This is a genomic window from Brevundimonas bullata (assembly GCF_014207965.1).
Taxonomy (GTDB): Bacteria; Pseudomonadota; Alphaproteobacteria; order Caulobacterales; family Caulobacteraceae; genus Brevundimonas; species Brevundimonas bullata_A.
Map to the genome: position 1 here is coordinate 55,632 of NZ_JACHLM010000004.1, position 57,671 is coordinate 113,302.

Sequence of the window (57,671 nt, forward strand, 5' to 3'; positions counted from 1 at the left end):
AACAACCATACTCCTCCATCAGCTCATGCTCGAAGGGGATGCGGAACCCCGGAGACCATTCGCCCGACAGAATGCGCTCGGCGATGTCGGAGCGGATGCGTCGGTGGAGCGTGAGATCCATGGAGACGTTCCTCCCCGTCATGTCCGTTAGTCGGGCCAAGCTTCAGCTTGGGTCGCATTGGCCGTCAACCCAACCGGAAGGCGCCGGGGCGCAGAACGCCCCGGCGCGGTCTTAACGGCGGCGCTGCAGCCATTCGATCCCATCGTGGATGTAGGCGAAGTCCTGGCGTCGGAAGGCGCTGAACAGCATGATGAAGCCGCTCAAAGCCAGCCACAGACATCCGGTGGCGATGATGATGATCAACGGATGATTGAAGCTCTGGCGATCCGTGTAATCCATGATGTGGATCATCCAGAAGAAGTCCCAGAGCCGCCACGTATTGGTCTTGGCGCCGGCGACCTCGCCCGTGACGGCGTTCAGGATCAGGGTCGTCCTTTCCTTGTCCGCGAACTCAACCCGCCAGGCCGGAAGCGCGAAGTCGCGAGTTTCAAGCGTGGGTTTTTCGACCAGCGACACGGAGGTTACGGACGCAGAACCGTTGAAGGAGGCGACCGCCAGCTTCTTGGCGCGGGCGTCGTCGATGATCACACGGCGGCCGTCCACCGGATCGACCAGCTGGATGCCGCTGGGCGTCGTGGCGGCATAGACCCAGGCGTCGTGGAGAGGACGCAGCTCCAGCCTGGAGATCGGCTGCCCCACCGCTTGGGCCACCTCGGACAGGGGCAGCAGGACGGCAGGCGCCGGAGAAGGCGCGACATGGACGATGGACTGGTCGCCGGCCACCTTGCGATGATCAATCAGGGCCATGGCGGCGCCGCTGATGGCCCAGAGCAGGAACTGAAGACCGAGGACCAGGCCGAACCATTTGTGCAGTCTGCGGATTAGAAACATCTGATGATCCTCAGGCTGCGGCTTTGCGCACGCGGCGCTTGCGGCGGAAGCTGTAGAGCAGGAGCCAGGCCCCGGTGAGGGAGGTCGCCACCATCATCCAGGTCGCGATCTTCAGCAGGAGATTGTTGACGTTGTCGCGGGTCTCATAGTCCATGATGTGGAACATCCAGACGAAGTCGAACGTGCGCCACAGGTCATGGCGCTTGGCCACGAGTTCGCCGGTCTGGGGCGAAATATAGAGGGTGGGCCGCCACAGGCCTTCGAACTGCACTCGCCAGATCGGCGCGGGACGTCCCCTGATCTCACCAGGGATTTCGTACAGCAACTCCATCTCACGAACGCCGCCGTCGCCGGCGTAGAACTGCTCGGCGCGTTGCCGGGCGCCGGCTTCGTCGATCAGGGGCAATTTCTCGCCGGACCGGGCGTCGAACAGCGACCGGCCGCTCGTCTGGCTGACGATGTAGACCGGCTGTCCGAGCTGTTGGTCGAGACGCAGGCTCTGGGCCCCGCCGGCGTTTTTCACAATGACCGCAGGATCGACCAGGCCCCCCATGGAGATCGGCTCAGCGACGGGTGTCCGCACGAGATGATCGCCATGGATGATGTCGATATGGACGGCGGTCATGTAGAGGCCGCTCACGACCCAGAACAGGGCCTGAACGCCGATGATCAGCGCAAGCCACTTGTGGGCTTTTCGCGCTACGGAAGGCCAGCGCACCATTTGATACTCACTGATTGGAGGGCGGGGAAACGCCGGGCGGGGCCACTGGGGACGCCCGGCGTTTCTCTATGTCGAAGACTAGTTGAACTGGTAGGTCAGGCGGACATAGCCGCGCCGCCCCAGCAGGTCGTAGGTCATGGTGTCGGTGTTGCCGTCGGTCCAGCTCTGGATGAACGGCGCCTTCTTGTCGAAGAGGTTGTCGATGCCGAAGGCGATGTCGGCCTTCTCCCCCAGGCGATAGGCGAACTGGGCGTTGTGGTAGAAGAGGTTCGGCGTCTCGTAGCCGATATCCCCCGGCGCGGCGTTGAAGTCCGTGGCCTTGCCGATCAGTTGCACCGAATAGGTGGCGGTCCAGCGGTCGTCGACAACCGAGGCGCTGACGTTCGAACGCCAGTGGGGGTAGCCGCCATTGCCGCCGCCGATATGGCCGTCGAAGATGATCGGATCGGCGCCCAGGAAGGGCGTGACGACATATTCGCCGAGATAGGTGGTGTTCCAGTCGATGCTGGCGCGGCGTTCGCCGAGATCAAAGGCGTAGCGTGCGCCGATGTCGACGCCCTTCATGGTTTCCAGGCCGGCGTTGGTCGGCTGGGCCGAGAGGAAGTTCACCTCGCCGGTCAGAGGACTGCGGGTGAAGTTGTTCGGGCCGCAGAAGGGGTGGTTCATCCCCGGCGAGGCGTAGCAGATGGCCAGCTTGGTGGAGCCGGGGATGGAGCGGATGGCGTCCTCGACCTTGATGTCGAAATAGTCGACGGTCAGGGACAGGCCCTTCACCTGTTCAGGCTGCCAGACCAGGCCCAGGGTCAGGGTCTCGGCCGTTTCGGGCGAAAGCTTCTGATTGCCGCCGACCGTGGTCAGGACCGTGTTGCCGAGCTGCACATAGCCGGCCGGCACGCCGGAAGCCTGGCAGTTGGCGATCAGTGTCGCGTTCCCGCTGGTGCTGTAGCGGCTGCACGGATCAGTCGTCGTCAGATTGCCCTCTGCAACGCCGCCGAACAGCTCAGGCACGCTGGGAATCCGGAAGCCGGTGCCGAAGGTGGCTCGCAGGCGCAGGCTGTCTACGACGCTCCAGTTCAGACCCAGCTTGTAGGTGGTGTTGCCGCCGAACAGGTCATAGTCCGAATAGCGGACGGCCGCGTCGAGCTCGAGCCTTTGGATGAAGGGCAGGTCGGCCAGGAGCGGCGCGGACAGCTCGACATAGGCTTCCTTGGCCTTGGTCTCGCCGGCGATGGGGTCCTGCTGGTTGGTGTTGGCGATGCCCAGAACGGTCAGGGCGTCCGGATCGCGCCAGCCCTTTTCCTCGCGGTAGACGAGGCCCGCGGCGGCGGCGAGCGGGCCGGCCGGGAGCTGGAGCACGGTGCCGGTGACATCCAGCGTGATGCTGCGCTGCTCATTCCCGCCGGTGTCGCGCGAGGTGAAGAGGATGTAGTCGAGCGCTTCCTGGCTCAGGTCGCCGGCGCCCAGGTAGTCGGCGCAAGGGATGGCCGCACCCGCCGCGTTGCTGCAGACGGCGGTGTTCAGGGTTTCGCCGACCCGCTGCAGGTTGGCGATATTCGTCATCCCGTCGACGCCCGTGTTGCGCCCCCAGTTGACGGCGGCTTCCCAGGTCCAGTCGCCCGCGATGGCGCCACGGGCGCCGCCGACGAACCGATAGGTGTCGGTCTCCTGGAAGAAGTGACGCGGCCCGGGTTCGGCGAGACGGCGCGCAATGAGGGTGATGTCCTCGCCGGTCGGATTGGTCGGGTGGGTCGCCGCAATCTTCAGGTTCCGCAGGGCGCCGGGCGCTGCGAGCTGGTTGCTTTCCCTGTGGGTGAAGAAGACCTCGCCGAAGAGGCTGACCGTGTCCGTCAGCTGGTAATCGGCCAGGAAGGCCGTGCTGATGCGCTCGATCGGCGACACGGCGTTGAGGAAGGGGTTGCCGTTATAGTTATGCTTGGCGGCGTTGTAGGGCTCGAAGAAGTCCCCGTCTCCGCCCGGTATCTGGTTGAAGTTGATCTGCTGGCCGTTGGGCAGCACGGCCCGACCGCCGAGCGTCGTCGCGCTCGAGACGCAGGCCAGCTTGCCGTCGATCTCGCCCAGGCCGCAGGGCGCGCGGCTGGCCAGGTTGACGGCTTCGGTCTTCTGGTAGGTCAGGGCGGCGGTGACGCCGCCGCGGTCGCCCCGCATGCCCCACAACAGGTCGAAGGTCAGGTCGTCGCCGTCGCCCTCGTCAGTGACGCCGTATTTGCTGGAGACCTTGAGGCCTTCAAAGTCATTGATGGTGACGATGTTGACCACGCCGGCGACCGCGTCGGCGCCGTAGATGGCGGAGGCGCCATCCTTGAGCACGTCCATGCGGCCGATGATGGCGGTCGGGATCATGTTCAGATCCGGGGCGCTGTTCGCGCCCGTCCCGCCATTGACGACCCGCCGGCCGTTGATCAGCGTCAGGGTCCGATTGATGCCCAGGCCGCGCAGATTGACCTGCGCCGTGCCGTAGCCGTTGCCGGTCCAATAGGAGTTCGTCTGGTTGCCGGCGGCGCCCGCAGAGGAGGGCAGACGCTGCAGCAGAGCCTCCACATTGGTGATCCCGGTCCGCTCGATATCCTCGCCGGTCACCACGGTTGCAGGCCCGACCCCGGTAATGTCCTGACGCTTGATCCGACTGCCGGTGACGACGATTTCGCCAACGCTGGTCGTCTCGGCCTCCTGCGCCGATGCGGGCAATCCGCACATGGCGGCTGTGACTGCCGCACCTGCGAACAAAAGCCTCTTTTTCATGCGATTCATGGTTCATTCCCCTCGCGTTCGGCCCAGACGAACCGGTCCTGCCTGATCACGTTCCGGTCGGGCGCTGAGGGAGTCAACTCATGTATATACATATGAAGGCGGCCAATCCTTCACGTTTCATGCCCGTATTCGCCAGAATTGCGCAAAATAATGACGCATTTCACACACAATAAACACAGATTCGTCACCTCGTTGGTGAGCGCGGGTAGGACGTAACTATTTTACGACGCACCAAATGATGACGGCCGCACTCATTGTGCGATGCAAAATTTCTTACTCGCCCCCGTACTGGCCAATACGCATTCACGAGACCCCTACCCTCGAATTAATTAGGTTGGCGCGGGATTATTTTTCGGCAGGCCGCGAAGGGGAGTCTCCGCTGCGGACCTCATGGCGGATTCGCGGCCGGTGCCAATCGGACCAGACCCACAGGCCGAAGGGCCGACTTGCGCCCTCTAATAATTCCATTATCTTGGAATTATGGAATCAGAACCCGCCATCCTCGCCCTTGCCGCCCTGGCGCAGCCCACGCGCCTGGAGACCTTCCGCCTGCTGGTCCGGCACGAGCCCGAGGGCCTGCCCGCCGGCGAGATCGCGGACGCGCTGGCGGTGCCGGCCAACACCATGTCGGCGCACCTGGGCGTCCTGTCGCGGGCCGGACTGATCAGTTCGGAGCGCCGCAGCCGTTCGATCATCTATCGGGCGGACCTGGATCGCCTCCAGGCGCTGGTCCTGTTCCTGCTGAAGGACTGCTGCCAGGGCCGTGCCGAGTTGTGCGAGCCGCTACTGGCTGAACTCAACCCCTGCCGCACCTGAGGCTCCCATGGACGTCGTCATCTACCACAACCCTGCCTGCGGGACGTCGCGCAACGCCCTGGCCCTGATCCGCCATGCCGGGATTGAGCCTCATGTCGTCGAGTATCTGAAGACGCCGCCCAGCCGCGGAATGATCCTGGAGTTGGTCGAGCGCATGGGCGTCCCGCTGCGCAGCCTGCTGCGCGAGAAGGGCATGCCCTTCGCCGAACTGGGCCTCGGCGATCCCGACCTGACCGATGACCAGCTGCTGGACGCCGTCGAGGCGCATCCGATCCTGCTGAACCGCCCCATCGTGGTGTCCCCGCTGGGGGTGAAGCTGTGCCGGCCGTCCGAGGCGGTTCTCGACCTTCTGCCGCCCGAGGGCCTGAAGCCCTTCACCAAGGAGGACGGCGAGGTCGTCATCGACGCCGAGGGCCGGAGGGTCCGCTGATGGTCGACGCCGTCATCACTGAACAACCGAAGCGCCGTCTTTCCTTCCTCGACCGCTGGCTGACGCTGTGGATTTTCGCCGCCATGGCGCTGGGCGTGCTGCTGGGCACGGTCGCGCCGGGGCTTTCCGGCTGGATCGACAGCCTGTCGGTCGGCTCGACCAACATCCCCATCGCCATCGGCCTGATCCTGATGATGTACCCGCCGCTGGCGCGGGTGAAATACGAGGAACTGCCGCGCGTCTTCGTCGACAAGCGCGTGCTGCTGTTGTCCCTGTTCCAGAACTGGGTGCTGGGGCCGGTGCTGATGTTCGCCCTGGCGGTCATCTTCCTGCGCGACCAGCCGGAATACATGACCGGCGTCATCTTGATCGGCCTGGCCCGCTGCATCGCCATGGTGCTGGTCTGGAACCAGTTGGCGCGCGGCGACAATCAGTATGTGGCGGGTCTGGTCGCCTTCAACTCGATCTTCCAGATCGCCTTCTTCAGCCTCTACGCCTGGCTGTTCCTGACCGTGCTGCCGCCCCTGTTCGGGCTGGAAAGCAGCGTGGTGGACGTCAGCGTCTGGACCATCGCGGGGGCCGTCCTGGTCTATCTGGGCCTGCCCTTCCTCGGCGGCTTCCTGACCCGGCGCACCCTGGTCGCACGGAAGGGAAACGACTGGTACGAGACGCGCTTCCTGCCGCGCATCGCGCCGATCACCCTGATCGCCCTGCTCTTCACCATCGTCGCCATGTTCAGCTTGAAGGGCGGCGAAGTGGTCGCCCTGCCGCTGGACGCGCTGCGCATCGCCATCCCGCTGACGATCTACTTCTTCGTCATGTTCGTGGTCAGCTTTCTGATGGGGCGGCTGATCGAGGCGGACTATCCGCGCACCACGGCCCTGGCCTTCACCGCCGCCTCCAACAATTTCGAACTGGCCATCGCCGTCGCCATCGCCGCCTTCGGCCTGGCCTCGCCGGTCGCCTTCGCCGCCGTCATCGGCCCGCTGGTCGAAGTGCCGGTGCTGATCCTGCTGGTGTCGGTGGCCCTGTGGCTAGGCCGCCGCTACTTCCCCGCGACCGCGCCGAAGAAGGACGCCTTCTGATGGCCTTCAACGCCGTGGAGTTGCCCGTACCCGCGCCTGACCTGATCGCCGTGCTTGAGGCCGCCGGCCTGCCGACGGACGATCTCCATGAGGCTGGCCGCCGCTTCTATCGCTTCGAAGATGAGGCCGGACTGATCGGCTACGGCGCACTGGAGCAACTCAGTCCCGACGCCCTGATCCGCTCCATCGTCGTCATCGACAGCCGTCGCGGCGGAGGCCACGGCTCAGCGATCCTGTCCTGGCTGGAAACTGAGGCGGCCGGGCGGAAGGCGGCCGGCCTCTACCTGCTCACGACCTCGGCGACCGCCTTCTTCCAGCGGCACGGCTACACCGCCCTTCCCCGTTCGGCGGCGCCGCCCGCCATAGCCGCCTCCCGGCAGTTCAGCACCCTGTGCCCGGCCTCGGCGACTTTCATGTTCAAGGAGTTGCGTACCCGATGACCCGCCTTCGCGTCCTGCCCGATCCCGACCACATGCCCGCGCTCGACCCGGCCTACCTGTCCAGCCAGCCGGCGCTCGGCCTCGGCCCGAACGACCATCCGCCCCGCATCCTGCTGCTCTACGGCTCACTGCGGGATCGGTCCTTTTCCCGACTGTGCGTTGAGGAGGCCGCGCGCCTGCTGCGCTTCATGGGCTGTGAGACGCGCATCTTCGATCCGTCCGACCTGCCGCTGACCGACCAGGTCGACTACGACGACCATCCCGCCGTCCACGAGCTGCGCGAACACGCCCTGTGGTCGGAAGGCATGGTCTGGAGCAGCCCCGAGCGCCACGGCCAGATTTCCGGGATCATGAAACTCCAGATCGACCACCTGCCGCTGAACATGGGCGGCATGCGTCCGACCCAGGGCCGCACCCTGGCCGTCATGCAGGTCTCCGGCGGCTCGCAGAGTTTCAACGCGGTCAACACCCTGCGTCTGCTGGGCCGCTGGATGCGGATGATCACCATTCCAAACCAGTCCAGCGTGGCTAAGGCCTTCACTGAGTTCGACGACGACGGCCGCATGAAGCCGTCCAGCTACTATGACCGCATCGTTGATGTGATGGAGGAACTGGTGCGTTTCACCGTTCTGACCCGCGTCCATGCGGGCCAGTTGGTGGACCGCTACTCCGAGCGGAAAGCGTCGGGCACGCCAATCGACGCGGCCAACGACCTCTCCGCGCGAGCTATCGCCCGACCCCTTCCGGCTTAGCACCCGCCCTTGACCGCGCACTCATTGTTGCGAGCGTCAGCCAGGCGAGCAAACCTGCACGGCGTCGTTCCAATGTCTCGCGCCGCGCCTGCAGGAGGATGGAGAACGCCGACTGAAGGAAGACGCCTCCAGACCGGTTCAAGATGGCCCGATCCGGCTGGCCGGAGGTCGGGTTTCCGATTGCAGCGTCATCGAAGCCCTGAGCGATCCGCAGGCATTAGACAAGCCGGCTCGTCGACAGATTTAGCCCGGGCTCAGGCGGCGTGCGCCTGGTTGGCCCAGCCGTTCCGCTGGAGGTGATCGAGGGCTGTGCGGATGTGAGGTTCGCGCATCACAGCAGCTTTCCGAGGGTTCCAGGCGTGCACAGCCTGAACCACACGATCCGGGTCGCCGGACGCTTCGGCGTCATGAATCAGGACCCAGTGGACGGTGGACAGGAGCTCGAGGCCGTAAGGGGTCTCGAAACCCGCGATAAGCTCGGCCACACGGTCGAGGCGGTCCCGGGCGGCCTCATCGCCGGCGAGGTAGGCCTCGGCTTCCTGACGGCCGCCCTCCAGCACGGCGATCTCCGCCGCTTGGCTGCGATCGCCGTACCCTCGAATGAAGTGCCCCTCGATCCGCTGAAGCACGTGATTGAGATTCTCGGCGTAGGGGCCGTACTGGTACTTCTGGAAGCCCAGCTTGAGATCCTCGCCCGCCGCTTGCAGGAAGTAGGTGAGCTTCTGCACCTCAAGGAGGCTGTGGCGATAACCCGCCGCCCCGTAGAGACCTAAAAGCGTCAGCACGAGCGCCCGTCCGCGGCTCATGTTGGGACGGGTCGTGCCCACTCGCATTTCGTCGACTTTCGGCGCCGCTCCAGGAGCGAAGAGCCGCACATCCACTTCATCGAGGTCGCCAAGGGCGCGGCGGATCACAGGCTCAACCTCTGCCCAATCCAGACCGCCGTTGCCGCATCCGAGAGGCGGCACGGCGATGGAGCGGATTCCATTCTCGAGTATCACTCGCTTCAGGTCCTCGAGGCCGGTCTCGATGTCGGACAGGCGGGATTTCGCCTTCCAGTGACCCTTGGTCGGAAAGTTGATGATCCAGCGCGGATTGATCATGCTTCCAGTGTCGAAGACGAACATCTCGCCCAGACGTACTTCGCCCGCGTCGCAGGCGCGCCGGTACGCATCATAGTTGCGAGGGAAGGCCTGCTTGAACTGCAGGGCGATACCCTTGCCCATCACCCCGACGCAGTTGACCGTATTAATGACGGCCTCGGCGCCAGACTGGAGCAGGTCGCCTTTCGAGAAGGTGATCATCGTCGGCTCCCTAGTAGTACCAGGCGGATTTTTCCACCACTTTCATCCTAACGCCTCGGCGCTCCAGAAGAGCCTCTACCTCGGCCTTGCGAGCCGCGGACTGCACCGCCAAGCCGCTGAGCAGAGTAACCGGGAATGCGTCCCGCACGAGAAACTCGGCCTGCTTGCGGCGTTTGCGGTCGCCGTCCTCCAGCGTATCAGCCCATTGTCGGCTGCCGACCACATCCCAATCGACCTCCCCCAGCCGCCCCAGATCATCAAAGAAGCTGGAGTAGGTCATGATTCCGTGACCGTCGGTAAACGCGAAGCCCAGGCCGGCTTCTGCGACCTTCTGGGCGGTCGACACCAGGTGCACCAGCGCGCCCTGCCCTCCCTCACACGGCACGTTGCCACGGTGGATGGTGTAGAGCATCGGGCTGCGCGTCGTGAAATAGAAGGGTACGTAGTCGTGCAGGCATCCACCCGGCCCGCACGGGACCTGCCGGGCTGCACGCTGCGCCTGGATCGAGCTGTAGGCGATATTGTTATATCGCGCGTCAGCAGCCTGCAGGCGTGCGGTAGAGCTCAAGGCGCCCTTTGCGAGAATCTCGTCAAGGTTGCCGATGTGGGTCATGTGAATGATCGGCGTCGGCTGAGGAACGTTTCCAGGCATGCTCCTTCAATCGATCAACCGCCCTCCATTGTCCAGCCAAGCTGCAGGACCGCTACGGCTCTGATCAACCTAGAACCGAAACGGGAACATTTCAAGAACACCATTCCCCGCAACTTCGGAAACGACGCTCGATCAGGATCAACAAACCGCCACCGCACATCAAGCTGAGCCGCATGACCGGCAGCCCGCTTCGAACATTGCTTCGTCGCAACGAGTTCCGCCGTTCGGACTGAACCGGCCTGTCACGCCTTACGGATGGCTCGTAGAATCCGACGCGTTTCTACGGTGAGCAACATCTCGTCGTCCTGGGTAATCATTCGCGCATGCATGGTGGCGATTCTTACCGGATAGAGCCGCTGGAAGGACTCCTGAATATCCGTGGACCTGTTGAAGACCGGAGCGAAGACGGTTTTCCAGTTCTGCTTCTTCTCAATGATCGCTCGGTAATCCGTAAAGTCCGCGAACTCGATCAGAGGCTTGATCGCTCCGGTCGCCTTGGCGTCCGTCGCCTGCTTCTGACGCCAATTGTCGCTTGTGCCTTCCGGCGCCTGGGTGATGCACCAGTCGGGACCGAAGGCCTCGGTCATCCGCTCGTCGATGAAACGGCGCAACGCCACCTCAAAGCGTTGCAGCTGGTCAAACGCCGATCGATTTCTTGCAAACGAAGCTTCCAACGTTTCGTCCGCATCGGCCTCGTCGTCATCAAGATCTTCGGACGAGTCCAGGTCCAGACCCGCATGATGCATGCCCTCGACGAAGGCGCCGCGTGGAAAAGCGGTCAGGTCAGGACTGTAGCCTTTGTCATAGTAGAGAGCAGTACGCGCCACGGGATCCATCAGGACATTCACCGTAGGCATGACCACCTCACGCCAGTCGCCTAAAGCCGGCCTGAGCAGGTCGCCTATATCCGCACCGAACGGATCCGAGTGACGCAGCACTGCGCCGATGGTCTGCATCTCCATCATGCCGAGCACGGAGTGATCGAGCATGGCGTCGTTGAGCCAGGGCCTGGTCATGGACGTCATGGCCGCCATGATTTGCCCCGGCTTGTCATGGAACAACATCGATTGGCCCTGCAGGGCGTCGATCTGTTCCTGATAGAGCCGCGCGGTCTCCATTGCCGATGGTAGCCGGAAAGCTTCTTCCCAGCGCTGATGGAGGCTCGCAGCTTCCACGGCGAGCTCACTGATGCTCCTGCCGTGGAGGCCCGCGGCTTCCCGGGCGAGAGCATCGGCTCGCTGCATCTCCTGCATCAAGAGCTCAGAGCCTGTCGGCATCCGCTGGAAAAGGTCGAGAGCGAGGTTGCGGTGCTGGTCGGGAGACAGGAAGCCCGCCGCGCGCGCCTCAATATCCGCCCGATCCCTCATCAGGCTCATCACGTCCAGTTCGGCGGCGGCCCGAACGATTGAACGTTCATAGGCGCCCAGGTTGGCGCCCACTTCAGTTAGCGGATTCATGAGCCGGCTGAGTTCACGCTCTCGCTCAATCAGGTCGCGGAGTGGGTCGGACATGGCAGCTCCAGATGAGACCTGTTGAGAATGTAGCTCTGACATGGTTCGAGCCGGACGTCGCCACATCGGCGCAGGGCAAGCTGATCCCTAGGGGGTGCAGCGTTCACTGAAGCAGCCCGACTTGATCAGAATCAGATCCCGCCGAGCGACCAGAGCTCTGGCAATCGCTAGTGCAGCTCCGACAGAAAATCGCGGATCGTAGGGGCCAACGCCTCTGCGAACCCTTCGGCCGTCTCTATGTCCTCGGACATCGAGATAGGCGAGAGGCGTCCGTTTGGGACCAAGGCGGCCACACGAGCCGCCAGCTCGGGCGGATGCGGTCCCTTCCGATGGCGGCTGCAGCAGCTACGCTGGCGGCGTTGGAGCGAGGGATAGCGTCTTCCACCATCGCTCGGATGACGGGCGCAAGGGAAGGCAGGATCGCCGCCTCGCAAGCGTGGCTGGACGCCCTGGCTATTCAGACGCCCCCAGGGATCAATGAAGCCGAGCCCCTGCGGATGCTCACGGACCGCACGCCAGTCCGCCGCTCCGAAGCCGTGGATCACGACCCGGTCGCCGTCGAGGAGAAGGGAGACGGACCGGTCGGCGCGGCTGTGGCCCGGGGCCGGCACATTGGCGCTTCGCCCCCCGGAATGGATGTCCCCGCCCAGGGCGGCGACGATGAGCCGGAGCGACATGACGGGGGGGCCTCAGATGAGACCGAGGGCGCGAAAGCTCTGTTCGCCCTCCCGGCCGACCACGACATGATCATGGACCTGGATGTCGAAAACCCGGGCGGCCTCGATGACCCGGCGGGTCATCTCGATGTCCGCGCGCGAGGGTGTCGGATCGCCCGAGGGATGATTATGGACGAGGATCATGGCCGAGGCGGACAACTCCAGCGCACGCCGCACCACTTCCCGGACGTAGACAGGGGCATGATCCACGGTGCCGTCCGCCCGATGCTCCTCGCGCATCAGGATGTTGCGCTTGTCGAGGTAGAGCACGCGAAACTGCTCCCGGGGCTCGTGGGCCAGCGCCCCCCGGACATAGGCCAGCAAGGCCGTCCAGGACGAGATCGAAGGCCGCGCGCCGACATCGGATCTAATCAAATGAACGCAAACCTGTCGCAGCAGCTTGAGGTCCGCGACGGCGGCGACGTCCAGGCCGGGCGTACGGGCCAGCTCTGACGCGTCCGCTGCGACAACCGCGGCCAGGGCGCCGAAGCGATCCAGGAGATCCCCGGCGAGACGATGAGGGTTGGTCGGAAGCGAAGCCCGCTTGAGCATCAAGGCCAACAAGGTTCGCTCATCCATCAACTCAATGGCCGGGAGGCCGGCGCCTGCAGCAAGGGCGCGGGCGTGTTCAAGGTCGGGTTTGGGGATCGATCGCATCGCGAACTCCTCGGTCGCTATCCGCCTCCTCATGGGAAGTCGACCGAAACCCGCCCTCCCCAATCCTTGAATTGCGCCGCAAATGATGGGCCGGCTGACTGGATCGGCTCACTCTCCGCCCATGGATTGCCTCTTGACGCTAGCCGCCCCGGGACGCTCCGTCAGAGGCCCTTTGTATGTTGATCTTTCGGGCGCCTTCGAGAATCTCGAGACCGCCCTTCGCGGCGATTCCGGCGACGATGACGCCGACCACCAGGTCAGGCCAGGACTGCTTCAACCACAGGACCAGGGCGCCGGCGACGAGGATGCCCCCGTTTGAGGCGAAATCGTTGAAGCTGAAGGTCTCGGCGGCGCGCAGGTTTACATCGTCGCCCTTCAAGCCGCGCAGTAGCTTTAGGCAGATCAGGTTGACCACCGCTGCGACGACGGCCAAACCGATCATGGTCCAGCCAATAGGCTCCGTTCCCAGCCACCATCGGCGGCCGGCGTCGATCAGAACGCCTGCGGCGAAGATCAGCAACAGCACACCCGAGGTTCTCGCGGCGCGCAGCTTCCAGGCGAGAGCGCGGCCAACCGCCAGAAAGCTGATCAAATAGACAAGGCTGTCGGAGGCGTTATCCAGCGCATTGGCGAGCAAGGCGCTGGAGTTGGCCAGCAATCCGCCGAGCCCGAGCCCGACGAACAACAGACCGTTCAGGATCAGCACGATCATCAGCGTTCGTCTCTGACGGTCATGCTCAGCGTTCGATGTCTTCATGGACGCCCTCCTGTTCCGGGCACGGCCGCCCACGTTGACTAGTTTCGGAAAACAGCGCGCATTGGCAGGCAGCGGTAAACATTGGAGCCGTCATTGAAACACGGTCTTGCCGGACTGCCCATGCGACGATCTTGAGATCCGACCGGCCGCTCGTCCTGATGACGAGCCCAAACGACGAAACCGGCCGCAAGGCCCCACCGGATCCCACGACGCGCAGCCGCCGGCATTGCCTGGGCAGATCCCAACGCCAAAGCCACCACATGTCAGCCGCAAACGCACCTTTCCTTCAGCCAGCCCCGGATTGAGAAAAGCGTTTGCCCTGCCCCTGCGGAAGGGGCTTGATCCTCCAGTAGCTAGAGGATGCATAAATCGTCGCATCAACAGGAGAACGCACGATCATGGTGTTCACGGAGCGCCGAGGCGCCAGGGTGCTGAACGTCCGCGCGATGGCTATCGGCCTCGCCGTGACGGTCATTGTTGTGGACCAGGCCACCAAGGCCATGGCCCGCGGGAACCTTGAGGACGTGGTCAATCTGACATCCTTCATCGCGCTTCGCCTCGGGTTCAACCCAGGGGTCACCTTTGGCCTTTTCGCCGGCTCCGGGGACATGGGGCGCTGGGTTTTGAGCATCGTCTCGCTGCTGATCATCGCCGTGCTGTCGATCTGGGCCTGGCGAACACGCAGACCTCTTCTTGCCGCCGGCCTGAGCCTTATGGTCGGCGGCGCGCTCGGGAACCTGCTGGATCGCCTGCGTTTCGGGCACGTGACCGATTTCATAGATCTTCACTGGGGCGATGCGCACTGGCCCACTTTCAACCTTGCCGATGCGGCGATCGTCTGCGGCATCGGCTTGCTTCTGTTGGCTTCGCGAAGCGGGGCCGAACCCGGGACGTCGTCCCCCACGATCGAACCCACCGTTCGATGACGGGGCCCCCCGAAAAAAAGTCCATAGCCGTTCGCTCCGCCCTGGCCATAGGCGTGACCGCAAGCAGCCTGACGGCTACCTGGCTGTGGATTCCTCCCGCGCCATTCGGCGTCGAGACCGACATGGCGACGGCCGATCGCCTGGCCTACGCCCTCAAGTGGGAGTTGCCGGTGCTCGTGTGGCTCGCCGGCTGCCTGCGGCTTGTCGCCAGCATTCGGTATCGGTCGGATGAGGACCGACCAGGAGCCGCCTACGGCCCGCCCAGCGCTCGGCTCGCCGTGCCTACGGCCGTGTTGCAGAATTCCCTTGAGCAGACCGTCCTGGCCGTCGGCGCACATCTGATCCTCGCCGTTGTTTTGCGAGGCGAGGAGTTGATCCTGATCCCCGCTCTGGTGACGCTTTATCTCCTCGGTCGTGTGATGTTCGCGATCGGCTACGCCAAGGGCGCCGCCGCACGCGCTTTCGGCATGGCGCTTACCGGCGCCTCGACGCTTGCCGCCATGGTCATCGCCATCGTCCTGTTGATTCTCGGCCGGTAGTATCCGAGCGCGCCTCATGCCCGTCTTTCCGCCCCAGTCTCCAGGACTTCGACCCATGTTTGAGCGATGACACGCCCCTCGCCCCCTTCGTCGGGACCTCGCAGCATCGGCAAACTCGCCGCCGCCACCGGCATAAAAATTCCGACGATCAGATTCTACGAGCAGATCGGACTGGTGCCGGCTCCGCCCCGGACCGCCAGCGACCGCCGGATGTACGACGATGATGCCGAACAAAGGCTGACCTTCATCCGGCATGCACGCCAACTTGGCTTCGACCTGGATTCGATCCGGTCCCTGCTGGATCTCTCCGATCATCCCGACCGCGCCTGCGACGAAGCCAACACCATAGCCGAACGTCATCTCGCCGAAGTGACGCAGAAGATCACCCAGTTGCAGGCCCTCCGGCGCGCGCTTTCGCGCATGACCGCTGAATGCGCGGGCGGACGGGTCTCGGCTTGCAAGGTGATTGAGGCCCTGCACGATCATTCGGCTTCACAATAAACCACGACACACGCGCTGTTCGAGTGCTAATGCGAGCGGCTCACAACTAGGTTTCCGATGCGCCCTCTGCTCAGCCTGTTCGTCCTCCTGCTCACCCTTGGCATGACCGCCCCCGCGCTGGCCCAGACGGCTTCGGCCTCGGAGGCCCAGGTCGCGTGGCGGCTGCTCGACTACGTCGGGGTCGACTACGCCGGTGCGGTGGAGAACGGCCAGGTGACCAATCCCGCCGAATATGGAGAGATGGTCGAATTCAGCAGCCAGATTCTGACCCGCCTGGAAGCTCTGCCCTCCACGTCGTCCAAGGCCGATCTGGTTCGGGACGCCGTCGCCCTTCAAGACGCTATCCGGAACAAGAGCGATCCGCGCACCGTCGCCGGCCAGGCCAAAACCCTGGCCGGTGCGGTCCTGGCGGCCTATCCAAGCCCGCTGGCGCCGTCATTTCCGCCCGACCTGGCCAAGGGGGCCGCCCTCTACGACGCGCAATGCGCTGTCTGCCACGGCGCCACAGGGCGCGCCGACGGCGCGGGCGCGCAGGGGCTCGATCCCGCTCCAATTGCATTCGCGGACGTCGAGCGCGCCCGCCAACGCAGCGTCTTCGGCCTATACCAGGTGATCGACCAGGGGCTCGACGGCACGGCGATGGCCAGCTTTTCCCATCTGCCGGCCGAGGACCGCTGGGCCCTGGCCTTCTATGTCGGCCGTTTCGCCTTCACTGACGCCGAAGCAGTCGAAGGCCGGCGTCTTTGGGAGAGCGACCCGGCGATCCGCACCGTTTACCCGGATCTGGCCGCCGTCACACAGGCCTCGCCGGCGGAGTTGGCGGCGCGCATCGGGGAGACGAAGGCGCGGGCGGTGACGGCCTATCTGCGCCGCCACCCGGAGGCGGCGGCTCGCCCCAAGGGAGCCACCCTCACCCTGGCTCGGACGCGTCTGGCGGAGAGTGAAGCCGCCTATCGTCGGGGAGACCGAAAGGCCGCCACCGACCTGGCGCTGTCGGCCTATCTCGACGGTGTCGAGCCGGTCGAACCGGCGCTTGGCGCGCGAGACACCGCCCTTCTACGTCGCATCGAGACGGCCATGACCGATCTCCGCGTGTCGATCAGCAAGGGCGCGGCAGAGACGGAGGTCGCGGACCGGATCGCTCGTCTGAACGCCCTGTTCGACACCGCCGAGCGGGCCCTGGCGCCCCAGAAGGCGGACAATCTCGCCAGCTTCATCGGCGCCTTCACGATACTGCTTCGCGAAGGACTGGAGGCGCTGCTCATTGTGGTGGCGATGATCGCCTTCCTCAGGAAGGCCGACCGGCCTGAGGTGTTGCGTTACGTCCACGGAGGATGGGTGGCGGCTCTGGTCGCCGGCGGCGGCACCTGGGCGGCCGCGACCTTCTTCATCTCCATCAGCGGGGCCAGCCGAGAGCTCACTGAAGGGTTTGGCTCGCTTCTGGCGGCGGTCGTGCTCGTTTCCGTCGGCATCTGGATGCACGGCAAGTCGCATGCCGACGCCTGGCAGACCTATATTCGCGCCAAGCTCTCCAAGGCGCTCTCGAAGCGATCGGCATGGTTCCTCTTCCTGTTGGCCTTCGTCGTGGTCTACCGGGAGGTCTTCGAGACGATCCTCTTCTATGCGGCGATCTGGAGCCAGGGCGGCCATGTCGGCATGCTGGCCGGCGCGCTCACCGCAGTGGCGATCCTGGCGTTCGCGGCCTGGGCGCTGCTCGCCTACAGCAAACATCTGCCGATCGGTCGGTTCTTCTCGCTGAGCTCAATCCTCATGGCCGTCCTGTCGGTCGTTCTTGTCGGGAAAGGCGTGGCGGCGCTTCAGGAAGCGGGTTGGCTCGATGTCCACCCGATCACCTGGGCGCCGCGTATCGAGATTTTGGGCCTCTACCCCACCGTGGAAGGCGTCGGGGTCCAGCTTCTAACGCTCGTCGTGCTGGCAATCGGGTTTGCGCGTACCTCCGGTTCGAAACGGCAGGGCTCGGCCAAGGCCTAGCTGGTTATCTCCGAATGTATCGGACCGAGAGGACCAGCGGCTTCACTCGGGGGGGGGGGGGGGGGGAAGGCCCGCCCCGGCCCGGGGCTGTAACCCCGTCAAGCCCCAGAGTATCGGTCAGGTCTCTACCGGTCTGTATCGACAAGGACAGTCGCCGCGTTGCCTGGCCCTCATCGGGCAGGTGGGAGAAGCTCTATTGGTGAGCGACAGACCCGTGACCGACGCCAGCCCCGTCGCCATCGCCGGTTTCAATTTGAACGGTGGCGTGGTCGATGCCGTGAACGTCGTTCATCTGCGCCAGCACCGCCCGACGCACCTGTTCAGCGGCCTGGCCTTCGGCAACGACCAGATGGACCGAGCCGTTCACATCATCGCTGCTGACGCCCCATAGGTGCAGGTCGTGGACTTCAGCCACACCCGGCACGGCCGCGATCGTCGCGCGCACCGCCTCCAGAGACAGGCCCTTGGGCACGCCTTCAAGGAGGATATGGGTGGTGTTCTTCAACAGCATCCAGGTCCGCGGCAACACCCAAAGGCCGATGCCGATCGCGACAACCGGATCGACCCAGGTCCAGCCCGTCAGCATGATGAGGACGGCGCCGCCGATCACCCCGACGGAGCCCAGCATGTCGGCCCAAACCTCCAGATAGGCCCCTTTCACGTTCAGGCTGGCGTTCGCCCCAGAGGCCAGAAGCCGCATCGACACGAGGTTCACGACCAGGCCCAGGGAGGCGACGACAAGCATCCCGACGGAGCCAACGGGTTCCGGCGAAAACAGGCGCAGAACGCCTTCATAGAGGACGTAGCCGGCCACCACGAACAGCAGGACGGCGTTGAAGGCCGCGGCGAGGATTTCGAACCGGCGATAGCCAAAGGTCCGCACAGCGTCGGCCGGACGCTCGCCTATCTTGATCGCCGCCAGCGCGATCGCCAGCGCAGCGACATCGGTGAACATGTGCGCCGCGTCCGACAGCAGGGCCAGACTTTTGAACACCACGGCCCCGACGACTTCGGCGATCAGGAAGCTGGACGTCAGGGCGAGCGCCCATATCAGGCGCTTGCTGCTGGCGTCGGCGCCGTGAGAATGACCTTGGGCCATGAAGCTCTTCCTGGTGGGCGCCGTCGATGTCCGGCCTGATCGATCATTGGCGAACATGCTTCGCCCCGCAACAGTCCTGATCGATCGAAACGACGAGAACAGGAGCGCCAGACCCTGCCCCTGCGCCGCTTGGAATCGGTATTCGTCCCAAGTCGCCGTGGAAACGGCGACTATGCGTTGACGGCGCCGACTGCATGGGTGTGATCTGGATCAACGCAACTTCACGTCACGCTGAGCCAGAGATCGAGAATGACTGAAAAGCTCCGACTCGACATTCCGCTGCTATTGCCGGACGTCCCCGACGTGGCCGACGCCTGTGTCGCCCGATTGCTCTCTGATATCCGTGGAAGAGAGGGCGTCGACGACGTCCACGTCGTCGCAATGAGCGATGAAGCGGCCGCGCAACTTTGCATTCACTTTGATCCCGACCTCCTGTCCATGGCCCGGATTCGCGAACTCGCTGCAGCGGCCGGCGCCGACATCTCCCAGCGATACGGCCACGCCGTGTGGCGGATCGACAGTCGATATGAGCGCCAGGCACGGACGATCGGCGCACGACTTAGGGCCGCCCCGGGCGTCCTGGAAGCTGAAGTCGGCGCTGGAGGAACAGTCCGTGTCGAGTACGATCGCACGATCATAGGCGAACCCGCGCTGCGCGAGGAGCTGGACAGGGCTCTCGGAGTGAGAGCCAGACCGGCGGCGCCCCCCGCGGAGTCGGTCGAACGTCGCGATCACGGCCACGGGTCGGGCCAACCGAAACATGGCGCAGAGCCTGCCCACGCCCATGGCGGCGGCGCGGAACTCATCTTCGCTCTTGTCTGCGGCGCCTTGTTGATTGTCGGGTTCGCCATCGAAAAACTGCTCGCCCTGCCCTCGTGGGTTCCTTTGGCCTTCTATCTGGGCGCCTATGTCTTCGGCGGCGTATTCACCCTTCGGGAGGCGATCGAAAACCTCCGGCTGAAGCGGTTCGAGATCGACACCCTGATGCTGGTGGCGGCCGCCGGAGCCGCCGCGCTGGGCGCCTGGGCCGAAGGCTCCTTGCTGTTGTTCCTGTTCAGCCTGGGCCATGCGCTGGAGCACTACGCCATGGGGCGAGCCAGGCACGCTATCGAGGCCTTGGCGGAGATCGCCCCGCGCACCGCGCTGGTTCGGAAGGGCGGTGAACTGGTGGAAACGCCCGTCGAGGAGCTGGCGGTTGGCGACGTGGTCGTCGTGAAACCCGATGCGCGCCTCCCGGCCGACGGTTTTGTCCTGAAGGGTGTCAGCAGCATCAACCAGGCTCCCGTCACCGGCGAGAGCATTCCGGCGGACAAGCGTCCGGTCGATGACGAGGCCGAAGCCCGCCGCACCCCCGATGCGGTGGACGCCGCCCATCGCGTCTTCGCCGGATCCATCAACGGCAGCGGGGCCATCGAGATCGAAGTGACCCGACGCTCGACAGACAGCGCCCTCGCCAAGGTCGTGCGGATGGTCAGCGAGGCGGAAACTCAGAAATCCCCGACCCAACGCTTCACCGAGAAGTTCGAACGCATCTTCGTGCCTTCTGTATTGGCCCTGGCGACCCTTCTCCTGTTCGCCGGGGTGGTGGTGGACGAACCCTTCCGCGACAGCTTCTATCGCGCGATGGCGGTCCTGGTCGCCGCTAGCCCTTGCGCACTGGCCATCGCCACGCCCAGCGCGGTGCTTTCGGGGGTGGCGCGGGCGGCCCGCGGCGGCGTCCTGGTCAAGGGGGGCGGCCCACTCGAAAACCTGGGATCGCTTTCGGCCATCGCCTTCGACAAGACGGGCACCCTGACCGAGGGGCGCCCCCGCATCACTGATGTCGTCCCCGCCCCCGGCGTGACGGAAACCGCCTTGCTGTCGATAGCGGTCGCAGTCGAGAGTCTGAGCGACCACCCCTTGGCTCGGGCCATCGCGCGTGATGGTCGCGAGCGGCTCGGTGAGACCGCCTTGCCTCTCGCTTCCGACCTCGACAGTTTGACGGGACGCGGCGTCTCCGCCCAGGTAGACGGCCAGACGATCCTGATCGGCAAGGCCGAACTGTTCGGCTCAGAGGGCGTCGCCCCCCTGTCCCGCCCGATGCAGGAAGCGATCGCGGCCCTGCGGGACAATGGCAGGACCACCATGGTCGTTCGGCAGGGGGACCGGGACCTGGGCGCCATCGGCCTGATGGACACGCCGCGCGAGGCCGCCAGGATCGCGCTCGCGCAGCTCCGAAAATTGGGCATTCGCCGCATGATCATGATCTCGGGCGACCATCAGAAAGTCGCCGACGCGGTGGCGCGCGAGGTCGGGCTCGACGAGGCCTGGGGCGATCTGATGCCCGAAGACAAGGTCGAGGCGATCCACAGGCTCCGAGCTGAGGCCAAGGTCGCCATGGTCGGCGACGGCGTCAATGACGCTCCGGCCATGGCCAACGCCACTGTGGGCATAGCCATGGGCGCCGCGGGTTCGGATGTGGCGCTGGAAACCGCTGACGTCGCCCTGATGGCCGACGATCTGGCCCACCTCCCCTTTGCTGTCGGTCTCAGTCGCCGAACCCGGGCGATCATCCTTCAGAACGTCTTCGTCAGCCTGGGGGTCGTTGCGTTCCTGGTTCCGGCGACGATATTCGGCCTGGGCATCGGCCCCGCTGTCGCCATGCACGAGGGATCCACGCTTTTGGTCGTGTTCAACGCCCTGCGACTGCTGGCATACAGGGACAGGACGGGAGAACAGTCATGATCTACCGCGACATCATCGTCGATGCGACGCCGAGGGACGATCTCGTCCAGACCCTGGAACATGCTCGCGATCTCGCCGCGGGGTTCGACGCTCGAGTGAAAGCGGCCTGCTTCGCCTGGCCCCGCACGTCGGCGCTCAGGACGGCTCTGGCGAGCAACCCCCTCTCGGTCCTCGAGGACACGCGAAGAATGGAGGCCGCCCTCGCTGCCGCCCACGGCGCTTTTCTTCAAGTCTTCGGCTCCGATGCGAAAACCGCCGAATGGATTTCCGGCGTGGCGGAGCCCGCCCGCTCCTTGTGCGATCACCTGCTCACTGCCGATCTGCTCGTCACCTCCTCGGCGCCGCCGGTCGCCTGCCTGCTTCCGAACGCAGGCGAACTCGCCATCCACGGCGGCGGCCCCGTCCTGCGTTTCGGGCAGGCGGCCAAGGGCCGCGGCTTTTCCAATGTGGTCATCGGCTGGAAGGATGCGCCTCAGGCGAGGCGCGCCTTGCACGACGCCCTGCCGCTGCTCCAGCGCGCTCAAGTCGTGACCGTGATCGGCGTCGGGGACGAGGTCGAACAGGGTCAGCTCGAAGCCGTCGCGGCTCATCTGAAGCGGCACGACGTGACAGCCGCCGTCAACCCTATCCCGGCGTCAGCTGGCTCCACGGGCGCTGAAGACCTTCTCGGCGAAGCTCGCCGTCTCGGCGCCGACCTGATCGTCACCGGGGCCTTCGGTCGCGGACCCTTGGCGCAACGTGTGTGGGGCGGCATGACAAGCGGCCTTCAGACCGACGTCGAACTGTCGTGGCTGATGTCGCACTAGGACGGTTCCACAACGCCGGGGCGCTCCCTGCATCAGGGAGACGCACCGGCTCTCGCCGTCGCCAGGAAGGACGGGTCCGGCCGGCGCGCCGCCCTGCTTCAGTTCATAGACATGGTCGAACGATCGATATGCCCGAGCCGCACTTCGTCTCTTGAGACGTATAGCGCCGCGGTTCCCCCAACCAAGACGAGGAACAGCAGGCCGAGACCTATCAACATGTGGCGATCGCGCTTTCCGATCACGGCATAGATGGCGCCGAGCCCGACAAGAGCCGCCGGAAAGCCGAGGTGCAGCGGCAGACGATAGAGTCCGAGCCAGATGAACGAGAACAGGAAGCCGCCGATCCCCGCTCCCGTCACGGCAAACAGAAGAAGGCCTATGCCGACCGCCGGATGAACGCGTCGCTCCGCGCTCCGCCGAACGGCCGGTCGTCGGGCCTTACGCCGACGCTTGGGCATAACAATTCCTCCACGTCCGCATCGCCATTTCGCTCATCTCCAGGCTCCGCTCAGGGCAGTTGAAACAGGGAGGTGAACCCGCCGGCGCGTTGCAGCAGCTCCAGGGACTCGAACACCGGCACGGCGAGTAGAAAGACCAGACCGTCCCGGACCGTTCGCAAGAAGAAGACGGGCCGGATGGAAAGCACGTCGGCGTCCCGCCAAAGCGACAAATTCGGCAGGAAACGCGGGGTGCTGGAGACGTAGGCCTCATAGGGTGGCCCGAAGGCCTGAACCAGAAAGGCTTCCTCGCGGCCGACCACGACACGGAAGACCCCATAGGCCGCCGCAGCGAAAACGACGGCGACAACAAGGCTGCCTGTTTGGGCACCGACCCCGAATGCACCGAGAAAGCTGAACACGTAGAGCGGATTGCGGCTGATGGAATAGGGACCGACGTCGACGATCTCCTGCTTCTTGCGACCGCCGATATAGAGGGAACACCAGGCGCGACCCAGAATGCACGCCAGGATGCTGACGAGGCCGAGGTGTTCGACAGGGTGCTCCAGGTAGGGGACAGCCCGAACCGTGGCCGTCCACGCCAACATGACCGCAAGCCCTGCGGCGAGGATGTATTTGCGCCACAACTGGACGCGTTGGATATCGACCATTGGGAGACTTTCAGATGTGAGCCGGCGACGGCGCCGGATTGGCGCCGCAAGCTTCGAAAGGAGAACCGAGGACGGCGGTCAACGCCGCCCTCGGTCCGCTGGCGCGAGGGGATTCAGTCCTCGACCCCCTCCGATTTACGATGCTTGACCGCCTTGGCCGCAAAGGCCGGCAGGACGAGCAGGGTCAGGGCCGTGGCGGTCAGCAGACCGCCGATGACCACGGTGGCCAGCGGCTTCTGCACCTCGGCCCCTGCGCCGTGGGCCAGCGCCATCGGGATGAAGCCGACAATGGCCACCAGGGCGGTGGTCAGCACCGCCCGGAGACGACTGGACGCGCCTTCGATGGCTGCCGCAACGGGCTCCAGGCCCGCCTGGAGCCGTTCCCGGATCGCCTGCATCAGCACCAGACCGTTCAGGGTCGCGACACCGGACACGGCGATGAAGCCGACCGCCGCAGAGACCGAGAACGGCATTCCCCTGAGCAACAGGGCCAGCGCGCCGCCGACGAGCGCTAGAGGCACGCAGGCAAAGACCAGCCCCGCCTCCGCGAAGGATCCGAGCGCCATGAACAGCAGGACGCCGATCAGGATGAAGACGATGGGAATGACCAGTCCCAGGCGTTGCTCGGCCCGTTTCAGGTTCTCGAACTGCCCGCCCCAATCCAGCCGATAGCCGACAGGCAGAGCGACCTCGCTCACCGCCGCTTGCGCGTCGGCGACGAAGCCGCCGAGGTCGCGACCGCGCACATTGGCCTGGACCACCATGCGTCGGCTGCCGTTCTCGCGGCTGATCTGGTTCGGTCCCTCAGTCGTCTCGATGCGAGCGACTGAAGACAGGGGCACGATCACCCCCGAGCTCGAGACGATGGGCAAGGCGGCGAGAGTGGCGGGATCGTTGCGCGCGTCATCGGGGAGACGCACGACGACATCGAAGCGGCGGTCGCCCTCGAAGATCCGCCCCGCCTCGGCGCCCCCGACGGCGGCCGAGACCGCCTCCGAGACATCCGCGGCGGACAGGCCGTAGTTGGCCGCCGCGAAGCGATCAACGCTGATGGTCAGGGTCGGCAGGCCGGACGCCTGCTCCACCCGCACATCGGCCGATCCAGGCGTAGCCCTAAGTTTGGCCGCGACCGCTTCCGCCGTCTTCTGCAGGGTGTCGAAGTCGTCGCCATAGACCATGACAGCGAGGTCGGTGCGGACGCCCGAAATCAGCTCATTGAAGCGCAGTTCGATCGGCTGGCTGAACTCGAAGCTGTTGCCGATCTGCTGGCCCGCGACCTTCTCGATCCGAGCGATCAAATCTTCCTTTGGCAGCTTGGGATCAGGCCAGTCCTTGCGATCCTTGAGGATGATGACTGCATCCGAGATGTTGGCCGGCATGGGATCGACTGCGGCCTCAGCCGTGCCGGTCCTCGAGAAGATCGTCTCTACTTCCGGCTGAGCCTTGATGGCGCGTTCCAGCGCCATCTGCATGGCCAGGGACTGCTCCAGAGAGGCGGACGGCACGCGCAAGGCTTGCATGGCGATGTCGCCCTCATCCAGGGTCGGGATGAACTCCCGGCCCAGGGTCATGAAGGAGACCGCGCCCACGCCCAACATCGCCAGGGCGGCGATCAGGACGATCTTCGGCCGCGCAACCGCAGCCGAAATGGCAGGCTGGATCCAGCGACGGGCGAAACGCAGGATGCGCGTCTCGTGCTCCTCGGCCTTTCCATCCGGTCCAAGATGGACCGTCTTGGGGTCCCGCACCAACAGAGCGGTCATCGCCGGCACGAAGGTGAAGGAGAAGATGAAGGCGCCGACCAGGGCCAGCATCACCGTCGCCCCCATGGGCACGAAGGTCTTGCCCTCCACCCCTTCCAGCATCAGCAGGGGCGTGAAGACCAGCAGGATGATGAGCTGGCCAAAGGCGGCCGGTTTGATCATCTGCCGGGCCGCCTGGACGGCCACGCCGAGGCGTTCATGCCGGGTCAGCATACGCCCAAGTTCGCCCCGCCTCTGCGTCAGCATCAGCAGGGTGTTCTCGATCACCACGACGCCCCCGTCGACCATCAGGCCGAAGTCGAGCGCGCCCAGGCTCATCAGGTTTCCGCTGATGCCGAACCGGTTCATGCCGATGACGGCGAACAGGAAGGACAGCGGGATCATCAGGGCCGTGATCGCCGCCGCCCGGAAATTGCCGAGCAGCAGGAAGAGGACGACGATGACGAAGAGCGCCCCCTCGATCAGGTTGCGCGCCACGGTCGAGATGGTCGAGTTGACCAGCTCGCTTCGATTCAGAACCGGCACAGCCACCACGCTTGGCGGCAGGGAGGCGCCGACCTGCTCCAGCCGCTCGGCAGCCGCCTGAGCCACCGTTCGGCTGTTCTCGCCGGCCAGCATCAGGGCGGTGCCAAGGACGGCTTCATGGCCGTCGCGGCTGGCGCCGCCCAGACGCGGCGCCTGGCCGATCTCGACCTTGGCGACATCGGCGACGCGGACCACCAGGCCCCCGCGATTGACGACCGGCGCCTGAGCCAGATCCTCGATCGTCGTGGCCAGGGCGTCGGTGCGGACCACCAGGGCCTCGCCCGCGCGCTGGACATAGCCGGCGCCGGCCTGGGTGTTGGCGCGGTCGAGCGCCTGCACCAGATCGTTCATACCCAGGCCGTAGCGGGTCAGGGCGGCCGGGTCGGGCCGCACCGCGTATTCCTTCACATAGCCGCCATTGACGTCGACCCCGGCCAGGCCGGGAGCGGTGCGCATCTGCGGAGCGATGATCCAGTCCTGCACGGTGCGCAGGTAGGTGGCGCGTTGCTGCGGCGTCGTCAGCCGCTCGCCTTCCGGCGTCAGATAGGCGCCGTCAGCCTGCCAGCCCGGCTTCCCGGCAGCCACCGTGGTCTTGGGACCGAAGGGGACGTAGTCGACCGTCCACATCAGCACCTCGCCCAGGCCCGTCGTGATGGCCGACAGATTGGGCTCGACGCCTTCAGGCAGTTTGTCCGACGCCTGCCGCATCCGCTCGGCCACCTGCTGGCGGGCGAAATAGATGTCGGTCTGATCGGTGAAGACGACAGTGATCTGGCTGAAGCCGTTGCGAGACAGGGAGCGGGTGCTCTGCAATCCCGGAATGCCGGCCATGGCCGTCTCGAGCGGATAGGTGACCTGCCTTTCGATCTGCTCGGGCGCGAGCGCCGGGGCGACGGTCGTGATCTGGACCTGTCGGTTGGTGATGTCGGGAACGGCGTCGATCGGCAGCTTGGTCAGTTCGAACAGGCCGAAAGCGGCGACAAGAGCCACGGCCAGGACGACGAACCAGCGGAAGCGGACGGACGCCTCAATGAGAGCTTTGAACATGATCCGTCGCTCCTAGTGGCCGTGCTCGGCTTCGCCCTTGGCGAGCTCCGCCTTCAGCAGGAAGGCCTTCGCGCCGGCGATACGTTCGTCGCCAGCGAGGCCGCGCAGGATTTCGGTCCGGCCGCCAGCCTGACGGCCGACCAGGACGGGAACGGCCCGGAAGCCGCCCTCGACCTGGACGAAGACGACGGTCCCCCCCTCCACCGTCTGGACGGCCTCGGTAGGAACGGTCACGCCGTCGGCTTCTCCTCCCGTCACCAGGGCGCCGCTGACAGGCGATCCTGCGGGCGGCAGGGCGCCGCCGGACGGTCGAGCGCGAATGAGCGTCGCGCCGCTCTCGCCCGCTCCGCCCACGGCTACGCCCGTAACGGTAGCGTCGAATTCACCGGTCGGACCTTGCACCCGCAAGGCCGAACCCGCCCGTACCTGGGCGGCGAGCGCTGGCGGCGCATTGAACACCAGTTCCACGCGTGCTGGATTGGTGACCTCGGCGATCACGCCGCCCTGGGGCGCGAACCCGCCCGGGCCGACCTGAACCGACGTCACCACGCCCGCGATCGGGCTGGAGACGCTGATGCGACCCGAGGCATTGGGACCGCCCGCCGCCGACGCCCTGGCGCGAGCGGCGCGCGCGGCGGCGTCTGCACTAAGGGATTGGGCGCGTGAGGTTTCAACCTCCTGACGCGCCACCACCCCTTGGGACGCTAGACTGTCGTTCCTTTGATAGGCGCGCCTGGCCGCATCAGCTGCGGCGGCGGCGGCGTCGGCGTCGGCGCGGAAGGTGGCGGCATCGCCGCTCACCAGCACCGCCAGGGCCTGACCCGCGCGCACCGACTGACCCGGCGCGACCAGGACGCGCTCGACCCGGCCGCTGACGGAGGCGGCCACGGCGGCGCGGGCGTCGATCATAGGCTCGACTCGCCCGGCAAGACGGGTCTCCCCGCCACCGCCGCGTCCGACCGCCATGACCGTTATGCCGGCCGCCTCGATCTGCGCCGGCGTCAGGGTGATGACGCCTTCCTTGGCTTCACCAGCGGCCTCCCCCTCGTGGCCGGCTTCGGCGGACGCGGGAACCGGCGTCGAGGGCGGGGCACCGTCGCGGGTCATGAGGAAGACCGCGCCGCCGATGACGACGACCGCTACGGCGGCCCCGGCCATCAGCCAGGATTTTCTGGTCTTTATCTGGGTTTTCACAGGGCGGCTCCAAACGGGATGCGGCTTTGCAGGCGCGCTAGGTCGATTTCCGCCCGGACCCGCGCGAGGCGGGCGTCGACGGCGGCGTTGCGGGCGGAGATCAGGGCGGCGCGGGACGCGCGCAGTTCGAGCTGGGAGATGCGCCCAGCTTCAAAACCCAACCGGGACAGGCGGTAGGCCTCCTCGGCCGAGGTCACGCCGGCGTCGGTCGCTCCCACACGGCTGCCGGAGGCGTTCAGTCGGGCCAGGGCTGCGCTTCGGTCGGCGGATTCATCGAGCCGGGCGCCGTCGAGGCGGGCGTCAGCCGCCCGGAACTCGGCCTGCGCCGCCTGGATGTTTCCCCGGTTTCGATCGAACAACGGCAGAGGCATGCTTACGCCGAACGTCAATGCGGTGGCGTCTTCGGCTTCATAGCGGGTGACGCCGACGGAGGCGCTGACGTTCGGGCGAGCATTGATCCGCTCCACCCGGATACGTCGTTCGGCTGTATCGCGCTCCGCTTCCGCCAATCGAACGACAGGTGAAACCGCTCCGGAACGATCCGGCGCCGAGGGCGCGCGATCCAGAACGCCCGCATCAATGGAGGTGACGGCCGTCGGCAGCATGGCCGTCGCCGTCAACCGGGCGAAGGCGGCCTCGCGTTCGGCTCCCGCCTCATCGAGCGAAGCGCGCGCTGAAGCCGCCTCGGTTTCAGCCTGAATGCCGCGCAACAGGGGTTCGCGGCCCTCCTCCACGAGCAACAGGGCCGCTCGAGCGTCGGCCAAGGTGATGGTCAAGGCCTCCTTGGCCAGTTGAAAGCGACGATCTGCGGCCTCGGCTTCTGCGTAGACCAGCGCCAGTCGGCCTGCCGCGTCGACGCCGGCGAGATCGCGACGAAGAGCCGATGCTCCGGCTTCGCTTCGCGCGACGTCCACCCTGGCGCCCCTACGCCCCCAGAGTTCGAGATCCTGGGTCAGGGCGAGGCTGGTTTCGGCGTTGCCGTAGCCGTCATAGGGACCGCTCCCCAGGACACCGTCGGCGGTCAGGCCGACAATTGGATTGGGACGCGTGCGCGCCTGTCGGACCCGCGCCTCGGCGGCGTCGAACAGGGCGCCGGCCTCGACGTTGACGGGCGTCTGGCCGATGCGTTCAAGCAGGGTTTCGTAGCTCGGCGCTGGATCTGCCCAGGCAGGAGCGGCGGCCGCTGTCGCTATCGCGACCACGGCGCTGCCGGCCGCCAGAAGCGACAGCCGACGATATGAAGAAGACATGGTTCATTTCCCAGATTTCTGACGGATGGGCGCACGAAGGCGCGGCATTCTCGTCAGACTCTGGGAGGGCGATCCGGGCCGGCGGGCGTTCGAGACGCCATCAGGTCGCTTTTCAGCGCCGCCTTGTCATCGGCCTTGCTCAGGTTGGCCGGAACAAGGATCGACGCCGGCTGCATACCCGTCGAGCCATGGTGGCAATGACCATGGGTGCAAACGCCGTGTTTCAGATCACCGCTTGTCTCGTGATCAGGAGAGGTTGAAATGGATGACGACGCGACATCAGCCCGCGCCTCTGGCGCACAGGCCGCTGCGTCAGCGGCCGGCAGGAAGCCAAACACAACGATGACGAGCGCAAGAAGCGCCCCCACCACAAGTGTCCTGTTCGACCATTCAAACATGACCCATTCCTACCACAGTCTCGGCGACCGGCAATGCCGTCATGGTCGCACCGCCTCTGGAGCCGCAGCCCGCTGGAGACCGCAAGCCCAGCTTGTGATCAAAGCGCGATGCTGGCGACCTGAAGGGCGACCTGGTCAATTCGGTCTCCACCGCAGCAGACGCATGGCGTTGGCGGTCACGAGCACCGTCGCCCCTGTATCAGCGAGGATGGCGGGCCAGAGACCGGTAACGCCGATCACCGTCGTGACCAGGAAGACCGCCTTCAAGCCCAGGGCGATGGTGATGTTCTGACGGATATTGCCCATCACCCCCCTGGACAGGACGATCATGTCGGGGATGTCCTGGACACGCCCGTGCAGCACCGCCGCGTCAGCCGTCTCCAGGGCCACGTCGGCGCCGCCGCCCATGGCGATGCCGATGTCGGCGGCGGCGAGCGCGGGCGCATCATTGATGCCGTCGCCGACCTTGGCGACGACAAGGTCCTCCGCCTGGAATTCCCTGACGATTCTCTGTTTGTCCTGCGGCAGCAGTTCAGCCCGCACTTCGACGCCGAGACCGTTGGCGACCGCTTCCGCTGTGCGCCGGTTGTCTCCAGTCAGCATTATAGCGCGAACCCCCATGGCCTTGAGGCGCGCGAGGCCCGCCGCAGCGTCGGGCCGCGCCTCGTCCCGCATGGCCAGGAAGCCCGCCGCCTGGCCATCGGCCACGACCACGGAAACGGTTTTGCCCTCGGCGTTGAGGCCCGCGATCGCCGCGTCCTGAGACGCCGAAAGCCCGACTCGCCGGGCGACGGCCTGCGGCGATCCCAGGAAGACCTGCGCGCCGCCCACGGTCCCTTCGACGCCCTCCCCCGGGATCGCCCGGGCCGATGATGCCGGCGGGATGGACACGCCGTCGGCCTTCGCGCGATTGAGGATGGCCAGGGCCAGAGGGTGGCTCGATCCGGTTTCCAGGGCCGCGGCCAGCGACAGCACCTCCCCTTCAGTTCGCGCGCCCGCCACGACGTCGGTCACGAGCGGCTTGCCTGATGTCAGCGTCCCGGTCTTGTCAAAGGCGACGGCGTTGATCTTGCCCAGGGTTTCGAGGACAGCTCCGCCCTTCATCAGCAGGCCTCGCCGCGCGCCTGCGGAGAGACCCGCAGCGATGGCCGCCGGCGTCGAGATCACGAGGGCGCAAGGACAGCCGATCAGGAGGATCGCCAGACCCTTGTAGATCCACTCGCTCCATGATGCGCCGAACGCGAGCGGCGGAACGGTCGCGACCAGGGCGCCGACGACGAGGACGACGGGCGTGTAGATTGTCGAGAAGCGATCGATGAATCGCTCGGTCGGCGATTTCGATTCCTGCGCCTCCTCCACCAGACGCACGACCCGCGCAATCGTGTTGTCGGCGGCCGCGGCCGTGACCCGGACCCGCAGGACGCCGCCCACATTGATGGTCCCTGCGAAGACGGGGTCGCCCGCCATTTTCCGCTTGGGTACGCTCTCTCCCGTCACCGGGGCTTCGTCGATCTCGCCCTCGCCTTCAACGACGTCGCCGTCGGCCGGCACACGGTCGCCCGGCCTCACAAGGATGACGGCGCCGAGCGCAAGACTTTCAGCCGGTACTTCACTGACCTGGCCATCGATTTCGACCAGGGCGGTCTTGGGCACCAGGTCGGTCAGACCCTGGATGCTCTTGCGGGCCCGCCCCGCAGCGACGCCCTCCAGCATTTCGCCGACCAGGAACAGAAGGACGACGGCCGCGGCTTCTTCTGCAGCGCCGATGAAGACGGCTCCGACCGCCGCAATCGTCATCAGCATCTCGATCGAGAACGGCGTCCCGTACCGAGCAGCGGTGATCGCGCGCCAGCCGACCGGAATAAGGCCGACAGCGAGAGCGATTAGGAAGGCCGCGCGCTCGATGGACGGAAAAAGAGAGCCAAAGACATAGGCCGCGACCAGGGCGACGCCGCAGGCCGCCGTCAACCTGGCCTTGCGGGTCCACCACCAGGGGCCCTTCAGCCTCGATGAGGTGATCTCCGAACCCGCCGAAGGTTCCAGCGGAATGAGGACCTCCACGCCGTAGCCCAGATTGCGGATCTGGCGAAGCACGCCCTCACCTGCGAAATCGGCGTCGTGTGTGACCTTCAGCAGGCCTGAAGAGACGGCCACCGCGACATCTGTGACGCCCGGCAGTTTCCGGACCGCCGTATCGACCTTGGAGCCGCAGCCTGCGCAATCCATTCCGGTCACGCGATATCGGGTTTCCAGAGTTTCCGGCGGCATGAGAGCTCCTTGTTTCGAACGCCGGGCGACGCTACTTCCTCTAGCGACTAGAGGAGCAAGCGATAAAATGAGCCAGGGCGTGACGATAGGCCAGGCGTCCAAAGCGAGCGGGATCAAGGCGCCGACGATCCGCTACTATGAGCAGATTCAGCTCCTGCCGTCGCCGCCTCGCTCGGAAGGAAACCGGCGCCTCTATGATGCCGATGATCTGCGACGCCTGCGGTTCATTCGACACGCGCGCGAACTCGGCTTCGAGATCGAACCGATCCGTGAACTTCTGGCGCTGGCAGGAGACCCGAGCCGCCCCTGTCTATCAGCCGACAGCATCGCCCGGTCCCACCTCGCCGATATCGACCACAAGATCGCGCGGCTCACCGCTTTGCGGACCGAGGTCGCGCGCATGACGGAATGCGCCCAGGATTCGGCTGCAAACTGCCGCGTGATTGAGGTCCTAGGTGACCATAGCGGATGCTTGCACGACAGACACTAGGCTCTGTTTGCTACCGTCCAAGACAACCGCCTTGACCCGTGCCCATGCCAGTCAACTGGTGGCCCGATATTCCGAGTGAAGGCGTCGGGCGTGCCGATCGACGCGGCCAATGACCTGCCCGCCGTCGCGTTCAGGCCGGCTCAACGCCAAAGGCAAACTGGCGATCAACGAAGAAACGGAACGCCCGCGTTCACCAGGTTTGGCGACGCGGGGCTTCGGTCCAGATGCGTACTATCGCTAGCCGCAGCAGCCCTTGCCATCCTCCTGGATCGGCGGACAGGGCACGTCGGCATAGGAACAGAAGACGCAGCAATCGCCGGGCAAGGGCTTCAGCTTCACGCCGCAGCCGAGGCAGTCGTAGAACCAGATGCAGGCGTCGGTGGGCATGGTCTCGGTCGCGACATGGCCGCAATGCGGACAGGTCAGCGTGGACTGGAGCAGGACGGGCGCCTTCATTTGACGGCCGCCAGTTGAGGCAGGAGCCAGGGCTCGACAAAGGGCTCCCAGGCGAGAGAAAGCACGATCAGCAGCGTGGCGATGACAAGCAGCCAGAAGGCCAGCGGTGAAGGTCGTCCGCAGGCCGTATCGCGTCGGCACATCCGAGAGCGGCGCCAGTGCAGCAGCCACCCGGCGGCCAGAACCACGGCGGCGATCGGGGTCAACCAATGGCGCGCGCCGGCGAACACGGTGACGCCCGCGAAGGATACGCCTGCAATCGACAGCACCAACGGCAGGACGCAGCAGGCCGCCCATGCAAGAAGGGAAGCGAACCCGCCGACCGCCGCTGAGGCGCTGACGGCGACTTCTGGAATGCGGGTGCGGTTTGGGTCGGTCGCCATGGGCTATCCTGTCTGACTTCTGATACAGGCTACAACCCGTAGCCACTACGGGATCAAGAGCGTGTCGAGACAGAATTTGACCATCGGGCGCCTCGCGCTCAGCGCCGGGGTGAACCTGGAGACCGTGCGCTACTATGAACGTATCGGACTGATGCCTGCGCCGGCCCGAACCCCCGGCGGACATCGGTGTTACGAGCCTGAACACGCCCAGCGACTGAGATTCATCCGCCGATCACGCGAACTCGGGTTCGGCATAGACGCCATTCGGCGGCTGATCGCTCTAAGCGAGCCGACGGTCCAATCCTGCAGCGAAGTGCGCGACATGGCTCAGGACCACCTTGTAAGCATCGAAGCCAAGATCGCCGACCTGCTCCGGCTTCAAGCTCTGTTGAGGCAGACCGTCGCCGACTGTGGCGACGGCAGGCAAATCCGGTGTCCTGTCATCGAAGAGCTCGGCTCAAGCTAGATCGCCCCCTCATCGAGGCCGTCCGGAGCCGGGTGGATCATCGCCCCCTCACCCCTCATTCAGGGTCCAGGCAGTTCCCAGGCGACTGCGATTGATACCTGAACAACCACAAGGAAACACAGGCGCGAAGGCTAGCCGCAGGGCTAACCCAGGCAGAACTCCGCCCAGTCCTCCATCAGCCGAAATCGCTTCGCCATCATGTCTCCACGACGATAGGCCGCCTCAACCTTGCTGCTCACTGTGTGCGCCAACGCCATCTCGGCAGCTTCTTGAGGATGCGCGGTCTTCTCCGACACCCAATCCCTGAACGTCGACCGGAAGCCGTGCGGCACGGCCTCGACCTTCATGCGGCGAAGCACGGAAGCAAGGGTCATGTTCGAGAGCGCCTCGCCATCGATATTGGCGAAGACCAGATCAATGTCCGGATTCCGGCGCGTCGCAGCGAGAAGCGCGAGCGCGCCTGACGAAAGCGGCACACGATGCGGCCGCCCCGCCTTCATCCGCTCACCCGGCACGACCCACAGGGCGGCCGGAAGATCGATCTCGGACCATCTGGCGCCCCGCACTTCGCCCGAGCGCGCTGCGGTGAGAATGGTGAACTCAAGCGCCCGCGCGCCTGTCCCTTTTTCTTCAGCAAGCCTGGCCATGAAGGCAGGCATTTGGTCGATGCCCAAGGCCTTGTGGTGAACAACCTTCGCGACCCGGGATGGCTTGGCGAGGAGTTTGTCCAGATGCCCCCGCCAACGTGCGGGATTGGGGCCAGATCGGTATTCGCGCGCCGCGGCCCAATCGAGCACCATTTCCACACGCCCGCGAAGGCGGCTCGCGGTCTCGGTCTTGATCGTCCAGATGGGCTCCAGAATTCGCATCACATGAGGAAGAGCGACTTCCTCCACGCCCAGGTCGCCGATCACCGGATAGACATAGGTTTCAAGCGTGGCCGCCCACTGCGCCCTGTGTTTGGGATTCTTCCAGCTAGCCTCATGCGCCGCCATATAAGCCTCTGCGGCCTTGCGGAACGAGATCGCAACGACGGCGGGCGTTCTCACCGCTCGGCGCGCCTCACGACCTGCTTCGACTGGATCAATACCGCGCCGGATCTGCTCCCGCGCGTCGCGGGCGGCCTCTCGCGCTCGCGCCAGCGTCACATCGGGATAGCCCCCGAGACCCAGGTCTCTCCTCCGCTTGCCCATGGTTGCGCGCAAGATCCAGCTTCGCCCGCCGCTTGACAGCACTTGCAGGGCTAGCCCCGCTACCCCGCCAACAAAATGCAGGCCAGGTTCGCTTAGCCGCGACACCGCCAATGGTCCTAGTTCATCTGCTTTCCGGGGCATTTTCCACCCATCCAACAACCCATCATAAAACCCATCAACTCACCCATCAAAAAATCTGCGCTTGAGTGCAACAATATGCAACGTCCTGAAGCGACCAAACTCAAGCCACACCTGGGTTCAACCTACCTCTGAACAACGGTGAATAGGGCTGAAAAGGCCCGGAATCCGACACCCTCTCCGCCACCGGCCTAGCGCCGCTTCAGACAGCATGAGCTGATAGTCAGGCCTTCGGGCCCCGGCGATCCTGCACGCGCAGCGCAGCGATCATGATCATGATCGCGCATTTCGATCAGAATTTTGATCATCTGTGACCCAAGATCAGTGGTTTAGCCTCCCGCCATAAAGGGCTTGTTGCGTAATCGATAATCAGGCCCACTCACCTTAGGCGTTCGCGACGGCGAGCGATGATGTGGTGAGTACGGTTGATGGTTGCGCCCTTTCCTACCGATCAAATCTTCCTCGGCGGCCAGTGGCGTGCGGCGAGCGGCGGCGGCCTTCTGCCCATTGAAAACCCCTCGACGGGCGAGCAGACAGGCGCGCTGGCGGCGGGCGGGGCCGAGGACATCGACGCCGCGGTGCGCGCGGCGCGGACGGCGCTGGACGGCCCTTGGGGACGCATGACGGCGGTGGAGCGCGGCCGCATCCTGGCCCGCATGGGGCGCGAGGTCGAAGCGCGCATCGACATTCTGGCCGAACTCGAGGCGCTGGACGTCGGCAAGCCGCTGAAGCAGGCCCGCAACGACGTGATCGCCCTGGCCCGCTACCTCGAATTCTACGCGGGCGCGGCGGACAAGCTGCACGGCGAGACCATTCCCTTCCAGGACGGCTACACGGTTTACACCCTGCGCGAGCCGCATGGCGTGACCGGCCACATCATCCCCTGGAACTATCCGATGCAGATCATCGGCCGCTCGGTCGTGGCGGCCCTGTGCGTCGGCAACGCCGTGGTGCTGAAGCCCGCCGAGCAGGCGTCTCTGACCGCCTTGGCCTTCGCCCATATCGCGGCCGACTGCGGCCTGCCCGCAGGGGCCCTGAACGTCGTGACCGGCACGGGGGCCGAGGCTGGCGCGGCGCTGGCGGCGCATCCGGGGGTCAACCACCTGTCCTTCACCGGCTCAACCGGGGTCGGCGTGGCCATCCAGCAGGCGGCGGCGGTCAACGCCGTGCCGGTGACGCTGGAGCTCGGCGGGAAGTCGCCCCAGTTGGTGTTTGACGACGCCGATCTGGACAAGGCCCTGCCCTTCCTCGTCAACGCGGGCATCCAGAACGCGGGCCAGACCTGTTCGGCCGGATCGCGCGTCCTGGTCCAGCGCGGCGTCTATGACGAGGTCGTGCGCCGCATGGCCGAGCGCTTCGCCGCCCTGACCGTCGGCCCGGCCATGGACGACCGCGATGTCGGCCCGCTGGTGTCGAAGAAGCAGCAGGCCATGGTCGAAGGCTTCATCGAGAAGGGCCGCGCCGACGGCCTGATCGTCGCCCAGGCGAAACTGGCCGACCTGCCCGAAGGCGGCGCCTATGTCGCGCCGACCCTGTTCGCCAATGTCGCGCCCGATCACCCGCTGGCGCAGCAGGAGATCTTCGGCCCCGCCGTCGTGGTCATCCCGTTCGAGACGGAGGACGAGGCCGTCGCCATCGCCAACGGCACCGACTACGGCCTGGTCGCGGGCGTCTGGACCGCCGACGGCGGACGGCAGATGCGGCTGGCGAAACGGCTGCGGGCCGGACAGGTCTTCATCAACAACTACGGCGCGGCGGGCGGGGTCGAACTGCCCTTCGGCGGCGTCGGCAGGTCGGGTCACGGTCGCGAGAAGGGGTTCGAGGCGCTCTACGCCTTCACCGCGCTCAAGACCGTCGCGGCCCATCACGGATAGCAGGGAGTAGGCGTCTTGGGGGAGAACAGATCGAAGCGGCTGGAGGGCAAGCGAGCGATCGTCACGGGCGGAGCCTCCGGCTTCGGCGCCGGCATCGCACGCCGCTTCGCCGAGGAAGGCGCCCGCGTCATCGTCGCCGACCTGAACGGCGACGCCGCCCGCGCCCTGGCGGCGGAACTGGGCGACGCGGACCTGGCCGTGAAGGCGGACGTCTCCAGCGCCGCTGACGTGGCAGCATTGGCAGAGACGGCAAACCATCTGCTGGGCGGCGTCGACATCGTGGTCAACAACGCCGGGGTCGGCCACACACCCCAGCCGCTGGATGAGTTATCCGACGAGGCCTTCGACCGCATCGCCGCCGTCAACATGCGCTCCATCTACCTGATGTCTAAGGCCTTCGTGCCGGGCATGAAGGCGCAAGGCTCGGGCGCCATTCTGAACATCGCCTCGACCGGCGGGGTCAGCCCCCGGCCGAACCTGACCTGGTACAATGCCTCGAAGGGCTGGGTCATCACGGCGACGCGGGCCATGGCGGTCGAGTTGGCGCCCTTCCAGGTGCGGGTGAACGCCCTGAACCCGGTGGCGGGCGACACGCCTCTGCTGAAGACCTTCATGGGCGAGGACACGCCCGAGGTGCGCGCCAGGTTCCTGGCCTCCATCCCCATCGGCCGCTTCTCAACGCCGGAAGACATGGGCGCCGCCGCCGCCTTCCTCTGTTCGGACGACGCCTCGATGATCACCGGCGTAGCGATGGAGGTGGACGGTGGCCGCTGCATCTGACCGCCCCTTCAAGCTGCTGGTCCTGCCCGGCGACGGCATCGGGCCGGAAATCATCCGCGAGACCCTGCGTGTCGTCGACTGGGCCAGAAACGCCGGGCTGCGGATTGAACTGAGCGAGGGACTGGCCGGGGGCGCCAGCATCGACGCCGTCGGCGCGCCCATAGCCGAGGATGTGGTGGAGCAGGCCCTGGCGTCCGACGCCGTCCTGTTCGGCGCCGTGGGCGGGCCGAAGTGGGACCACCTGCCCCGCGCCCAGCGGCCCGAGATGGGCATACTGCGCCTGCGTCAGGCGCTGGACCTCTACGCCAATCTGCGCCCCGCCGTCTGTTTCGACGAACTGCTGGACGCCTCGGCGCTGAAGCCCGACCTGATCCGGGGCCTCGACATCCTGATCGTGCGCGAGGCGACAGCGGGCGTCTATTTCAGCCTGCCCCGCGCCAATGAGATCGGCCCTGACGGCCAGCGCCGCGCCTATGACACCCAAGCCTACACAGAAGCCGAAATCGCGCGCGTCTGCCGCACGGCCTTTGAACTGGCCCGCACCCGCCAGCGCCGCGTCTGCTCGGTGGACAAGGCCAATGTCATGGAGACGGGCGCCCTGTGGCGGACCGTCGCGACCGAGGTCGCCGCCGGCTATCCCGACGTGGAGCTGTCGCACATGTACGCCGACAACTGCGCCATGCAGCTGGTCAGGCGCCCGGATCAGTTCGACGTCATCGTCACCGACAACCTGTTCGGCGACATCCTGTCCGACGCGGCGGCGGCCCTGACCGGATCGCTGGGCTTGCTGCCCTCGGCCTCCCTGTCCGGCCTTGGGCAGGGCGGGCGCAGCCGGGGCCTGTATGAGCCGATCCACGGCTCGGCCCCCGATATCGCGGGCCAGGGCGTCGCCAATCCCATCGCCGCCATCCTGTCCTTCGCCCTGTGCCTGCGCTGGTCGTTCGACCGGGCGGACCTGGCCGATGCGGTCGAGCGCGCCGTGCGGCACGTCGTGTCCAGCGGCGTGCGCACCCCCGACATTGCGGAAGCCGGCGTCGCCCCCGTCTCCACCCTTCAGATGACCGACGCGGTTCTGGCCGCGCTGGACGCCCAGTTCGCGTGAGGATCGACCGATGACCGCCCCCACCCTGCAGACCGTCATGGACCTGATCGACGGCCGCACCGACGAACTGGTCGCCCTGACCCAGGACCTGATCCGCTTTCCCACCGTCAACCCGCCGGGCGAGGCCTATCGCCCCTGCGCCGAGTACATCGGCGAGCGGCTGAAGAAGCGCGGCTTCACCGTCGAATATGTGCGCGGCGAAGGCTCGCCCGGCGACAGCGACGCCTATCCCCGCACCAACGTCATCGCCCGCTGGACCGGCTCTGAACCGGGGCCTTGCGTCCACTTCAACAGCCACATCGACGTGGTCGAGGTCGGCGCCGGCTGGACCGTCGATCCCTTCGGCGGCGAGGTGAAGGACGGTCGCGTCTATGGCCGAGGCGCCTGCGACATGAAGGGCGGGCTGGCCGCCTCTATCATCGCCGTGGAGGCCCTGATCGATTCCGGCCTGCCCCTGCCCGGCGCGCTGGAGATCTCCGGCACGGTGGACGAGGAGTCCGGCGGCTACGGCGGCGTCGCCTATCTGGCCGAGCGTGGCTGGTTTTCGGAGCCGCGCGTCAACCACGTCATCATCCCCGAGCCGCTGAACGTGGACCGGGTCTGCATCGGCCACCGCGGCGTCTGGTGGGCCGAGATCGAGACCAAGGGGCGCATCGCCCACGGCTCCATGCCCTTCCTGGGCGATTCCGCCATCCGCCACATGGGCGCGGTGATGCAGGCCTTCGAGGACAAGCTCTATCCGGCCATGGCAGGTCGCCATTCGGACATGCCGGTCGTGCCCGAGGGCGCGCGCCAGTCGACCATGAACATCAACTCCATCCACGGCGGCCAGGGCGAGGACTTCGACGGCCTGCCCGCACCCTGCGTCGCCGATTCCAGCCGCATGATCATCGACCGCCGCTTCCTGATCGAGGAGTCTCTGGACGACGTGAAGGGCGAGGTGAAAGCCATCCTCGACGGCCTGGCGGCCCAGCGCCACGGCTTCCGCTACGAGATGCGCGACCTGTTTCAGGTGGCCCCCAGCATGGCCGACCGCGACGGCCCCGTGGCCAGCACCACCGCCGCCGCCATCGAGACGGTGCTGGGCAGGAAGGCCCAGTTCGTCTGCTCGCCCGGCACCTATGACCAGAAACACATCGACCGCATCGGCAAGCTGAAGGACTGCATCGCCTACGGCCCCGGCGTGCTGGACCTGGCGCACCAACCCGACGAATGGGTGGGGATCGAGGACATGACCAATTCGGCCAAGGTCATGGCGCGCGCCGCCTACGACCTGCTGACCCGCAAGCGAGGATGAGCGACATGGCCCGTGGCGACGCCGACGAAGGCGACAACATCATCGGCCCGCGCCTGCGGGCGCTTCGGGACCGGCTGGGCCTGTCGCAGCGGGCGCTGGCGCGCAAGGCGGGGGTGCCGTCCAGCACCGTCAGCCTGGTCGAGAGCGGCCGCACCAGCCCCTCTGTCGGCTCGCTGAAACGTCTGCTGGACGCCGCCGGGGTGTCGCTGGGCGAATTCTTCAGTTCCGAGTTCGAGACCCCGACCAAGCATTTCTATCGCCATGACGAACTGACGGAGATTTCGCGCGGCGAGGTCTCCTACCGCCAGCTCGGCTCGGGTCAGGACAGCAGCCTGCAGATCCTGCACGAGACCTATCAGCCCGGATCGGACAGCGGCCGGGTCATGCTGTCCCATGAAGGCGAGGAAGGCGGCCTGATCATTTCCGGTCGCCTGGAAGTGACCGTTGACGGTCAATCCCGGGTGCTGAAAGCCGGCGACGGCTACCTCTTCCCCAGCACCCTGCCCCACCGCTTCCGCAACGTCGGCGACGTGCCCTGCGTCGTCATCAGCGCCTGCACCCCGCCGACCTTCTGACCGCCGCGTTGCAGTTGCTCGGAATACTGAGCGAGAAAAATAAAATACCCGTCTTCTCAGCTGATTGACCTCTCAAAGAAACAGGCTTGTCGATCTCTCCGTTTCGCCAGCTACTTCGTGCAAGACAGTAGCGTGACACCGGGAGGCGGCTCAGGGAAACGCAAGGCTTGCTGCATTGCACAACGCCCCGAGGCCGAGGATAGATAGCGGGTGGCGGAACCGTCGTTCCGCCTCGGCCGCAATGAGACCGCTGAAGAACGGTCCGTGCGGCGTCATGGGAGGGATGAGGCGATGAATCGTCTTTTGGTCAGCGTATCCGCCGGGGCGCTCGCAGCCCTGTGTTCCACCACCGCCATGGCCCAGCAGGCTCCGCCCGAGCGCGCCCCCGAGCGCGCCACGGTGGTCGACGAGGTCATCGTCACCGCCCAACGGCGTGAACAGGCGGCCCAGGATGTGGGCATCGCCCTCAGCGTCCTCAGCGGCGAGAGTCTGATCCAGCAGGGCGTCACCAACGTCAATCAGCTCCAGAACGCCACGCCCAACCTGGAGGTCGAACCGGCCTTCGGCGGCGGCGCGGCGCAATTTCGTCTGCGGGGCGTGGGCTTCCAGGACTACGCCTCGAACAACTCGCCCACCGTCGGCGTCTATGTGAACGAGGTCGCCTATCCGGTCCCGGTCATGACGCAAGGGCTGATCTTCGACATCGACCGGGTCGAGGTCCTGCGCGGCCCGCAAGGCACCCTCTACGGCCGCAACACCACCGGCGGCGCCATCAGCTTCGTCACCAAGCGCCCGACCGAGGAGCTGTCGGCCGGGCTGATGACGGAATGGGGCAGCCACGAGCAGTTCCGCGCCGAGGGCTATGTCTCGGGTCCGGTGGCGGGCGGCCTGCGCGGCCGTCTGGCGGTCTCGACCGAACAGGGCGGCGCCTGGCAGACAAACCGAGTCACGGGCGAGAGCCTGGGCGACGCCGACCGCACCGGCGCCCGTGCCCTGTTGGCCTGGGATCCCAGCGAGACCCTGTCCTTCCTACTGGACGTGCACGGCGGGATCGACAAGTCCGAGAACCAGGGCCTCTACCTGCTCAGCGACCTGAGGACGCGCGGCGGAACGGGGCCGGTCATTCCCGCCGACAAGGACCGCTCCAAGACCGGCTGGGGCCTCTCGCCCCGTTTCGCCGCCGAGATCGGCCGCGACGTCAACGCCAAGCCGGGGCGCGACAACTCGTCCTGGGGCACGTCGCTGAACGCCAATCTGGCGCTCAAGGGCATGAACCTGAACAGCATCAGCAGCTTCGAAACCCTGAAGCGCGACGAGTACGGCGACTGGGATTCCAGCGCCTCTGTCGAGGCCGACACCTTCTTCGGCAGCGATGTGGACGTGATGTCCCAGGAACTGCGGTTGTCGTCCGACAACGACAGCGCCCTGACCTGGGTGGCTGGCTTCTACTATTCCAGGCAAGAGTTGAACGAGCGCTACTCCTCGGACTTCATCGACATCTACGGCACCTACGCCCAGGTCACCTATGACCAGAAGGTCGAGTCCTGGAGCCTGTTCGGCCAGGCGGAATACGCCTTCACCGACCAGCTGAAGGCCATCCTGGGCCTGCGCTACGAGGAAGAAACCCGCGAACTGGAGGGCTTCGGTTCGGCCTTCGGCGGCGCCACCGCCCTGCCGCCGACCACGGTCGACACCAAGATGACGCCCCTGACCGGCAAGGCGGCGCTGGAGTTCAAGCCCGCAGACAACCTGCTGCTCTATGGTTCGATCAGCCGGGGCGCCAAGTCGGGCGGCTTCACCACTTACAACACCGGCAATCGCAGCGGCATCGAACCCTTCGACCCCGAAATCCTCTGGGCCTACGAGGTCGGCTTCAAGGCCGATCCGTCGCGCGCGGTGCAGGTCAACGGCGCGGCCTACTACTATGACTACAACGGCCAGCAGGTCCTGTCGGCGGTCTGCGGCGCCAACGGCCCGGTGGGCCGCTTCACCAACGCCGATTCCAAGATCTACGGCGCCGAACTGGAGGGGGTCTTCCGTCCGGCGGCGGGCCTGCGAATCTCCCAGAGCGTCAGCTACAAGAAAGGCGAGTACACCGACTTCCTGGACCTCGACATCGGCAAGTGCCAGCAGACGCCGCGCGTCACCGCCTATATCGACAAGTCCGGCGACGAGATCCCCTTCCCGGCGCTCAGCTACGCCGGTTCGATCTCCTACGACTGGACCGTCAGCGGTTTCGCCGTCACGGCCGAGACCAACTACTCCTATCGTGACGAATACCCCTCGTGGCTGGGGCCCAAATACGACGTCGAAGCCTACTGGCTCGCCAACGCCAGCGTGACGGTCGGTCCCGAGGCGGCCAACTGGTCCGTCACCTTCTGGGCCCGAAACCTGTTCGATCAGGAATACGACCTGACCCGCAACTTCTTCACCAGCGCCGACATCGCCCAGCCGGGTCGGCCGCGCACGATCGGCGCGCGCCTCAGCCTGCAGTATTGAGGACCGCCGCAGGGCTGGGAGGCTTCCGTACGCCTTCCAGCCCGCCCTCGCTCAGCGCGCCCATAATACTGATCGCCGGGCGTCACAGATGATAAATTTCAATACCTTATGGCTCACGAATAACAGGCTTCCTTTCCCTGCCTATTCATCGACTACTGAGCGCTCTGAGAGGATGTCTGCATGACCGCACGGGCCGCCAACGACCTAGATCCCTTCTGGATGCCGTTCACCGCGAACCGCAGCTTCAAGGCGCATCCGCGGCTGCTCGCCTCGGCCAGGGACATGCACTACTTCACGCCGGACGGTCGCCCGATCCTCGACGGCACGGCGGGCCTGTGGTGCGTCAACGCCGGTCACGCCCGACGCCCGATCGTCGAGGCGATCCAGCGTCAGGCCGAGATCCTCGACTACGCCCCGACCTTCCAGTTGGGCCACCCTCTGGTGTTCGAACTGGCCGCCCGTCTCGGGATGCTGTTCCCCGCCGACATCGACCACGTCTTTTTCGCCGGCTCGGGCTCGGAAGGCGTCGACAGCGCCCTGAAGATCGCCCTCGCCTATCAACGCGCCAAGGGTTTCGAGAACCGCACCCGTCTGATCGGGCGGCAGAAGGGCTACCACGGCGTCGGCTTCGGCGGCATTTCCGTGGGCGGGCTGGAAAACAACCGGCGCGGCTTTCCCACCCTGCCCGGCGTCGATCACCTGTCGCATACGCTGAACCTGAAGGAAGCCGCCTTCTCGCGCGGCCAGCCGACCTGGGGCGCGCACCTGGCCGACGAGTTGGACGCCCTGATCGCCGAACATGGCGCCGAGACCATCGCCGCCGTCATCGTCGAGCCCCTGTCGGGTTCCGCCGGCGTGATCGTGCCGCCGGTCGGCTATCTGGAGCGGCTGCGCGAGATCACCGCTCGCCACGGCATCCTGCTGATCTTTGACGAGGTCATCACCGCCTTCGGCCGCGTCGGCGGGGCCACGGCGTCCGAAACCCTTGGGGTCATCCCTGACCTTCTGATCTGCGCCAAGGGCCTGACCAACGGCGCCGTGCCCATGGGCGCGGTCGGGGTGCGCGGCGCAATCTACGAGGCCGTGGTCAATCAGGCCGCAGCCTCCGGCATCGAGTTCTTCCACGGCTACACCTATTCCGGCCACCCGCTGGCGGCCGCCGCCGGACTGGCGACGCTGGACGTCTATGAGGACGAGGGTCTGTACCAGCGCGCGACCGAGCTGGCGCCCTACTGGGAAGAGGCCGTGCACGGTCTGAGGGGGCTGCCGCACGTCATCGACATTCGCAACCTGGGCATGGTCGCCGCCATCGAACTGGCCGCGCGCCCCGACGCGCCCGGCGCCCGGGCCATGGACGTGTTCCACACCGCCTTCGACGAAGGAATTCTGATCCGCGTGACCGGAGATGTCATCGCCCTGTCGCCTCCGCTGATTATCAGCCGCGCGCAGATCGATGAGCTTATCGATCACCTGTCACAGATCATTCGTCGTACGCGATAAATCCAGCACCGACGACGAGGGGGATAATATGAACAAGTTACTGCTCAGCGCTTCCATCAGTATCCTGACGATTGCCGCATCGTCTGTCGCTTCCGCACAAACTACTTCAAATAACAGCGATCAAACCGCCACCACCGTCGGTGAAATCATTGTTACCGCACAACGCCGCGAACAGGCCAGCCAGGATGTCGGCGTCTCGCTGAGCGTCATCGGCGGCGAGCAACTGGACGAAAAGGGCATCTCGGTCGTCAACGACCTGGAGAACGCCGTCCCCAATATGGAGGTCGACAGCCAGTTCGGGGGCGGCCAGCCCCAGTTCCGCATCCGCGGCATCGGCGCGCGCGAATACTCCTCGAACAACGCCTCGACCGTCGGCATCTACGTCGATGAAGTGGCCCACCCCTATACGGTGACCACGCAAGGCGCCCTGTTCGACATCGCCCGGATGGAGGTGCTGCGCGGCCCGCAAGGCACCCTCTACGGCCGCAACACCACCGGCGGCGCCGTCAACATCATCACCAACGCCCCGACGGCTGATTTCCGCGCCGGTTTCAACGCCGAATACGGGACCTTCGACCGCTACAAGGTCGAGGGCTATGTCTCGGGCCAGATCGCGCCCAACCTGCTGGGCCGCCTGGCCGCCGTCACCGAACAGGGCGGCGCCTGGCAGTACCATCGCGACACCGGCGAGAAGCTGGGCGACCTGAACAAGACCGCCATCCGCGGCCGCCTGACCTGGGACGCCAGCGAGGACGTCACCGTCGATCTGGCGGCCACCTATTCGGTCGACAAGTCGGACGGACGCGGCTTCCGCCTGCTGGGGCCGTACACGGTCTCGGGCGGCGCCGTGACCTATCCGAAGGACACGGCCTGGCGCATCACCGGCTGGGGCATCTCGCCCGCCATGGCGGCTGTCGCCGGCGTCGGCCTGAACGCCAAGCCCTTCCGCGACAACGACGGCTTCGACGTCAGCGCCCGCATCAAGGCCAATCTGGGCTGGGCCGACCTGACCTCGATCACCGCCTACCAGACCTTCTCGCGCAGCGAGTTCAACGACTGGGACGGCACGCGCTTCAATGAATCGAATGTCTATTTCTACAATGACATCGACGTCTTTGCTCAGGAACTGCGCCTGAGCTCCAACGATGACGGGCCGCTCAGCTGGATGATCGGCGCCCACTATGCCGACGAAAGCATCGACGGCGGCTTCTATACAAACTTCCGAGGCAACGCGAACCTGATCAACACCGGATATGGCCAGTCGGTGTCGGCCTTCGGCGTCTTCACCCACAACTCCTATCAGGTGAACGAAAAGCTGAACCTGATCGCCGGTCTGCGGTGGGAAACCGAGGAGCGCACCCTGGACAGCGGCGGCACCTTCGTCGCGCCCAACCCGCCCCCGCCGACGACCAGCTACGACACCGACCTGAACGAGGTCTCTGGCCGCCTGGGTCTGGAGTACAAGCTGACGGACGACGCCCTGTTCTACGCCAGCGTGGCGCGCGGGGTGAAGTCGGGCGGCTTCACCACCTACAACGCCACCTCGGCGACCCCGTTCAAGCCGGAAATCGTCATCGCCTATGAGGCCGGGATAAAGTCGGACCTGTTCGACCGCCGCCTGCGTCTGAACGGCGCCCTCTTCTACTACGACTACAAGGACCAGCAGGTTCAGGGGCTGGAATACGACCGTCTGACCGGGCGTCTGGGCAAGATCACCAACGTGCCCAAGTCGCACATCATGGGCGGCGAGATCGAGCTCACCTGGGTGCCGCTGGACGGCCTGACCATCAGCCAGAACATCGGCTACAAGACCGGCGAGTATGACGAGTACTTCGCCATCGACGGCGCCAAGACCGACGCCGCCAACCCGGTCAACGGTCCCTGGGACATCATCATCTCGAACGACCGTTCGGGCGAACGCCTGTCCTTCCCCAAGATGAACTACGGCGGCTCGATCGCCTATGACTGGGGCCTGGCCGGCTGGGACCTGCGAGCCGAGACCAACTACAACTATCGCGACGAGCTGTATTCGGTCAGCTCCTCGTCGATCATCGACGCCTACTGGTTGTGGAACGCCAACTTCAGCGTGGCCCCGACCGGCGCCAACTGGCGCGTGGGTCTGTGGGGCCGCAACCTCTTCAACACCTACTACGAAGAGACCCGCAACGGCTTCAACGGCTCGGCCCGTCCGACCACCTCGCCCAGCCAAGGCCGCACCTACGGCGTGCGCCTGTCGATGGACTTCTAACCCTCTCCCCCCGAAGGGGCGGGTCGGCTTCGGTCGGCTCGCCCCCGCTTTTTCCCGTTTGCCCGGACCCAACTGTTTCCATGAGTTCCCCGTCCTCCCGCCTGGATCGCCGCGCCCTGCTGACGGGTCTGGTCGTCGCGCCCGCCGTCCTCAGCTTCGGCCGGGCGCAGGCGGGCGGCGCCTACCTGTTCCCGCTCGGCGTCGCCAGCGGCGATCCGGCCCCCGACGGCTTTGTCATCTGGACCCGGCTGGCCGCCGATCCTCTGGCGCCCGACGGCAGGGGCGGCCTGTCCGCGCCCGTCCCGGTGCAGTGGGAGGTCGCCACGGACGACCAGTTCCGCCGCATCGCCGCCTCGGGCCAGTTCGTCGCCGACGCCGCCGCCGCCCACAGCGTCCACGTCGAGGTCTCGGGCCTCAGCCCCCATCGCCCCTACTGGTACCGTTTTACCGCTCAAGGCCAGCGGAGCCCCACGGGTCGCGCCCGCACCACGCCCGCCGCTGGCGCTCATCTGGATAGGCTGCGGCTGGCCGTCGCCTCCTGCTCGCATTGGGAACGCGGCTATTTCAGCGCCTATGGCCACATGGCGGACGAGGCGCCGGACCTGACCCTGTTCCTCGGCGACTACATCTATGAATACAGCCTGGGGCCCGATCGCGCCGACCAGGTGGTGCGGCCCTATAATCTGGAAGAAGCCACGACCCTGGCGGGCTATCGCAACCGCTACGCCCTGCACCGCACCGACGCCAATCTGCAGCGCCTGCACGCCGCCGCGCCCTGCCTCGCCGTCTGGGACGACCACGAGGTTCAGGACGACTATTCCGGCGTCTGGTCCAAGGTCTCCGGCGTCTCGCCGCGCGACTTCCTGCAACGCCGCGCCGCCGCCTATCAGGCCTTCTTCGAGGCCATGCCGATCCGCCGCACGCAACTGAGCGCGGCCATGCAGATGCCGATCTATCGCCGCGTCCGCTATGGCCAGTTAGCCGAGTTCTTCATGCTGGACGGGCGCCAATACCGCTCGAAACAGCCGTGCAGCGACGGCGCCAACGGCGGCAAGGGCCAGATCGTGGCCGACAGCGCCTGCACCGACCGCCTCGATCCCTCGCGCACCTTCCTCGGCTTCGAGCAGGAACGCTGGCTCTACGACAACCTGGCCCAGTCCAAGGCGCGCTGGAACATCCTGGGCCAGAACCTGGTCATGGCGGGCCTGCGCCTCGGCGGCGCCGACGGATCCGAGCCGCGCTACTGGACCGACACCTGGGACGGCTTCCCCGCCGCCCGCGACCGCCTGACCGGCGCCCTGGCCGCCATCAAGCCGCAGAATCCGGTCGTCCTCAGCGGCGACTACCATTCCTTCTGGACCAACGACGTCAAGGCCGACAGCCGCAACCCCGGCTCGCCGACCCTGGCCACCGAATTCGTCGGCACCTCCATCACCTCGACCGGCCCCACCTATGAGGGCCTGATGGCGACCATGCCGAACAACCCCCAGGTCAAATTCTTCGACAGTCGCGTGCGAGGCTATATGGCCATAGACGTCGAGCGTGACCGTATGAGCACCCGCTACCGCGCCATCTCGGACGTGCGCGACCCGAACGCCTCGATCTCGACGCTTAGGTCCTGGGTCGTCGAGGCCGGCAAGCCCGGCGCGGTCGCGGCATGATTTTCAGGAGTTCCCCCATGACGCCCAAGCCCTTCGTTCGGATCAGCGCCGCCGCCTTCGCCGCCGCCCTCGTCCTCGGCGGCTGCGCCGGGCAGGTCGAGGCGCCGCACGCCGCCGCGGCGGTCCCGGCCTCTGGACCCGTCACCTTCTGGACCGGATTCCGCGATCATCCGCACGGCTATCTGACCGCCGAGAACACGCCCAACGCCGCCAACTTCCTGCCGCCTCCTCCGGCTGAAGGCTCACTGCGCGAACAGGCCGACATCGCCGCCTATCGCCAGATGCGCGCTCTGGAAGGGACCGAACGCTGGGAGATCGCCCGCGCCGACAATGAGATCGAGACGCCCGGCGCCCCGCGCGCCTTCGACTGCGCCCTCGGCTTCAAGTTCGAGCCCGAGAAGATGCCGACCCTGACCCTGCTGATGGGCAAGATGCTGGGCGATCTGGAGATGATCCAGACCCCGGCCAAGAAGGGTTACTTCCGCAAACGGCCCTTCGTGGTCGAATCCCTGCCGACCTGCATCGCGCCGGAAAGCTGGCTGGGGGCCAGCGGCTCTTATCCGTCCGGCCACTCGGCCCTGGGCTGGGCCTGGTCTCTGGTGCTGGCCGAACTGGCGCCGGACCGCGCCGATCAGATCCTGCGTCGCGGCCTGGCCTATGGCGAGAGCCGCGCGGTCTGCGGCGTCCACTATCCCAGCGATGTCGAGGCGGGCCGCATCGTCGGCGCCACGATCGTCACCCGGCTGAAGGCCGATCCCGCCTTCCAGGCCGACTTCGCCAAGGCCAAGGTCGAGTTCGAGGCCGCCCGCGCCGCCGCGACCGAAGCCGCCCCCGCCTGTTCCGCCTCGCTGGCGCGCCAGCCGTGGTGAGGCGCGCTTATTCGATGGCGTGACACGAAATTCCTGACGTAGGCTGACGAAGATCGGCCGCGTCGCCGAGGGGGAGATCAAGGCAAGGTGACGAAGACAGGGGCGACAGCATTACGACGGCGCAGCCGGGACAGCCGGCCTCGGCTTGGCCTGGTCATGCTCGCGCTGTCGCTGGCCCTGGGCCTCGCCTGGGGGCTGACCGCGCCGCAGGTTCAGGCGCAGGCGCCGCGCGACCGTCTGGTGCTGGGCCTGCCGCTGGAGCCGCCGAACCTCGACCCGACCTCGGGCGCGGCGGCGGCGGTGGACGAGGTGGTTTACGCCAACGTCTTCGAGGGTCTGACCAGGCTGACGCAGACCGGCGTCGTTGCGCCCGCCCTCGCGGAATCGTGGGAAGCCTCGCCCGACGGCCTGACCTGGACCTTCCATCTGCGGCGCGGCGTCACCTTCTCGGACGGCTCGCCCTTCGACGCCTCGGTGGCCAAGTTCTCGCTGGACCGCATCACCGCCGAGGGCTCGACCAACGCCCAGAAGGCCCTGTTCGCGCCGATCCGATCCGTCGAGGTGGTCGATCCGGCGACCCTGCGCATCCATCTGTCCCGCCCCATGGCGACCCTGCCCTATGTTCTGGCCTGGGGCGACGCGGTGATGGTTTCGCCGAGCAGCGCGGCCACCAACGCCGTCACGCCGGTCGGCACCGGCCCGTTCAAACTGCAGAGCTGGCAACGCGGCAGCCAGCTGACCCTGGTGCGCCGCGACGACTACTGGGGTCCCGCGCCGCGCCTGAACACCATCGTCTTCCGCTTCATCAGCGATCCGACCGCCGCCTTCGCCGCCGTCAGCGCCGGCGACGTGGACGCCTTCCCCAACTATCCCGCCCCCGAGAACGTGGCCCAGTTCCAGCGCGACCCGCGCTTCCGCGTCGTCGTCGGCGCATCCGAGGGCAAGGTCATCCTGGGCATGAACAACACCAAGGCGCCGTTCAACGACGTGCGGGTGCGCCGCGCCCTGTCCTACGCCATCGACCGCGACGCTCTGATCCAGGGGGCCATGTTCGGCTTCGGCCAGCCCATCGGCAGCCACTATTCGCGTCAGGCGCCGGGCTACAACGACCTGACCGGCCTCTATCCGCACGACCCGGCCAAGGCGCGTCAACTGCTGGCCGAGGCGGGCTATCCCAACGGCATCGATGTGACCCTGCGTCTGCCGCCCCGCCCCTACGCCCGGCGCAGCGGCGAGGTGCTGGTCTCGCAACTGGCCGAGGCGGGCATCCGCGCCAGGATCGAGAACCTGGAATGGGCCCAGTGGCTGGATCAGGTGTTCAAACGCCGCCAGTTCGACCTGACCATCGTCGAGCACGTCGAGCCGATGGACTACGACATCTACGGCCGCAAGGACTACTACTTCGGCTACGACAGCCCCGCCTTCGACGCCCTGCTGGCCCAGGTCAACGCCGCCCCGGACGAGCCGACGCGCAACCGCCTGCTGGGCGATCTGCAGCGCCGCATCAGCGAGGACGCGGTCAACGGCTTCCTGTTCCAGTCCTCGCGCATCGGCGTGTGGAAGGCCGACCTGAACGGTTTGTGGATCAACGGCCCCATCGCCGCCAACGACGTCACCGGCGCCTACTGGACCGGCGCGGGCGCGGCGACGGCGACGACGGCAAACCACACGAGCGGCCGCCTGCCCTGGGGCTCGATGTCCGCCCTCGCTGGAGCGGCCCTGCTGGCCTTCATCGGCTGGCGCTTCGGCCTCAGTTGGCTGGCACGTAAACTGGGCGGTCACGCCCTGACCCTGCTGGCGGCGACGGTGGTCATCTTCCTGCTGCTTCAGGTCGTGCCCGGCGATCCGGCCAGCTACATGATGGGGCTGAACGCCAGCCCGGAAGCCATCAACGCCCTGCGCCAGCAGATGGGGCTGGAGGGCTCCGGCCTCGAGCGCTACCTCGCCTGGCTCGGCGACCTGCTGACCGGCCAGTTCGGGACCAGCTACACCTATCAGGTGCCGGTCGGCGGTCTGATCGCCGAACGTCTGGCCGTCTCCGCGCCGCTGGCCCTGATGGCCACCGTCCTGTCCCTGCTGGTCGCCCTGCCCATCGGCGTCATGGCCGCCAGCCGCCGGGGAACCGCCGTCGACACCGGCCTGATCGGCGTCACGCAAGTCGGCGTCGCCCTGCCCAATTTCTGGATCGCCATGCTGTTGATCCTGCTGTTCTCAGTAAACTTGGGCTGGTTCTCGGCCGGCGGCTTCCCCGGCTGGGACCAAGGCTTCTGGCCCGCCTTCAAGGCCCTGATCCTGCCCGCCGTGGCCCTGGCCGCGCCGCAGGCCGCCATTCTCGCTCGCGTCCTGCGCACCGCCCTGCTCGACACCATGAACGAGGACTATGTCCGCACCGCCCGCGCCAAGGGCCTGAGCGTCAATCAGGCCCTGTGGCGTCACGCCCTGAGGAACGCCTGGATCCCCGTCCTGACCATCCTCGGCCTTCAGTTCCCCTTCCTGCTGGCGGGCGGCATCATCATCGAGAACGTCTTCTCCCTGCCCGGTCTGGGCCGACTGGTCTTCCAGGCCATCACCCAGCGCGACCTGATCGTGGTGCAGAGCGTGGTGGTGGTGCTGGTCTTCGCCGTGGTTCTGGTCAGCTTCCTGATCGACCTGGCCTATCTGTTTGCTGATCCGCGCCTGAGGGGACGCCGCGCATGACCGACGCCCCCGCCCTTCCCGCCGCCCGATCCCGCGCGCCCTGGCCGCTATCGCTGATCGTCGGCGGCGCGCTGACCGCCATCGTGGTGGTGACCGCCCTGATCGCCTTCGTCTGGACGCCCTATGAGGTCGAGGCGGTGAACATCGCCGCCAAACTAACCGCACCGTCCAGCGCCCATCCGTTCGGCACGGACCATTTCGGTCGCGACGTCCTGTCGATGATCATGGTCGGGGCCCAGAACTCGCTCGCCGTGGCCCTGGTCGCCGTCGGCATCGGCGCCGGGATCGGCGTGCCTCTGGGTCTGACCGCGGCGGCGCGCGGCGGCTGGGTCGACGAACTGGTCATGCGCGGCAACGACCTGGTCTTCGCCTTCCCCGCCCTGCTGCTGGCGGTGATGATCACCGCCGTCTTCGGCCCCGGCGCGATCAACGCCATCATCGCTATCGGCCTGTTCAACATCCCCGTCTTCACCCGCGTCGCGCGTGGCGCCGCCATGGGGCTGTGGACCCGTGAGTATGTTCTGGCGGCGCGCACGGCGGGCAAGTCCAAGACGCTGATCTCGGTCCAGCACATCCTGCCCAATCTGATGAGCCTGCTGGTCGTGCAGGCGGCGATCCAGTTCGCCGTCGGCATCGTGGCCGAGGCCGGCCTGTCCTATGTCGGTCTCGGCGCCCAGCCGCCCATGCCCAGCTGGGGCCGGATGCTGGCCGAGGCCCAGACCATGATCGGCTTCGCCCCATGGCTGGCCATCATGCCGGGCCTGGCCATCTTCGTGACCGTGCTGGGCCTCAGCCTGAGCGGCGACGGCCTGCGCGATCTGTTCGACCCGCGCGTGCGGCGGGAGCGTTGAGCATGACCGTTCTCGACATCCGCGACCTCAGCCTGTCGATCGGTTCAACGCCGATCCTGAAGAAGGTCAGCCTGTCCGTCGCCTCCGGCGAAATCCTCGGCCTGGTCGGCGAGAGCGGCTCGGGCAAGTCGATGACCTCGCTGGCGATCCTCGGCCTGACGCCGCCGCGCGCGACGATGACCGGCGAGATCAGCCTGAACGCCCAGCTTATCTCCGGAGCCTCCGACGCCGCCCTGCAAAAGGTGCGTGGCCGCGACGTGGGCATCATCTTCCAGGAGCCGATGACGGCCCTCAACCCCGTCATGACCATCGGCGATCAGGTCGCCGAGACGGTGCGTCTGCACAAGAAAACCTCGCGCAAAGAAGCCCTGGCCGTCGCCCGGGCCGTGCTGGATCGCGTCGGCCTGCCCGCCGAACGCTTCCCGCTGGGGCGCTTCCCGCACGAACTGTCGGGCGGCCAGAGGCAGCGCGTGGCCATCGCCATCGCCATCGCCCTGACGCCCAAGCTGCTGATTGCGGACGAGGCCACGACGGCGCTGGACGTCACCACCCAGGCCCAGGTGCTGGAGTTGCTGAAGCGACTGGTGCGCGAGGACGGCATGGGGCTGATCCTCATCACCCACGACCTCGCCGTGGTGGCCGAGACCGCCGACCGGGTGGCGGTGATGAAGGACGGCGAACTGGTCGAAGAGGGCGACACGCGCCGCATCTTCACCGGCATGACTCACCCCTATTCGCAGCGGCTCCTGGCCAACGCTGTCCACGCCCCGTCGCGCCAGGCCGCCGTCCAGCACGACGCCGCGCCGGTGCTGCAGGTCGAGGGCCTGGTGCGCGAATACGCCGGGGGCCGCCCCTTGTTCGGCAAGCCCAAGGCCTTCCGCGCCGTGGACGATGTCAGCCTGACCATCCAACCGGGCGAGAGCGTCGGTCTGGTCGGCGAGAGCGGCTGCGGCAAGTCCACCCTGCTGCGGGCTATCCTCGCGCTGGAGACGCCCCAGGCCGGAAGGGTTCTGGTCAAAGGCCGCGACATCACGGCGGCCCGGGGCGCGGCGCTGAAAGCCATCCGCCGCGACATCCAGGTGGTGTTCCAGGACCCCTACGGCAGCTTCGATCCGCGCTGGACCGTGGCCCGGCTGGTGGCCGAGAACTTCCACCTGCTGGACACGCAGCCCTCGCCCACAGAGGCCCGCCGCCGGGTCGATCAGATGCTGGAGCAGGTCGGCCTGCCCGCCTCGGCCGGCGACAAGTATCCGCATGAGTTTTCGGGCGGCCAGCGCCAGCGCATCGCCATCGCCCGCGCCCTGATCACCGACCCGGCGGTCATCGCCCTGGACGAGGCGGTGTCGGCGCTCGACGTGTCGATCCGGGCCCAGATTCTGGACCTGCTGGCGGACCTGTCCAGCCGTCTGGGCCTGGCCTACCTGTTCGTGACCCACGACCTGACCGTGGTGCGGGCCGTGACCGACCGGCTGTTGGTCATGCAGGCGGGGCGGATCGTGGAACAGGGCGACACCGCCGCCGTCTTCGCCGCCCCCTCGCACCCCTATACGCAGAAACTTCTGGCGGCGACGCCGGATCTGGCCCGCAATATCGGCGCGCTCGACGCCGCCCATAAGGAGACCGTTCGATGAACCGCAGAACCCTGCTCGGCTCGGCCCTGATCGGCGGCGCGGCAACCGCCGCCAGCGCGGCGTCCGCCGCCCAGAGCGCCGCCCCGCGCGCCTCCGGCCGCACCGGTCCTTTGAACCTGATCACCGACGTCGAGGGCATCAAGATCGGTCAGGCCCATGACGCGGGCGTGCGCACCGGCGTCACCGTCATTTTGGCTGAAAAGCCCGCCGTCGCGGCCGTGGACGTACGCGGCGGCGGTCCCGCCGGGCGCGAGACGGACGTGCTGAAGCCTGAAAATCTGGTGCAGGAGGTGGACGCCATCGTGCTTTCCGGAGGCTCGGTCTACGGCCTGGCCTCGGGCGACGGCATCGCCGCCTGGATGGGGATGCGCGGACGCGGCTACGGCATGGGGGGCGCGCCCGGCGTGCCGCCCTCGCCCATCGTCCCCACCGCCTGCCTCTATGACCTCGCCAATGGCGGCGACAAGAAATGGGAGATGGACCCCCCCTATCGTCGTCTGGCCGTCGAGGCGCTGGAAGCCGCGGGCGACCGCTTTGACCTTGGCACCGCCGGCGCCGGTTACGGCGCCGAGGCCGGCGCACTGAAGGGCGGCATCGGCTCGGCCTCGGCCCTGATGGCCAACGGCTGGACCGTCGGCGCCATCGTCGCGGTCAACAGCGTCGGCGCGGTCGTCGCCCCCAATGGCAAGACCTTCTGGGCCGCCCCGTTCGAGATCGGCGACGAGTTCGGCGGTCTGGGCTCGGCGGGCCTCGCCGCCTCGGCCGAGGACTGGGGCCTGTCGAAAGGCCGCGCCCGCCCGCGTGAGAACACCACCCTGGCCTGCATCGCCACCGACGTCGCCCTGACCCGCGTGGAGTGCCAACGCGTCGCCATCATGGCCCAGGACGGCATGGCCCGCGCCATCCGCCCCAGCCATGCGCCCTTCGACGGCGACACCCTGTTCTGCCTGTCCACCGGCAAGAAAGAGATCACCGATCCGGCCATGCGTCAGGTCGCCGTGGCCCAGCTGGGCAATGTCGCCGCCGACGTCCTGGCCCGCGCCATCGCGCGCGGCGTCTATCATGCTGCCAACTACGAAGGTCAGACCGGCAAGACCTGGCGGGAGCTTTAGGACACCCCTCTCCTGCTGGGAGAGGGCTTGAGCCTCCAAGAGCGCAGCGATTGGCTAGGCGAAAGGGTGAGGGTTCGGGGCCTCAGTCGGCGTTAGCCGTAGCCCGCAACCTGGATTGGCCCATGCGCCGAGGACGAACAGCCTCATCGAGAGCCGTTCTCCTTTGCTGAGGTAGCGACGCTAGGAACGACGGCTCACGCCGACTGACTACTCAGCCCCTCACCCTTTCGCCTTACGGATCGCCTTCGGCTCTAGTGCATCCCATTCTACAGCCAGTCGTCGCTGCCGATCGGGGCGCCGGGGGGAATGGGCTGAACCGCCCGCTCCCCTTCGGTCAGGGCCTTCAGGTCCTCGACCGGGCCCGTCAGCAGCTCGCCCAGATAGACGCACTGGGCCGTCTCCAGCCGGTCGCCGCGACAGCGTTTCAGCTGTTCGCCGAAACGCCGCGCATGGTGGCGCACCACGCCCTGAGCCGTCGATGACAGATCTTGCCCCTGCACCAGCTTGGCCAGATTGGTCACATAGCGGGCGCGCACGGCGCGACGCAGCTCCATCTGGCGCGGGCTGAGCGCGGCGCCGGCGCCGACGGTCGCGGCGACCCGATCCAGCGTCTCCGGCAGGCCCAGTTGTCCCGCGTCGCGACGCTGCTGCTCGACCAGGCGGTTGAGACGCTCCGGCGCCAGCAGGGATTCGAACACCACCTCGGACGCCGTCGCCGCCGCCGACGACGGGTCGAACACGGCGTCGGTCTTGCCCTTGAACAGCTCGATCTCGGTCTGGCGGTCGCTATTGCCTGACTGGCCCGACGACAGCAGGTCGATCAGCGGATCGCGCAGGTCCAGCACCTCGGGCGACAGGGCCTTCATCAGGGCCTCCAGCGCCGCGCGCTGACGCTCGGCGGGCATGACCTCGGCCGTCTCGTTGCCGTCGCCCTTGACCGCGTAACGATAGTCCACGCCCGCGATCAACCGCGCCACCGCCGTCGTCTGATAGCGGTGGTAGAGGTAGATCGGCACGATCACCCGCTGCAGGTCAGCCGCCGCCGCCCCGTCCGGGATATTGCCCAGGCCAAAGCGGTCCAGCGCGATCTTGCGCACCGCCATGACGTTGGCGAACTCGGCCACCGGATCGGTCCCGTTGTCCCACATGGCGCTGTAGGGCTGGGCTCCGCCTAGCGCCCGCGTGTCGCTGTCAGAGACGAAGCGATAGCCCTTGGCCTGAGACTCGGCTGCCAGTGCGGCGCGGCGCGCGACCGGGTCCTGGCCCGGCGCATCGCCGTACAACCAATCGACGACATAGCGGTCCCAGGCACCGACGCCCGTCGTATAGGCGCGGCTGAAGTCGAGACGGTCGCCATCCGCGATCACCCAGGGCGCCGGGTAGTCCATAACCGAGGCGCGATCCTCATAGGTCGAGGCGGCGAAGTTGTGGGAAATGCCGAGCGCATGACCGATCTCGTGCGCCGACAGGTGGCGCAGCCGCTGATAGGCTAGACGGTCGGGATCATCCTCGCCCCCCGTCCCGCTCTTGGCCGCGCCGACCAGACCCTCGAAAATCATCTTGTCCTGGCGGTCCCGCAGCGAGCCCAGTTGCACCACGCCGCGCACGATCTCGCCGGTGCGCGGATCATTGACGCTGGTGCCCGTGGACCAGCCGCGCGTCTCGCGGTGAACCCAGGAGACGATGTTGTAGCGCGCGTCCATCGGGTGTGCGCCGTCGGGCAGAAGCTCTACCCGGAAGGCGTCGATGTAGCCCGCGCGATCAAAGGCTTGCGCCCACCAGTTGCCGCCGTCGATGAGGGCCTCTCGGATCGCCTGGGGCGCGGCGCGGTCCACGTAGAAGACGATGGGCTTCTTGACCGTCGAGCGAGCGGCGCTCGGATCGGTCTTCTCCAGTCGGAAGCGACGGGCCAGACGGCGGACCACTGGCTGATCCAGATCGGCGGCGAAGTCGGTCACCAGAACCTGTGCCGAGGTGCCAGAGCGCGGGTCGTGCGGCACGCTGACGAAGCCGTCGTCGGGCAGGCGGATGAAGGAGTGGCGCACGGCGATGGTTACCGAACGGGCGTCGGGGGCGACGCGCGACAGCTCCATGCCCGGCTCGTCGCTGGTGAAGGTCTGGACGCTCTGGAACTCGACGTTGTCGGG

Annotated in this window: 48 protein-coding genes (2 of these 48 cut by a window edge); 27 read left to right on the forward strand and 21 right to left on the reverse strand. The window is 66.5% G+C overall.

Going from position 1 to position 57,671, the window contains the following annotated elements; all coding sequences use genetic code 11:
• From hutC to HNP51_RS12310, 4 genes are all read right to left on the reverse strand, one after another.
• Positions 1–121, reverse strand: partial view of a histidine utilization repressor gene (gene hutC / locus HNP51_RS12295; RefSeq protein WP_184270812.1) — the 5' end (the start) only. 635 nt of this gene lie to the left of the window's left edge; 121 of the gene's 756 nt are visible here — the first part of the coding sequence; its start codon is at positions 119–121; the stop codon falls past the left edge of the window.
• A 111-nt stretch (positions 122–232) separates the two neighbouring features.
• The gene (locus HNP51_RS12300; protein WP_184270815.1) at positions 233–952 is read right to left on the reverse strand and encodes a PepSY domain-containing protein; all 720 of its coding nucleotides are present in this window, start codon (positions 950–952) and stop codon (positions 233–235) included.
• Between the two features lie 10 nt (positions 953–962).
• A complete protein-coding gene (locus HNP51_RS12305; RefSeq protein WP_184270818.1) occupies positions 963–1,673 on the reverse strand; it encodes a PepSY domain-containing protein in 711 nt (236 codons plus the stop codon).
• Between the two features lie 78 nt (positions 1,674–1,751).
• Positions 1,752–4,442: a TonB-dependent receptor gene (locus HNP51_RS12310; protein ID WP_260398482.1), complete on the reverse strand. Its 2,691-nt coding sequence runs from the start codon at positions 4,440–4,442 to the stop codon at positions 1,752–1,754.
• Between the two features lie 480 nt (positions 4,443–4,922).
• Between HNP51_RS12310 and HNP51_RS12315 the strand changes: the two genes are divergently transcribed.
• Genes HNP51_RS12315 through arsH form a run of 5 tightly spaced genes read left to right on the forward strand, consistent with a single transcriptional unit; the run spans position 4,923 to position 7,965 of the window.
• Positions 4,923–5,258: a helix-turn-helix transcriptional regulator gene (locus HNP51_RS12315; protein ID WP_184270821.1), complete on the forward strand. Its 336-nt coding sequence runs from the start codon at positions 4,923–4,925 to the stop codon at positions 5,256–5,258.
• Between the two features lie 7 nt (positions 5,259–5,265).
• Entirely contained in the window at positions 5,266–5,688 is a 423-nt protein-coding gene (gene arsC, locus HNP51_RS12320; protein ID WP_184270824.1) for an arsenate reductase (glutaredoxin), read from the forward strand.
• Positions 5,688–6,773 carry an ACR3 family arsenite efflux transporter gene (arsB, locus tag HNP51_RS12325; RefSeq protein WP_184270828.1) on the forward strand — a complete coding sequence of 362 codons (1,086 nt, stop codon included), beginning with the start codon at positions 5,688–5,690 and terminating at the stop codon, positions 6,771–6,773. The genes arsC and arsB overlap by 1 nt, the downstream gene beginning before the upstream one ends.
• Positions 6,773–7,213, forward strand: coding sequence for an arsenic resistance N-acetyltransferase ArsN2 (gene arsN2, locus HNP51_RS12330; protein ID WP_184270831.1), 441 nt, complete (start codon positions 6,773–6,775; stop codon positions 7,211–7,213). Before arsB ends, arsN2 begins: the two co-directional genes overlap by 1 nt.
• Positions 7,210–7,965 (forward strand): arsenical resistance protein ArsH, encoded by a 756-nt coding sequence (gene arsH, locus HNP51_RS12335; RefSeq protein ID WP_184270856.1) that lies wholly within the window; start codon positions 7,210–7,212, stop codon positions 7,963–7,965. The genes arsN2 and arsH overlap by 4 nt, the downstream gene beginning before the upstream one ends.
• A 254-nt stretch (positions 7,966–8,219) precedes the next feature.
• Here arsH and HNP51_RS12340 read toward each other — a convergent pair whose 3' ends face one another.
• The 5 genes from HNP51_RS12340 to HNP51_RS12360 form a co-directional block, all read right to left on the reverse strand.
• A complete protein-coding gene (locus HNP51_RS12340) occupies positions 8,220–9,269 on the reverse strand; it encodes a macro domain-containing protein (protein ID WP_184270859.1) in 1,050 nt (349 codons plus the stop codon).
• Between the two features lie 10 nt (positions 9,270–9,279).
• On the reverse strand, positions 9,280–9,882 hold the full coding sequence (locus HNP51_RS12345) for a DUF4433 domain-containing protein (protein WP_221415902.1): 603 nt from the start codon (positions 9,880–9,882) through the stop codon (positions 9,280–9,282).
• Positions 9,883–10,163: 281 nt separating this feature from the next.
• Positions 10,164–11,432, reverse strand: a complete 1,269-nt coding sequence (locus HNP51_RS12350) for a Swt1 family HEPN domain-containing protein (protein ID WP_184270865.1) — start codon at positions 11,430–11,432, stop codon at positions 10,164–10,166.
• Between the two features lie 689 nt (positions 11,433–12,121).
• On the reverse strand, positions 12,122–12,805 hold the full coding sequence (gene radC, locus HNP51_RS12355; protein ID WP_076222785.1) for a RadC family protein: 684 nt from the start codon (positions 12,803–12,805) through the stop codon (positions 12,122–12,124).
• Positions 12,806–12,944: 139 nt separating this feature from the next.
• A complete protein-coding gene (locus tag HNP51_RS12360; protein WP_003165001.1) occupies positions 12,945–13,562 on the reverse strand; it encodes a cation transporter in 618 nt (205 codons plus the stop codon).
• Positions 13,563–13,960: 398 nt separating this feature from the next.
• Between HNP51_RS12360 and lspA the strand changes: the two genes are divergently transcribed.
• From lspA to HNP51_RS12380, 4 genes are all read left to right on the forward strand, one after another.
• Positions 13,961–14,488 carry a signal peptidase II gene (gene lspA / locus HNP51_RS12365; RefSeq protein WP_218650374.1) on the forward strand — a complete coding sequence of 176 codons (528 nt, stop codon included), beginning with the start codon at positions 13,961–13,963 and terminating at the stop codon, positions 14,486–14,488.
• A 53-nt stretch (positions 14,489–14,541) separates the two neighbouring features.
• The gene (locus tag HNP51_RS12370) at positions 14,542–15,027 is read left to right on the forward strand and encodes an MAPEG family protein (protein ID WP_184270868.1); all 486 of its coding nucleotides are present in this window, start codon (positions 14,542–14,544) and stop codon (positions 15,025–15,027) included.
• A 66-nt stretch (positions 15,028–15,093) separates the two neighbouring features.
• Positions 15,094–15,528: a helix-turn-helix domain-containing protein gene (locus tag HNP51_RS12375; RefSeq protein WP_046652906.1), complete on the forward strand. Its 435-nt coding sequence runs from the start codon at positions 15,094–15,096 to the stop codon at positions 15,526–15,528.
• A 57-nt stretch (positions 15,529–15,585) separates the two neighbouring features.
• Positions 15,586–17,520 (forward strand): cytochrome c/FTR1 family iron permease, encoded by a 1,935-nt coding sequence (locus HNP51_RS12380; protein ID WP_184270871.1) that lies wholly within the window; start codon positions 15,586–15,588, stop codon positions 17,518–17,520.
• Positions 17,521–17,713: 193 nt separating this feature from the next.
• Here the strand turns inward: HNP51_RS12380 and HNP51_RS12385 are convergent, their stop codons facing one another.
• Positions 17,714–18,619 carry a cation diffusion facilitator family transporter gene (locus HNP51_RS12385; RefSeq protein ID WP_184270874.1) on the reverse strand — a complete coding sequence of 302 codons (906 nt, stop codon included), beginning with the start codon at positions 18,617–18,619 and terminating at the stop codon, positions 17,714–17,716.
• A gap of 249 nt (positions 18,620–18,868) precedes the next feature.
• On the opposite strand from HNP51_RS12385, the gene HNP51_RS12390 reads away from it, so the two are divergent.
• Positions 18,869–21,343: a heavy metal translocating P-type ATPase gene (locus HNP51_RS12390; protein WP_184270877.1), complete on the forward strand. Its 2,475-nt coding sequence runs from the start codon at positions 18,869–18,871 to the stop codon at positions 21,341–21,343.
• The gene (locus tag HNP51_RS12395) at positions 21,340–22,149 is read left to right on the forward strand and encodes a universal stress protein (protein WP_178825334.1); all 810 of its coding nucleotides are present in this window, start codon (positions 21,340–21,342) and stop codon (positions 22,147–22,149) included. Before HNP51_RS12390 ends, HNP51_RS12395 begins: the two co-directional genes overlap by 4 nt.
• 98 nt (positions 22,150–22,247) lie before the next feature.
• Here the strand turns inward: HNP51_RS12395 and HNP51_RS12400 are convergent, their stop codons facing one another.
• The 7 genes from HNP51_RS12400 to HNP51_RS12430 form a co-directional block, all read right to left on the reverse strand.
• Positions 22,248–22,607: a hypothetical protein gene (locus HNP51_RS12400; protein ID WP_178825336.1), complete on the reverse strand. Its 360-nt coding sequence runs from the start codon at positions 22,605–22,607 to the stop codon at positions 22,248–22,250.
• A gap of 50 nt (positions 22,608–22,657) precedes the next feature.
• Positions 22,658–23,257 (reverse strand): isoprenylcysteine carboxylmethyltransferase family protein, encoded by a 600-nt coding sequence (locus HNP51_RS12405; RefSeq protein ID WP_178825338.1) that lies wholly within the window; start codon positions 23,255–23,257, stop codon positions 22,658–22,660.
• A gap of 113 nt (positions 23,258–23,370) precedes the next feature.
• A complete protein-coding gene (locus HNP51_RS12410) occupies positions 23,371–26,592 on the reverse strand; it encodes an efflux RND transporter permease subunit (RefSeq protein ID WP_178825340.1) in 3,222 nt (1,073 codons plus the stop codon).
• Positions 26,593–26,604: 12 nt separating this feature from the next.
• Complete coding sequence (locus HNP51_RS12415) at positions 26,605–27,786, reverse strand: efflux RND transporter periplasmic adaptor subunit (protein ID WP_311769948.1); 1,182 nt, start codon at positions 27,784–27,786, stop codon at positions 26,605–26,607.
• Entirely contained in the window at positions 27,783–29,036 is a 1,254-nt protein-coding gene (locus HNP51_RS12420) for a TolC family protein (RefSeq protein WP_178825342.1), read from the reverse strand. The genes HNP51_RS12415 and HNP51_RS12420 overlap by 4 nt, the downstream gene beginning before the upstream one ends.
• Before the next feature lie 53 nt (positions 29,037–29,089).
• Positions 29,090–29,434: a hypothetical protein gene (locus tag HNP51_RS12425; RefSeq protein WP_178825344.1), complete on the reverse strand. Its 345-nt coding sequence runs from the start codon at positions 29,432–29,434 to the stop codon at positions 29,090–29,092.
• Positions 29,435–29,569: 135 nt separating this feature from the next.
• The gene (locus HNP51_RS12430; protein WP_178825346.1) at positions 29,570–31,702 is read right to left on the reverse strand and encodes a heavy metal translocating P-type ATPase; all 2,133 of its coding nucleotides are present in this window, start codon (positions 31,700–31,702) and stop codon (positions 29,570–29,572) included.
• Between the two features lie 67 nt (positions 31,703–31,769).
• On the opposite strand from HNP51_RS12430, the gene HNP51_RS12435 reads away from it, so the two are divergent.
• Positions 31,770–32,192 (forward strand): helix-turn-helix domain-containing protein, encoded by a 423-nt coding sequence (locus tag HNP51_RS12435; RefSeq protein WP_178825349.1) that lies wholly within the window; start codon positions 31,770–31,772, stop codon positions 32,190–32,192.
• 237 nt (positions 32,193–32,429) lie between these two features.
• Here HNP51_RS12435 and HNP51_RS12440 read toward each other — a convergent pair whose 3' ends face one another.
• Together HNP51_RS12440 and HNP51_RS12445 are read right to left on the reverse strand one after the other, a co-directional pair.
• On the reverse strand, positions 32,430–32,648 hold the full coding sequence (locus tag HNP51_RS12440) for a GDCCVxC domain-containing (seleno)protein (RefSeq protein WP_178825352.1): 219 nt from the start codon (positions 32,646–32,648) through the stop codon (positions 32,430–32,432).
• Positions 32,645–33,031: an MFS transporter permease gene (locus HNP51_RS12445; RefSeq protein WP_178825354.1), complete on the reverse strand. Its 387-nt coding sequence runs from the start codon at positions 33,029–33,031 to the stop codon at positions 32,645–32,647. The genes HNP51_RS12440 and HNP51_RS12445 overlap by 4 nt, the downstream gene beginning before the upstream one ends.
• A gap of 61 nt (positions 33,032–33,092) precedes the next feature.
• Between HNP51_RS12445 and HNP51_RS12450 the strand changes: the two genes are divergently transcribed.
• On the forward strand, positions 33,093–33,497 hold the full coding sequence (locus HNP51_RS12450) for a MerR family transcriptional regulator (RefSeq protein ID WP_178825356.1): 405 nt from the start codon (positions 33,093–33,095) through the stop codon (positions 33,495–33,497).
• 143 nt (positions 33,498–33,640) lie between these two features.
• On the opposite strand, the gene HNP51_RS12455 is transcribed toward HNP51_RS12450, so the two are convergent.
• The gene (locus HNP51_RS12455) at positions 33,641–34,831 is read right to left on the reverse strand and encodes a site-specific integrase (RefSeq protein ID WP_178825358.1); all 1,191 of its coding nucleotides are present in this window, start codon (positions 34,829–34,831) and stop codon (positions 33,641–33,643) included.
• 425 nt (positions 34,832–35,256) lie between these two features.
• Here HNP51_RS12455 and HNP51_RS12460 point away from each other — a divergent pair, with 425 nt between their 5' ends.
• The 14 genes from HNP51_RS12460 to HNP51_RS12525 all read left to right on the forward strand — a co-directional run bounded on the left by HNP51_RS12460 (position 35,257) and on the right by HNP51_RS12525 (position 55,524).
• Positions 35,257–36,702: an aldehyde dehydrogenase family protein gene (locus HNP51_RS12460; RefSeq protein WP_184270880.1), complete on the forward strand. Its 1,446-nt coding sequence runs from the start codon at positions 35,257–35,259 to the stop codon at positions 36,700–36,702.
• Between the two features lie 15 nt (positions 36,703–36,717).
• On the forward strand, positions 36,718–37,482 hold the full coding sequence (locus HNP51_RS12465) for an SDR family oxidoreductase (RefSeq protein WP_184270883.1): 765 nt from the start codon (positions 36,718–36,720) through the stop codon (positions 37,480–37,482).
• Positions 37,466–38,584, forward strand: a complete 1,119-nt coding sequence (gene leuB, locus HNP51_RS12470; protein WP_184270886.1) for a 3-isopropylmalate dehydrogenase — start codon at positions 37,466–37,468, stop codon at positions 38,582–38,584. Before HNP51_RS12465 ends, leuB begins: the two co-directional genes overlap by 17 nt.
• 10 nt (positions 38,585–38,594) lie before the next feature.
• On the forward strand, positions 38,595–39,881 hold the full coding sequence (locus HNP51_RS12475) for an acetylornithine deacetylase/succinyl-diaminopimelate desuccinylase family protein (protein WP_184270889.1): 1,287 nt from the start codon (positions 38,595–38,597) through the stop codon (positions 39,879–39,881).
• A gap of 5 nt (positions 39,882–39,886) precedes the next feature.
• Entirely contained in the window at positions 39,887–40,456 is a 570-nt protein-coding gene (locus tag HNP51_RS12480; RefSeq protein ID WP_184270892.1) for a cupin domain-containing protein, read from the forward strand.
• Between the two features lie 291 nt (positions 40,457–40,747).
• Positions 40,748–42,955, forward strand: a complete 2,208-nt coding sequence (locus tag HNP51_RS12485) for a TonB-dependent receptor (protein WP_184270895.1) — start codon at positions 40,748–40,750, stop codon at positions 42,953–42,955.
• Between the two features lie 180 nt (positions 42,956–43,135).
• Positions 43,136–44,455 (forward strand): aspartate aminotransferase family protein, encoded by a 1,320-nt coding sequence (locus HNP51_RS12490; RefSeq protein ID WP_184270898.1) that lies wholly within the window; start codon positions 43,136–43,138, stop codon positions 44,453–44,455.
• Between the two features lie 28 nt (positions 44,456–44,483).
• A complete protein-coding gene (locus HNP51_RS12495; protein ID WP_184270901.1) occupies positions 44,484–46,703 on the forward strand; it encodes a TonB-dependent receptor in 2,220 nt (739 codons plus the stop codon).
• A gap of 80 nt (positions 46,704–46,783) precedes the next feature.
• Positions 46,784–48,364, forward strand: a complete 1,581-nt coding sequence (locus tag HNP51_RS12500; RefSeq protein WP_184270904.1) for an alkaline phosphatase — start codon at positions 46,784–46,786, stop codon at positions 48,362–48,364.
• A gap of 17 nt (positions 48,365–48,381) precedes the next feature.
• Entirely contained in the window at positions 48,382–49,233 is an 852-nt protein-coding gene (locus HNP51_RS12505; protein WP_260398483.1) for a phosphatase PAP2 family protein, read from the forward strand.
• Between the two features lie 156 nt (positions 49,234–49,389).
• Positions 49,390–51,930, forward strand: coding sequence for an ABC transporter substrate-binding protein (locus HNP51_RS12510; RefSeq protein ID WP_184270907.1), 2,541 nt, complete (start codon positions 49,390–49,392; stop codon positions 51,928–51,930).
• On the forward strand, positions 51,927–52,781 hold the full coding sequence (locus tag HNP51_RS12515) for an ABC transporter permease (protein WP_184270910.1): 855 nt from the start codon (positions 51,927–51,929) through the stop codon (positions 52,779–52,781). Before HNP51_RS12510 ends, HNP51_RS12515 begins: the two co-directional genes overlap by 4 nt.
• A 2-nt stretch (positions 52,782–52,783) precedes the next feature.
• On the forward strand, positions 52,784–54,412 hold the full coding sequence (locus HNP51_RS18880) for an ABC transporter ATP-binding protein (RefSeq protein WP_184270913.1): 1,629 nt from the start codon (positions 52,784–52,786) through the stop codon (positions 54,410–54,412).
• Positions 54,409–55,524, forward strand: coding sequence for a P1 family peptidase (locus HNP51_RS12525; RefSeq protein ID WP_184270917.1), 1,116 nt, complete (start codon positions 54,409–54,411; stop codon positions 55,522–55,524). The genes HNP51_RS18880 and HNP51_RS12525 overlap by 4 nt, the downstream gene beginning before the upstream one ends.
• A gap of 266 nt (positions 55,525–55,790) precedes the next feature.
• Here HNP51_RS12525 and HNP51_RS12530 read toward each other — a convergent pair whose 3' ends face one another.
• On the reverse strand, positions 55,791–57,671 hold the 3' portion of the coding sequence (locus tag HNP51_RS12530) for a zinc-dependent metalloprotease (RefSeq protein WP_184270919.1). The gene runs 585 nt beyond the window's last position; 1,881 of the gene's 2,466 nt are visible here — the last part of the coding sequence; the start codon falls outside the window, past its right edge; its stop codon occupies positions 55,791–55,793.

What these genes read in the sequence shown, in the direction of transcription:
- HNP51_RS12300 (WP_184270815.1), bottom strand. Translation starts at nt 952, where the DNA reads ATGTTTCTAATCCGCAGACTGCACAAATGGTTCGGCCTGGTCCTCGGT.
- HNP51_RS12305 (WP_184270818.1), bottom strand. Translation starts at nt 1,673, where the DNA reads ATGGTGCGCTGGCCTTCCGTAGCGCGAAAAGCCCACAAGTGGCTTGCG.
- HNP51_RS12310 (WP_260398482.1), bottom strand. Translation starts at nt 4,442, where the DNA reads ATGAATCGCATGAAAAAGAGGCTTTTGTTCGCAGGTGCGGCAGTCACA.
- HNP51_RS12315 (WP_184270821.1), top strand. Translation starts at nt 4,923, where the DNA reads ATGGAATCAGAACCCGCCATCCTCGCCCTTGCCGCCCTGGCGCAGCCC.
- arsC (WP_184270824.1), top strand. Translation starts at nt 5,266, where the DNA reads ATGGACGTCGTCATCTACCACAACCCTGCCTGCGGGACGTCGCGCAAC.
- arsB (WP_184270828.1), top strand. Translation starts at nt 5,688, where the DNA reads ATGGTCGACGCCGTCATCACTGAACAACCGAAGCGCCGTCTTTCCTTC.
- arsN2 (WP_184270831.1), top strand. Translation starts at nt 6,773, where the DNA reads ATGGCCTTCAACGCCGTGGAGTTGCCCGTACCCGCGCCTGACCTGATC.
- arsH (WP_184270856.1), top strand. Translation starts at nt 7,210, where the DNA reads ATGACCCGCCTTCGCGTCCTGCCCGATCCCGACCACATGCCCGCGCTC.
- HNP51_RS12340 (WP_184270859.1), bottom strand. Translation starts at nt 9,269, where the DNA reads ATGATCACCTTCTCGAAAGGCGACCTGCTCCAGTCTGGCGCCGAGGCC.
- HNP51_RS12345 (WP_221415902.1), bottom strand. Translation starts at nt 9,882, where the DNA reads ATGACCCACATCGGCAACCTTGACGAGATTCTCGCAAAGGGCGCCTTG.
- HNP51_RS12350 (WP_184270865.1), bottom strand. Translation starts at nt 11,432, where the DNA reads ATGTCCGACCCACTCCGCGACCTGATTGAGCGAGAGCGTGAACTCAGC.
- radC (WP_076222785.1), bottom strand. Translation starts at nt 12,805, where the DNA reads ATGCGATCGATCCCCAAACCCGACCTTGAACACGCCCGCGCCCTTGCT.
- HNP51_RS12360 (WP_003165001.1), bottom strand. Translation starts at nt 13,562, where the DNA reads ATGAAGACATCGAACGCTGAGCATGACCGTCAGAGACGAACGCTGATG.
- lspA (WP_218650374.1), top strand. Translation starts at nt 13,961, where the DNA reads ATGGTGTTCACGGAGCGCCGAGGCGCCAGGGTGCTGAACGTCCGCGCG.
- HNP51_RS12375 (WP_046652906.1), top strand. Translation starts at nt 15,094, where the DNA reads ATGACACGCCCCTCGCCCCCTTCGTCGGGACCTCGCAGCATCGGCAAA.
- HNP51_RS12380 (WP_184270871.1), top strand. Translation starts at nt 15,586, where the DNA reads ATGCGCCCTCTGCTCAGCCTGTTCGTCCTCCTGCTCACCCTTGGCATG.
- HNP51_RS12385 (WP_184270874.1), bottom strand. Translation starts at nt 18,619, where the DNA reads ATGGCCCAAGGTCATTCTCACGGCGCCGACGCCAGCAGCAAGCGCCTG.
- HNP51_RS12390 (WP_184270877.1), top strand. Translation starts at nt 18,869, where the DNA reads ATGACTGAAAAGCTCCGACTCGACATTCCGCTGCTATTGCCGGACGTC.
- HNP51_RS12395 (WP_178825334.1), top strand. Translation starts at nt 21,340, where the DNA reads ATGATCTACCGCGACATCATCGTCGATGCGACGCCGAGGGACGATCTC.
- HNP51_RS12400 (WP_178825336.1), bottom strand. Translation starts at nt 22,607, where the DNA reads ATGCCCAAGCGTCGGCGTAAGGCCCGACGACCGGCCGTTCGGCGGAGC.
- HNP51_RS12405 (WP_178825338.1), bottom strand. Translation starts at nt 23,257, where the DNA reads ATGGTCGATATCCAACGCGTCCAGTTGTGGCGCAAATACATCCTCGCC.
- HNP51_RS12410 (WP_178825340.1), bottom strand. Translation starts at nt 26,592, where the DNA reads ATGTTCAAAGCTCTCATTGAGGCGTCCGTCCGCTTCCGCTGGTTCGTC.
- HNP51_RS12420 (WP_178825342.1), bottom strand. Translation starts at nt 29,036, where the DNA reads ATGTCTTCTTCATATCGTCGGCTGTCGCTTCTGGCGGCCGGCAGCGCC.
- HNP51_RS12425 (WP_178825344.1), bottom strand. Translation starts at nt 29,434, where the DNA reads ATGTTTGAATGGTCGAACAGGACACTTGTGGTGGGGGCGCTTCTTGCG.
- HNP51_RS12430 (WP_178825346.1), bottom strand. Translation starts at nt 31,702, where the DNA reads ATGCCGCCGGAAACTCTGGAAACCCGATATCGCGTGACCGGAATGGAT.
- HNP51_RS12435 (WP_178825349.1), top strand. Translation starts at nt 31,770, where the DNA reads ATGAGCCAGGGCGTGACGATAGGCCAGGCGTCCAAAGCGAGCGGGATC.
- HNP51_RS12440 (WP_178825352.1), bottom strand. Translation starts at nt 32,648, where the DNA reads ATGAAGGCGCCCGTCCTGCTCCAGTCCACGCTGACCTGTCCGCATTGC.
- HNP51_RS12445 (WP_178825354.1), bottom strand. Translation starts at nt 33,031, where the DNA reads ATGGCGACCGACCCAAACCGCACCCGCATTCCAGAAGTCGCCGTCAGC.
- HNP51_RS12455 (WP_178825358.1), bottom strand. Translation starts at nt 34,831, where the DNA reads ATGCCCCGGAAAGCAGATGAACTAGGACCATTGGCGGTGTCGCGGCTA.
- HNP51_RS12460 (WP_184270880.1), top strand. Translation starts at nt 35,257, where the DNA reads ATGGTTGCGCCCTTTCCTACCGATCAAATCTTCCTCGGCGGCCAGTGG.
- HNP51_RS12475 (WP_184270889.1), top strand. Translation starts at nt 38,595, where the DNA reads ATGACCGCCCCCACCCTGCAGACCGTCATGGACCTGATCGACGGCCGC.
- HNP51_RS12480 (WP_184270892.1), top strand. Translation starts at nt 39,887, where the DNA reads ATGGCCCGTGGCGACGCCGACGAAGGCGACAACATCATCGGCCCGCGC.
- HNP51_RS12485 (WP_184270895.1), top strand. Translation starts at nt 40,748, where the DNA reads ATGAATCGTCTTTTGGTCAGCGTATCCGCCGGGGCGCTCGCAGCCCTG.
- HNP51_RS12490 (WP_184270898.1), top strand. Translation starts at nt 43,136, where the DNA reads ATGACCGCACGGGCCGCCAACGACCTAGATCCCTTCTGGATGCCGTTC.
- HNP51_RS12495 (WP_184270901.1), top strand. Translation starts at nt 44,484, where the DNA reads ATGAACAAGTTACTGCTCAGCGCTTCCATCAGTATCCTGACGATTGCC.
- HNP51_RS12500 (WP_184270904.1), top strand. Translation starts at nt 46,784, where the DNA reads ATGAGTTCCCCGTCCTCCCGCCTGGATCGCCGCGCCCTGCTGACGGGT.
- HNP51_RS12505 (WP_260398483.1), top strand. Translation starts at nt 48,382, where the DNA reads ATGACGCCCAAGCCCTTCGTTCGGATCAGCGCCGCCGCCTTCGCCGCC.
- HNP51_RS12510 (WP_184270907.1), top strand. Translation starts at nt 49,390, where the DNA reads ATGCTCGCGCTGTCGCTGGCCCTGGGCCTCGCCTGGGGGCTGACCGCG.
- HNP51_RS12515 (WP_184270910.1), top strand. Translation starts at nt 51,927, where the DNA reads ATGACCGACGCCCCCGCCCTTCCCGCCGCCCGATCCCGCGCGCCCTGG.
- HNP51_RS18880 (WP_184270913.1), top strand. Translation starts at nt 52,784, where the DNA reads ATGACCGTTCTCGACATCCGCGACCTCAGCCTGTCGATCGGTTCAACG.
- HNP51_RS12525 (WP_184270917.1), top strand. Translation starts at nt 54,409, where the DNA reads ATGAACCGCAGAACCCTGCTCGGCTCGGCCCTGATCGGCGGCGCGGCA.